Genomic DNA, 57671 nt, shown 5'->3' on the forward strand with positions numbered 1-57671 from the left:
CTGCTGGAGCAACAGGTGTAACGGGCTCCACCGGAGCAACAGGAGCCGACGGTGTAACAGGCGCGACAGGAACTGCTGGGGCAACAGGTGTAACGGGCTCCACAGGAGCAACAGGAGCCAACGGTGTAACTGGAGCGACAGGAACTGCTGGAGCAACAGGTGTAACAGGCTCCACAGGAGCAACAGGAGCCGACGGTGTAACAGGTGCGACAGGAGTAGCAGGAGCAACGGGAGTAACGGGCTCCACAGGAGCAACAGGAGCCAACGGTGTAACAGGCGCGACAGGAACTGCTGGAGCAACAGGAGCAACGGGAACTGGAGCGACAGGTGCTACCGGTGCTACCGGTGCCACAGGTGCCACTGGAACGAATGGCGTAACAGGAGCGACAGGTGCTACTGGTGCCACTGGTGCTACTGGTGCCACAGGAGCAACAGGAACTACGGGAGCAACAGGTGTAACAGGTGCTGAACCAACGGCTGATTCTAGTTATGCTGGCAATACGACGGGTGCACTTATCGCTGTTGTGCTCGGAGGAACGAATGTACCACTCCCGAGCTCACAAAACCTAAGCCCGAATATTACCGTCAACGGAGCTAATGATACCTTTACAGTTGTTAATGCAGGCAGATACTATATCACTTATCAGATCAACACCACGGCCGCCTTACTTCTCAGTACTCGTCTTCTAATTAATGGTGCAGCGAATCTTCCTTCTACGGTTGCTCCAGTTCTGAGCTTATCAAGTTTTAATAACGATATTATTGTTACTTTGACAGCAGGCAGTACCATAACGCTTCAAATGTTTGGATTATTAGGAGCAGCAACGCTGTTAGGCGGCGGAGCGGGTGCGGCTTTGACCATCATTCGGGTTAGTTAATAAAGCAGAAGTAACAGGACAATGGCATGAGAATATGATGTATCAATCTAATCGACTCATGGGAGTGTGGTTTTGTTGATTTCCATCAGCTTGTGCCTCATTGTCAAAAATGAAGAGAAAACGCTCGGTCGATGTCTAGCTTCCATGAAAGATATCGCTGATGAGATTATTATTGTGGATACGGGTTCTACGGATTTAACGAAGCAGGTTGCGAGCGAGTTTACCAATCGCATCGAACATTTTACATGGATCGATGATTTTGCGGCAGCTCGCAACTATGCTTTTTCTTTAGCAACCAAATCCCATATTATGTGGCTGGATGCAGATGATATTTTGAAGGAAATTGATCAGCAGAAACTGCTGGCGCTAAAACAAAATGTCGATCCTGACGTCGACTCCATATCTATGGAATACCATTTGGCGTTTGATGAATTCGGTAATGTAACTTCAAAGCTAAGACGAAACCGAATTGTGAAAAAATCTCGCGCTTTCAAATGGATTGGTCCGGTTCATGAATACCTTGAAGTTTACGGGGATATATTGAGCAGTGATATCGCCGTAACCCATAGCAGTATACATCATGACAGTGATCGCAATTTGAACATTTATGAGAAACGACTGGCTAAAGGGGAAATCTTTTCTCCGCGCGATTTATTCTATTATGCCAATGAACTTAAGGACCATGGGAAATATGAGGCTGCTATAAGGTATTACGAAAAATTTCTTGCGACGGGCAAAGGATGGATTGAGGATAACATTGCTTCCTGCGGCAGGCTTGCGGATTGCTACAGCGAGCTTAATGAAGTACGCAATGTGGTCGATTCGATCTTTCGCTCTTTCCATTACGACAAGCCTCGTCCGGAATTTTGTTGCCGCCTCGGTTATTATTTCTTACAGCGTCAAGAGTATAAGCTGGCCATTTATTGGTATAAATTAGCGCTGAGCACGGAGAAGCCGGAACAGAACTGGGGCTTTGAGAATTTAGCTTGTTCTACATGGCTGCCGCAGCTTCAGCTATGCGTTTGTTACGATGGCATAGGTGATTACGAAGCCGCGTACGATCATAATGAGAAAGCAGCACAATTCCGGCCGACGGATGAGCGCATTTTGGCAAATCGTGATTATTTGAACAAACGGTTATGAAAGAAAACAATCGAGATTAGTCTAGAACCCTCAACTTAATGGGTAACAGAGCGTATTTCTAAGATCGGATGAGGATTCCAATTTCAACTGAATATAATTAAACAACAAGATTTCTTCCCGTTAATTTGGGAGGAAATCTTTTTTTGTTAGTTCAGCATATTTTACTTCGCACTATTGACAACGCCTATGAGCGAGTGTATATTATATTTTATAAAATTAAATTGTATAAAATACAAAATCTTCGCTGCACCAAATTGCATGAGGAGAATAGAGAAGGCTCTCTTTGGCAATAAGAAAACAAGATGTTATTTCAAGTAACGGAGGTTAAATAAAAGGCCATTGTCGATAAGGTGCTTTTTCATGAGGAGCTTCAAGGTCTAAAAGCTTGCAAAGTAACGTTTAAACTAAAATAAAGACCTAAACGGAGGAATTAATGATGCAAAACTTATATACAGCTACGGTAACGGCAACAGGTGGAAGAGATGGCAAGCTTGTTTCAAGCGATAATATTTTGAATGTAGATGTGAGAGCCCCTAAAGAGCTTGGAGGAGTGGGTGGCGCAACGAACCCAGAGCAATTGTTTGCAGGAGGTTACGCAGCTTGCTTCGAGAGTGCTCTTAACGTTGTATGCCGGATGAAGAAAATTAAAGTGGAGAAAACCGAAGTAACCGCTCATGTTACGCTTGGCAAGGATGCAGACGGCGGATATGAGCTGGCTGTGAAGCTGGATATTGCGCTTGAGGGCGTTGAAGCAGACGTTGCGAAGGAATTGGTCGAAGCCGCTCATCAGGTATGTCCGTATTCTAGAGCCACTAGAGGCAACATTAATGTAGAACTCAATCTTCTTTAATCTAAAAAAATACAAGCCCAAAGCACAAAAAAATCCGGAGAATGATCTCCGGATTTTTTGTGATGCTCTTATTTCGCGATGGTTTGTTTGCCCGACAGCTCGATAGATCTTTGTACAAGCACCGTCATTGCATCTACACAAAAGGCTGCTACGTCTTTTTGGATCGGTATGCAGGATAATTCCGTGCATGCGATGATCACACACTGGCACTCATCCTGCACGAGCAAGTGGTTAATGATGCCTTCAAACTCGGAAGGCTCAACAGGCAAATTGCGTTTGACCTTGTTGTAGATAATGTCCATCACATGCTCCTGAATGGCCTCTTCAGGCTCGTGAAGGTGCATATTATACTGATTGCAGCCATGACGATACACGCCGCTGCTAACCGTTCCGTTTGTAGCCAGAATACCAATCTTGCAGTGTGCTCCAAAGGTGTCATGGATCTTTTTCAGCGTCTCATCCACCATGTTGATTATATTTATGCTTGTCATTTGCTGCATATCATTATAGAAATAATGCGACGTATTGCAAGGAATCGCAATATTAGATACGCCTGCTGCCTCAAGGATTTTAAAATCTTTAGCAACCGCTTTGAGAAACAACTCGCCTTTGTTTTCTAATATGACACCTGTTCGATCTGGCAAAGTGGCATGATTGAGAATGACGATATCAATATGCTCTTGATCACGGTCTGCTGCCGTTTGCTCGATAATCATATCGAAAAATACGGATGTTGCTTTTGGGCCCATCCCGCCTATGATGCCTAAGCTTTTAGCTTCCATTGCCTCAACCTACTTTTGATGAAGTGTTTAATTGAAATGATTTAGTTATTCAACGATCATAGCATGGCTTCCCATTGCGTCATAGCTGTTAAAAAAAGTGTCTGCATCGTAAGTAACTTGTCCCTTTAACGGATTCATTACATGTACTTTACCATCCTCATATCCATTTAGCACAACCACATGCAAATTAATAGGAGCTGAATAATATTCACCAGTATCACTGAAATACCAAGCGTAATTCATTTTTGGCGGCGTGAGATCCAGCGTGATCCAAGTTACGACAGGAATCCCTTTATTAAGCTGCTCGATAATTTCCTCTCGCGTGCTGCCGCTAATATCTGAAGTGCTGTTGCTGCGCCCTGCGACATCAAAATACAAGTTAGCCGCCTCCACGATAGGAGGAGCAAAGCTGAAAAATCCGCCCTTTAATGACCTAGGCTCGCCAGCGTATGATTTATAGGGATCAGGCCCATATAATTTATTGTTCTTGGTGATAAAAGCTTGCTTCGGCAAATAATTATCCGACATTTCTGTTTTGGTAACGTCGTATCCGTAATAATTGAGTACCGCGGTTAATGAAGTAATTTCACAGCCGTTAGGCAGCTCAGGCTTCTGCATGATAGTATCGACATCGATATAAACCTTCTTAATGGTTATGGAGCCATCAGCTGCCCGCTCATAATCCTTCACATATTCAAACGTTTTGTTGGTGGTTGTCAGCTCTTGTGCAGGGCCGTTAACCGCTATTTGATGCTCTTCTTCTGACAGCTGATAAGGCCTGCCGACCTTCTGTTGTTTTATCTTATAGCTGGTACCGTAATCGAGCAAAATAGATGTTGCTTTACCCATTTCGTCTGTTGTCATGGTGCCGATAACCGATCCGCTATTCGCAGCGGTTATCGTAAATACAGCATCTTTAATCGGCTTCTGCGTTGCTTCGTCTTTGCTTATTACTGTAATTGTTCCTTGCTCTATTTCTGGAGTAGGGGCAGTCGTTGGTGTAGAATCGACCTTCTCATTGAATACAGGTTTTGCATCTTCTTTCGTAAACAATGTATAAATAAAAAATATAATACCCAATAACACCAGGAGCTTGATCATTCTTTTCATGTTGGTGGCTCCTTCGCTTTATAGCCGTAATAGTTATGCGACAGTGTATAACGAGCAGGCAGCCGGTGGCTGCCCATGCCTGTTACGCTTGTTCGAAGAACGTCTTATGCCATATAAGGAACACATACACTGTCCAAATGTATCTAGCGTAGTTCTGCTTGCCTGAATAATGCGAATCCAGATATTTCATCAGCTCATCGGTATGAAAGAACAGCTTCGCTCGGTCGGAGAGAAACATGTCCTTAACGAGCTTATAATATTTCTCTTGTCTTAGCCAGTGCCTAATAGGTACAGGAAAACCAACCTTTGGTCGATTCGCCCATTCATCGGGAAGTACTTCCTTCGCAGCTGTACGCAGCGCATACTTCGTATTGCTTGGATGCACACGAAGATCAGTAGGCAGCTTTGAAGCCAGTTCCATAACCATCTTGTCTAAAAATGGTACTCTCAGCTCAATAGAATGGGCGAGGCTCATTTTGTCTGCCTTAAGAAGAATATCTCCCGGAAGCCAAAGCTTCAGATCGAGATATTGCATTTTGGTTATATCATCTTTGCCCCGCACTTGATCATATACAGTCTTCGTAATGCTTTGTACGGATGGTCCTTGCTTAAATTCGTCCTTCAATACGGTTAAGGCATCAGCTTCTTCAAACACATGCGCTTGACCGATAAAACGTTCCTCAACCCGCTGTCCGCCTTTTACGACAAAGGAGGTGATTCTGTTTTTGGACAGCTTGCCGCTTAATAATGATAACGGCCGCCTGATTGCAAACGGAAGCTTCTTGTATTTTTTCATCGCTGGTGTCGTATCGTACCAATCATAACCGCCAAAAATTTCGTCTGCGCCTTCTCCAGAGAGCACCACGGTTACATGCTTGCTCGCAAGCTCTGCTAGGAAATAGAGAGGCACGGAGGAGGGGTTGGACTGCGGTTCGTCCATATGATACTGAATCGTTGGCAGCATCTTGAAGCACTCATCCGCTGAAACCAGTCGTTTATAGTTTTCGATGTTTAAAATTTCTGACAAATCCTCTGCGAGGTTCGTCTCATTAAAGTTGCCTTCATAATCCTCAAAGCCGACGGAAAATGTTTTGTTTGGTTTTAGCAAAGCGGTAATATAACTGGAATCAATGCCTCCGGACAAAAAAGACCCGACCGGCACATCGCTAATTTGGTGATAGGCGACTGATTCTTTTACTGTGCTTTTAATTTGGTTGACGTAATGGGACAGGCTGTTCGGCTCTTCTGCAAAGTTAACGTCCCAGAAAGGCTTCACTTCTAGCTTCCCTTGTTTGTAAAGCATATAGTGGCCAGGCTTCAGCTTGTACACGCCTTTAAAAAACGTTTCATCAAGCACGGAGTATTGAAAAGTCAGATAAGGCTTGAGCGCATCCTTGTTCAGCTCTTTGCGAAAGGCAGGCTGCTTTAAGAAAGCTTTGATTTCTGAGCTGAATAGGAAGGAATTATCTGTTGTGTTTTGTGTATAATACAACGGCTTTATGCCAAAGAAATCCCTGGCGAGAAACATCGTTTCCGTATTCGTATCCCATATCGCAAAAGCAAACATGCCTCTTAGCTTCTGAAGCAGCGAGGTTCCATACTCTTCATAAGCATGAATGATAACCTCGCTGTCCGTATGGCTAACAAAGGTATGTCCGCACTGAATCAACTCTTCGCGCAGCTCTTGATAATTGTAGATTTCTCCATTAAATACAAGAACACAGCTTTTATCCTCGTTGTAAATCGGTTGGCTGGCTTCTTCAGACATATCAATAATTTTGAGGCGTCTAAACCCTAAAGTTACTTCCTCATCCGAATAGATACCGCCACTATCGGGACCTCTATGAACGATCATCTCCATCATGTCTTTAATAATGGCTACTTGATCAACGTCGGGACGACTATCTGCAAAACCTACAAAACCGCACATGTGGAATACCTTTCATTAACTATATTGTTTTAAGCGCAGTCACATCGTTTTTAATTTGATTTCCCTGACGATTTCCGATTCATTAAATGGGATTTCCGTTTTCCCAATAATTTGCGACGTTTCATGACCTTTGCCGGCAATGAGAATGACATCGTCTTTTCTGCTGATATCAATGGCAAAAGCAATAGCGTCTCTCCGGTCGATAACGGCCTCATAAGCTCCGTTATTAGCTTCGACTCCTTCAATAATTTCCCTAATTATCAGGTTATTATCCTGCTCCTTGGGATTATCAGAGGTGATTACGGAAAAATCAGCAAATGTAGCGGCTACCTTAGCCATCGCTCTACGTTTCTCTGTGCCTGATTCCCCATCAGATGCGTAAACGCCGAACACGAGAATGATTTTGCCTTTGGTAAAAGGCCGGATTGTTTTTAATGCCTTCTCTAGGCTGTCCTCGGTATGGGCAAAATCGACGATGATCTTCGTATCCTCATCTTGATAGACAACTTCCAGCCGGCCTTTAATACCCTCAACGGCCAAAATGCCGTCTGCGATTTGCTGTAGCGTAAATTGATTGCAATAAGCCGTTGCAATAGCGGCTAGACTATTATATACGTAGATCGCACCAGGCAGGTTTACTTTAATTGCGATGCTGCCCTTTGGCGTATTTACATTATAAGTCGTATAGTCGGCATAATAAGTAATGTCCGTCGCGTAAATGTCAGCTTCCTGCTCAATGCCATAAGTAACCAGCTTTGGACCTTTATGCTGCAATCGGTCAATGAGAATACGGCCAAATTTATCATCTGCATTAATAATGTTAAAGTCCGTCGTCATGTCGAACAGCAAAGCCTTCGCTTCGAAATATTCCTCCATCGTATGGTGAAGCTCCAAATGATCCGGCGTTAGATTCGTGAAAATGCCAGTTTTGAAGCTGGAATAGGCAACGCGTTTCAAATTGAGCGCATGCGAAGAAACCTCCATGACGCAATGCTTCATATGTGATTCGATCATATCGGCGAAGATTCGTTGCAAATACAGTGATTCCGGCGTCGTATTTTTATTTTGAATCAGCTTGTCGCCGATAACTGTGCCGATCGTGCCGATAATTCCGAGGGCTGTCCCCGTTTGCTCGAATATAGATTTTAGAAAATATGTGGTCGATGTCTTCCCGTTTGTTCCAGTGATGCCGAGAAGATTCATTTGCTCAGTCGGGCGATGATAGAAGTTTGCAGATACCAGGGCGAGCGCCTCACGCGTGTCGTTAACTTGCAGCACCGTTATTCCTGCTGGCACGTGAACATCCTTCTCCACAATAACGACGGTCGCACCAAGTGCGATTGCTTTTTCGATGAAATGGTGTCCATCAACCGAAAAACCCGTTATCGCGACAAATACGCCATTGGCTGAAGCTTCCCTCGAATCAAAGGCAATGGAGCTTACTTCAATATGCAAATCGCCTTTCACGAGCGTGTAATTCAGATCCTTCAGTAAGGAGGTCAATAACATACGATCAGCTCCATTCTATTACCTATTACTATTTTCGCAAGCTATCTTCTTAGAAGCTTTTTCGTAAGCTTGCCACCGATGATAGCCGCATAGGAAAAGGCTGGTTTCGGGTCCTTCCAATCCCAGATCGCATAAGCTTTCGGTTTAAACAAGGATACGAATACTTGCTTCCAAGTCAATTGACCCGTCTTGATATAATCGCGGACAGCAAGCATGTCCTCATATCCGTACCAGAAAACACGGTTCGTATTCTCTTTGACGGCTTTGGGAGGCACAAGGTTGCCGCCAGTTAACTCTTGGTAAGTAATCCATGGAATATTTACCCCAACTCGGTACAGCAGGTTGTTCAGGTTGGTAATTCGGCAATTCACTTCGATTAAATAAAAACGGCCAGTTTCGGCGTCTTTTTTGAATTCAATTTCCGCGAAGCCTTTCCATTTCATCTTCTCTAGAAAAGGAGCTCCGATATCGAACAGCTCTTGTACGTATCTCTGCCCTGTATACACCGATGCGCCGAAGTTAATCGGATATTGGCGGAATTTTTGACAAGTGACCCAGTGAGTGACCTTTGAATCTTGGTTTAAATACGCGTCGAACGTATACATATGATCGTCGAAACCCGGAATGATACGCTGTACGATGACTTCCAAGCTCGCTTCCTTCGCTTTTGCCAGCGCTTGTTCGAGCTCAGCGCGGCTGTGTACCTTAAAGAGCTTCCGTCTAAACTTGGCAACGAACGATGGAGAATCTGTAGGTTTGACGATACAAGGATACTTAATGATTTCATCGATCTTCTCAAAAAAACGATCTTCGTCTACACGGACCGTTTCGGGAACAGCTACGCCATTTTCTAGAGAAAGGCGCTGCAGCACTTCTTTATTCATCATATCCGAGTATATGCCCGGAATGTCTTGTGGTATGAGATAGTGTTCTCTAAGCTCTTCCAAATGCTCATCGATAACCTCAAGATAAGAATCGTGGCATGGAATAAGGACAGGAGGAGCGCTTTGCTTGCGGGCATATTCCTTCAAGAAACGAATGAATGCTGCCGTGTCTTCTTTATAATGAGGAGAGATTAGTCTCTCAGACGTATATTTTGAATCGGCGCCATAGGTATCTTTAGTCGAATAATCTACGGCAACCGTATGTACACCGTTAATCCCTAGGCAACGAATGGTGCTTAAACCTATATAATAATTACAACCCAAAATTACTGCTTTATTATTCACAAAGGCACATCCCGACATCCTAATTTATGTTCATTTCCCTGTATTACGACTAATGTTTTAAATAATTTTACTTCATACTTTCTTATAATACAAATGGATTTATCCTCATAATAGCTACAAAGATGTGGAGAATTTGGACCAAATCCGAGGCGCATGCTGCCGCTAAAAACAGCTTCGTTAACAGCCGTTTTTTCTGGCATTCGACACCATTACCCGTAAATCGCTGAAACCATTTATCGGAATTGTTAACATAAAAGCACTTGATGAGCGTTATTAGCATATTTGTGATTTTATTAACATTTTTCAATTATTCATATATATGTATATTTTACTATTCTGTATTTAACGCAAGTAACTTTTTCCATATATTGATCGATTTTACTAGTTAAAAAGAACTAGAAATTGGATAAAATAACTTCATTTTGTCGAATAATGCCCGAAAATTGTCTACGTTCGTCGACAAGTTTTTACAAACTCCTTATTGCTCTACGAGTATAATAGAAGCATTACCACACGAGTGCTAGATAAGGAGCGTGCCCCGAAGCGAGCTATGGACAAAAAACACTTGCTTAAACAATTGCAGTCGTTGCGGCTAAAGCTTCATGAAATAGCCGAAGCGCGCGGCAGTCTGACAGATCCGGATGTTCTAGCGATTAGCGAAGAGGCCGATCAACTAATTGTTGCGTTACAGCATATACAAAGAAACGAGCTAACACATATTACGATACGCCGCGACGATATGTAGAGAATATTATCTCTCTCGAAGCCGTCGGAAAAATTGAGTCAGCAGGTTTGAGCATTCAGGCTGTAAAATACCACTAGTGAGCTCCGTTTCATGGTTGAAACGGGGCTCTTGCAGTAAATTCATGAGCGTCCCAGCACATCCTGCCTTCGGGTCGGTTGTTCCATAAACGACACGTTTAACCCGAGATTGAACAATGGCGCCGGCGCACATTGGACAAGGCTCCAACGTGACATACAATGTACAATCTAATAATCTCCATGCGCCGATGCGATCGCAGGCGTCACGAATAGCTACCATTTCGGCATGAGCGGTTGGATCAAACCGCGTCTCACGCAAATTGTAGCCTCTTCCGATGATTTCATTGTTTCTGACGATAACAGCCCCGATAGGAACCTCTCCAATTTGCTCGGCTTTTTTGGCTTCTTCAATAGCTTCCAGCATCCATTTCTGATCTTCTTGCTCTCTTGTCATATACAATAACTCCTTTACTATTTATTCATTATACAACGAACAAATATTCCGTTGTTAACATGTCGTGGATAACATTGTGGATAACTATCATGATATGCACATAAATACTCACAATTTATTCAGAGCTGTGCACAGTAATTGTGGATATTGTGTATAAGTTGTTAATAAAAACGTTTTTGTGTAAAAGGATGTGTCATTCATTGTCAATAAAGATGAAATTCTCAGTCTTGATCACGCTTATCGTTTTGACGTTTTTTATATTCCAGCACATGCTTAGTGAGTATTCGATGATTCAAAGCATGCGAGAGCAAGCAAAACGAGCGATGCACGATACTTCCATGCATGTGGCGAGCACATTTTCCTCTTACGAGAAGAAGTCAGGTTCAGGTTATATCTTTCCGGAGAAGGATCGCTCAGGCCCTGGGCATATCTTTGATATCGTAAAAACATTAAATCCAAATATAAATGAAATTACAGTATTTGAGCAAGATACGTTAGCTGTGCGTTACGGAACCTACACGTATTTGGATTCAAATAGCGATCAATCTATTATAACCGATGTGAAGAAAACAGGTTTTGAGCTTCGAAAGATGGAGATCAACGGAAAATCCTATTTTAGAAGTTATTATTACACGAAGCAGATGGGCAACTACATTATAAGTATCGTTTATGACAGTGAGGGAATTAATGAGCTTATCGCGGAGAAGCGAAATGATTCATTGATTTATACGGGCATATCGATGGTGCTCGTCCTCTTTATTAGCTATTGGCTGGTAGGAGTAATGATTAGACCTCTAAAAGATATCTTATGGAAGGTTAACGAGGTGTCTTCTGCTCGGTTTCAACAGCCGATTCGAATTAAACGTAAGGATGAATTCGGCTTGCTGGCTCTTAAGGTCAATGCGATGTCACAAAATCTAAGTATATATATGAACAAACTGCGCAGAGCGTTTGAGGAAAACCGCCGGATGAAGGAGCATTTGGAGTCATTTATTAACCACACGAGCGATGCGATCCATCTTATTGATTTGGATGGTAAGGTTATTCAAGTAAACCGAGCTTTCGAGCTGCTCTTTGGTTATGAGGAAGAAGAAGCAATTGGTCTCATTAATCCTATTCTTCCCGACTCTCATCATGCAGAGATGAGGGATATGTTAAACCAGATCTTGTCGGGCAAAGTACTGCCAGCTCAGGAAACGATACGAATGACGAAGCTTGGAGAGCTGATACCTGTAAGTGTAACCATATCGCCAATTCGTGATTCGGACGGAACGATTCGTGCCTTTGCCAGCATTTCAAGAGACATGAGGAGCCGTAACAAGATGGAAGAGCTGCTGCGAAGGTCGGAGAAGCTGACGACAGTAGGGCAGCTAGCTGCCGGTGTAGCCCATGAAATTCGCAACCCGCTGACGACGCTGCGCGGTTTCCTGCAGCTCCAGCAGGAGAGCAAGAAGCTGGCGCTTTCCCACGTAACGCTTATGTTATCGGAGCTTGACCGGATCAATCTCATTGTTGGCGAGTTTCTCATTCTTGCGAAGCCGCAAGCGACGAGGTTTGTCACCAAGGATATACGGGATGTACTGCAAGATGTTATTGCGTTAATGAACAGTGAGGCGCTTCTTCATAATATCGAGTTTTGTGTTACTCTAACCGATGATTCTTGCTTAATTTCATGTGAAGAAAATCAATTGAAGCAAGTTTTTATTAATTTGCTGAAAAATGCGATTGAAGCGATGCCAAATGGTGGACGAATCCATATTCATATTAACCATAAACGGGAATACATTTCGATCACGATAACGGATGAAGGAATGGGCATCCCGGACGATATGATACCGAAAATTGGAGATCCCTTTTTTACAGCGAAGGAAACGGGCACAGGGCTCGGCATTATGGTTAGTCAGCGTATTATTAACAGCCACCGCGGAACGATGGATATTAAAAGCCAGGTTAATGTCGGAACAACGATACATTTGCTGCTGCCAGCTTTGAAAGAAACACGGGAGAGCGGTATACTGGAAGCATAAGCACAGATCGGGCTTCTAACGGAAATGTAAGAGGAGGGATTCTCGTTGAAGCAGGAATCTTCTGTAGATGGTTCAAAGCAAAAAGGGAACGTGCTTTATGATGCTTCAGGCTACAGCGCCTTACTCGTAGGAGCTACTGGTTTGATCGGAGCAGCTTTGCTCCGTCAGCTGCTTCGTGATCCGCTGGTGACGATGGTAACCGTTATTGTAAGACGGCCGCTAGAGACGAATACTTTGGGCAGCGCAAATGAGCTCTCCAAACTGAATATGATCGTCACCGCCTTTGATGATTTGGATAAAACGCTGGAGCAGGTGCATGCAGACGTTGTATTTTGTACGCTTGGCACGACGATCAAGGTTGCGAAGACGCAAGAAGCCTTTCGCAAAGTAGATTATGAATATCCGCTCACGCTTGCCCGGTTTGCAGAACGCACGAATGCTTCTTTATTTTCTATCGTGACGGCTATGGGGGCTTCCTCCAGCTCAAAAATATTTTACAGCAGAGTGAAAGGGGAACTGCAGGATGCGATTGCTAAGCTGAACATTCCGCTAGTTCAAGTGTTTCAACCCTCGCTTCTGCTTGGAGAAAGACCGCAGGCTCGACCTGGTGAAGCGTTTGGAGCTGTCGTTTCGAAAGGGCTGCAATTTGCAATGGTTGGTCCGCTGCGCAAGTATCGGCCGATAAAGGGCGAGGATGTAGCTTTGGCAATGAGAAGAGCGGCGGGACAAGCTGGACAAATGAAGGCAGCAAGCAAGCCATCGATGATTCAGTATTATTCATCGGACAAAATTGCCGACTTGGCATTACATACAACGGGGTGAAGCAGCTTTGAGAATCAATAAGTTTATTAGTGAAACCGGTTATTGCTCCAGACGTGAGGCGGATAAGCTCGTAGACAGCGGACGTGTTACGATCAATGGAGAAAAGGCACAGCTCGGCAGCCAAGCTGAAATAGGTGACGATGTGCGTGTCGATGGCCGCAAAATCGGCGAGCAAAAAAATCATGTTTATATTGCGCTTAATAAGCCGGTAGGCATTACCTGTACGACCGAGCTTCATATTAAAGGCAATATTGTTGATTTTGTTGGTCATGAGGAGCGTATCTTCCCGATAGGGAGGCTGGACAAGGATTCGGAGGGATTAATACTCCTCACGAATGACGGTGATATCGTCAATCCGATTCTACGCTCGGAGGGTAAGCATGAGAAAGAATATTTGGTCACAGTAGATAAACCGATGACAGAAGCGTTTTTAAAAGGAATGGCAAGCGGAGTTCATATTCTAGGCAGCATGACATTGCCATGTGTCGTGACAAGAGTAACGGACCGCGTATTCCGTATTATTTTAACGGAAGGCCGAAATCGTCAAATTCGTAGAATGTGCGAAGCATTCGGTTATCATGTTCGGAGACTACAGCGGCAGCGTATTATGAACATCCAGCTCGGCGGTCTTCACGTTGGCAAATGGCGTGATTTGAGCGAAGCTGAGAAGGCGACTTTGTTCGAGACATTAAGTTATGAGCCTGTCTAAGCAGGAAACATTCATTAGTATACCGACAAAAAAACCTGAATCACACGCCTAGGGCGAGTTGATTCAGGTTTTCTTATTATGGTTTTTTTACATTTAACTGCTGGGCATTCGTGACATCGGCGTACGTATGAATGATCGAAACCTCTACACGACGGTTTTTGGATTTGCCTGCAACCGTTTCGTTGTCGGCAACAGGACGATACTCACCGTAGCCGATAGCGCTAAAGCGCTCGGGTTTCAGTTGTTTATTTTCGAGCAAGACGTCCAAGAAACGAATCGCCCTCATAGAGCTCAAATCCCAGTTTGATTTAAATTGGTAAGTTGAGATCGGCGTTGTATCGGTATGACCGGAAACGATGACCTCGTAATCAGGGTACTGCTGCAGCATTTTGCTGATTGCAACGGCAAGCTCCTTCGACTCAGGCTTAACAGTTGCTTGTGCCGGTGCAAATAATGCGTTGTCGCTAATCGTAATCATCAGCTGTGAGAGGTTTAGCTTCGTCTCAAGATCAGATGTCAGGCCGTTTTTCTTAATATAGGCATCTACTTTTTTCTTTAGATCCTCGAGATCCTTCTGCTCCTGCTTAATAAGTTCCTCACGAGCTTTCTCTTCAGCAGATTGATTTTTGTTTACATCCTTGTCGGGAAGCTTGCCGCCTTCTTCTTTTTGCTTCTTCCCGTCATCCTCGCCGCTTTTCACAGCGGACGTTTCGGTTAGAATACCGCTGCCAGTGCTAAGTGCTAAACTAAATGCTTTCGACATTTCTTCAAACTTCTTTACGTCGACGGAGTTCATGGAGTACAACACGATAAAGAGTGCTAGCAGCAGGGTAAGCAAATCGGCGTAAGGAATGAGCCATGATTCATCCACATGCTCCTCGTGTTCTTCGTGTCTATGCTTTCTGCTCAACGGCGCCTTCCTCCTTTTCCCTCATCTTCAATCTTTCTGTAGGTGTAAGGAAAACAGATAGCTTCTGATTAATAGCGATCGTTGATACGCCGGATTGAATAGAAAGAAGGCCTTCCACCATCATAAGACGGATTTGAATTTCTTTCTTAGACATGCGCTTCAGTTTATTAGCAATAGGATGCCATAATACATAACCTGTAAAGATACCAAGAAGTGTTGCGATAAAAGCTCCTGCGATGGCATGTGCGAGTTTTCCCATATCGCTCATATCAGCAAGTGCGGCAACGAGGCCTACAACTGCTCCGAGTACCCCAAGTGTAGGGGCATATGTACCTGCTTGCGTAAAAATAAGTGCCCCCGCTTTGTGGCGGTCTTCTGTTGCGGCAATATCCTCAAGTAAAACATCACGTACAAAGTCTTGGTCATTTCCGTCAATAATCATACGCATGCCGTTACGAAGAAATGTATCTTCAATCTCGTCAACTTTTGCTTCAAGAGCAAGCAAACCCTCGCGACGTGTAATAGAAGCCCATTCCATGAAGCGCTGAATCAGCTCATCACGCATAGGCAGCTTTTGTTCAGTGAACACCATTTTGAATAGTTTACCGACTTTGGATAGCTCGGACATCGGGAAGGCGATCATGACGGAGGCTATAGTTCCCAAAATAATAATCATAAAAGCAGCTGGATTTGCAAGAGAGGACAGGTGTGCTCCCTTTAAAACCATGCCTCCAAGTACAGCGACTAATCCTAGCACCAAACCAATAATTGTTGAATTTTTCATCATACACCCCGTCCAATACATTTTCGACATTTCTCTACTTCTTATATTATCGACAAATGGGTATTCTGAAGTTAGAGTATATGGAATGATTTCAGGCGAATGCGTTAAAAAATGATAAAATGCGGTAGAATAGTAGAGAGATGTGTACAAAAAATGACGATAGCAAAGGTGGTATACGCACATGGGCGTAAGACATGCAAGAGAATATTCAGATATATTGAAGGATTTTACAGCAGCTGTGGCTGAAATTGAGAATAGCTATACTTTTTTTGAAATGGAACCTGATGAATGGGCTCAGCTGCCTGTAAGTGATCGGCATGAAGTGATGGAGGCTTTGGCGGATGATGTTTTCTTTGGGCTAGGAGAGAATCCGGTCATTGAGGTAGGCAGCGGTGTCATTACGTATAATAGCAAACATCACATCATAGAGGTTTCACAGGACGATAAGGTGACACAAATCATTAGATTGATATAAGTATTCGACATAAAACTTCATATAAGTCGTGCTCTTGTCGGATCTTTACATTTAATGTCGACTCTATTACAATGTTATTCAATACAATATGACATATAATTTGACATTGATCTAACATAGAGGAGAACGACATGAAGGAGTGCTCATCATCGTTGCTGTTGCCGAAAGCGCTTGAATTAGATGGTGAAACATTGGCAGCGTTTTATCAGCCCATTATAGCGATGGATACAAGACGCATTATGGGTTACGAGGTGCTTGCTCGAGCTGTAAAGGGTGATTCCGTGCGGAGTCTTGGACCTTTCTTCTGCAATGAACAAATTCCAGAAGAGGACCACATTATAGTGGACCGGGTAATTCGGGAGCTGGCATTCTCCAAGCTTGCTTTAATGGAAGAAGAACAGCCCATGTTATTCATTAATTTGAAGCCGTCTTGGATTTATCGGTATGAGGAGATCGGCGAGCTCTACACGTTGTCGCTGCTTGATAAGTACGGAATCGACCCGAAACGAATTGTCATAGAGATAACGGAGGAAAGCTTCCAAGGTTCCATGGATAGGCTTCGTTCTGTTGTCGACATATACCGGGCAAGGGGCTGTTTAATTGCAATCGATGATGTAGGCAGTGGTTTTAGCAATACGGATCGGATTGCTCACATTCAGCCTAACCTGCTCAAAATCGATATTCATATGATTAAGAAAAGCGCGACTCATGACGGTTATTTCGGCGTGCTGCGATCCTTCTCTGATTTAGCGGAGCAAATTGGAGCTTCGCTGCTCGTCGAGGGAGTGGAGACAAGGGAAGATTTGGCCCGCGCAATTCAGGCAGGCGCCCGTTACGTTCAAGGCTATATGTTTGCAAAGGCAGAGCCGGAGTTTCGTGAGCCTGCTTGTTTTGCATCTCTAATTGAAGCGGAGCTTGATCAGCATCTACTGCATTTCGTTGGAACTGAACGCTATTGGCAGCGGCAATCAGAGAAGCTGGCAGAGCAGTGGGTTGCGCTTGTTCAAGAGACGCGTTACCTGGATCATGAGGATGAATGGATAGAGGGCCTGCTTCCCGAACTTTATGACCATTGCATTCGGGTTTATTTGTGCAATGAGAGCGGCATTCAGCTCTCATCCAACTATTATCGCGATGCGGACAAGGCTTGGAGGCGAGAGGAGCAATACCGCGGTGCCAACTGGTGTTGGCGTCCCTATTTTGTTCCTAATCTCGTCCAGCTCAATGAGCATCGACGTGCAATCGTTTCGCGCGCCTATACCGATCTCGATTCACACGCGTGGATTAGAACCGTATCTGTTCTAGCAGCGCCAGGTCTTATTTTACTTATGGATTTGAAGGATTCTGAGCGAGGAGCTCAGCGACTTTAATGTGCAGCTGCTGGCTCATAAACCATACAATGGCATTCGGCAAAGCCGGTGGGAGTAGACCGCGCATAGGTGTCTGTAATATGGAAGCCGGCTTGTTCATAAACGCGCATCGCACGAGTGTTCCAAGTAAGTACCTCCAAATCAATTTCGTTTTGAGGGGTGCGCCTTATTGCCTCTGCGACAATGAGACGTGTGAAGGCAAGGCCGTGGCCTTTACCGCAAAGATCAGGCCGCAATCCAAGACCAAGCCGCGTTACGCCTGTTAAAGGAAAAAACTGCGCGAACCCAATGAGCGCAGACTGAGCGTCTAGGACAGCCATATATTGGGCAGCACGAAGGACGGAATCGCCAAATTCGATTTCGTCTTTTTTCATTTGCTCCCAAGCCGGCCAGTTATAAACATCAAATGGAGCCTCGTAGCGCCAGCCGCATAGTTGCTGTGCATGAACGGTTTCGAGCGGGCATATGGTCATATCGCCTTCATCTCGATTATAATGAATAGAGCTTTGATGGCTTGTCATTTGTTTTTACCTCCGCTTGAAAAAAAGTAGCTGAATAGAGCGAATGTCGAATGAAATAGGTTTATTATAACAGATAGGCGTGCGTTGATCGCGCGTAAATAAGGAGAAGCATCAAAATGAAGAAGTTGATCTGGCTAGGCTGCTTGTCATATTTAGTCATCGGCGTTGCCCATGTTGTGGGCGGATCTATCTTGGAACAGCTCATTGCTCATTATGGTTTAACCTATAAAGATGGCGGGCAATGGATTATGAATCAATTCCTCGGGTTCCTGGTGGGTGTTCTGTTAGCGCCTTCTATTACTTCGAGAGTTGGAAAAAGAGGCGCAGTACTGATTGCGATGGGCGTACTGACACTGAGTGAGGCGGCCTACAGTTTGCTGCTGCCATGGGGCTGGATGCTCGCGATTGCTCCGCTTGCGGGTCTTGGCTTTGGGATGACGGAAGCGGTCGTCGGCGCAATGATTATTGATATGGCGAAAAACGGCAAGGCATCGGCGATGAGCCGATTGGAAACCTTTTTTGGTGTTGGCGCATTGTTGATTCCAATTGCAGCGGCTTATCTGATTCAGCATAGCATTTGGCAGGTTTCCTTTCCGATTCTGGCAGCGATGTCAGGCATCACCTTTGTTCTCTGGCTGACGATGTCCTTTGGAGAGCTGGATGATGAGCTTGGTATAGTTGCTCGAACACCGGAAGTGAAGGAAGGCCATTCGAATGAGTTGGAAGGATTGCAAACCACTCGCGGGTCTGTCTTTTTTGGCTATCCGCGCAAAGCACTTCCATTTCTCTTGTTATCGGCTTTATTTTTTATGATTTATGTAGGAATGGAAATGAGCTTCTCCAATTATCTGCCTTCTATTCTCATCGTTCGTTCAGGTGTAGGAGAATCCAGTGCGGCAGCGGTGCTCAGCTTGTTCTGGGGAACGATGGTGCTAGGGCGTCTATTTGCGGGGCTGCTGGCTGATCGAATGGGTTATTCGCGTTACTTGCTTATTGCTACAGCGGGCGCCTCGGTCGTTTTTGTTTTAATGGCTGTTATGGGTCAGCTTAACTGGATGCTTGCCTTTGTCGCTCTTAGCGGATTGTTCTTCTCGGGTATATTCGGTATCGCTCTTGTTTATGCCAATGAGCTCATTCCGGGAATGACGGAGAGGACAACGAGTTTGCTTGTAGCATTCGGCGGGCTTGGAGGAGCGATTTTCCCTCGTGTGACTGGCTGGATAATGGATCAGTACAACGTGCAATCTACGTTATGGTATATAAGCAGCTTAGTTATACTGATGCTGCTTCTGCTAGCGGCGATGCTCCTGCTCGGAAGAAAACAAGTTCACAGCGTAAGATCCAAAGCTTAAATGAACTGGAAATTATAATAAAAACCTCCACATTCGCTGTTTCAAAGCGGGTGTGGAGGTTTATTTATTATTAAACGTGTTATTCTAAAATGCTTTCAGCTATTTAAGAATGGTTTTGTATACCTCTATGGCGCGCGCGCGCGATGCTTTCAAGTCGACGATGGCACCGCTTTGCGGCTGATGAATCTCTTTGTCTGTCAAATGATTCAAATGAGGCAGCCAGCGCCTAATATAGCTGCCGCTAGGATCATGCGTCTGCGACTGAGTTGCGGGATTCATAATTCGGAAGTAAGGCGCTGCGTCATACCCTAGTGAAGAGCACCACAGCCAGCCGCCGCGATTAAGCGTGTTGTCATAATCGCTTAAGTGAAGGCGGAAATATTGTTCGCCAAGCGTGAAGGGACATAGCAGATTTTTAGTTAAAAACATGGCTGTTACCATTCGCAAGCGGTTGGGCAGCTCACCTGTACGATTGAGCTGCGTCATGGCCGCATCAATGATTGGAATGCCGGTGGCGGCTGCAGCCCATGCTTCTAGATGAGCATCTGAGAGCTTGGACATATCAGCAAGCTGCTCGTAACGAAAGAAATCATCATGATACATCGCTTGATATAAATAAAAATCACGCCATGCCAGCTGCCGTACCCATGATTCAGACCCCGGAAGCCCTTGGGTCATTTCGTAGGCTTGGCGAGCGGAGATGGCGCCCGTATTCAGGAAACGTGCGAGCTGGCTTGTATGATCATCGGCATAAGCGTCCCTGCTCTCGGAATAAGAGGCAAGGCGTTCTCGTACGAACCGTTCCAGCTTGGATAATCCTTTGGATGATCCTTGCACGTTCGTGCCGCCTAGGGCGCACGAAATGGATTCAGGCAAAGCGAAGGATTGCGCAACCTTGGCATTGATTTCGCTTAAGGTAGCAAGCTCATGAATCGTCGTTTCACTCATTGGGCTGTAGCACTCCAGCATAAAGCTGCTCCACTTGCGATAAAAGGGTGTGAAAACCTTGTATGGCTCCATTTTTCGAGCAAATGCCGGGAAAGCATCTAGATCAGCAAGAGGTGAATCGGCGATAGACATCCAGCGACGGCCAAGGCTGCGTGTGGTTAGCCCAAGCTGCTCATCTCGCTGCCGTGAGTAAGGCGTGTAGTCTGTATGAACAATAACCTCATCAATCGGGTGCGCATGCAGCAGAGCTTCGGTGATCGCAGCAGGATTACCATAAAGCACATGCAGTTCCTTTCCTGCATTAGAATAGCTGTGCAGAAGTGAGGCGGCTTGCGCCATGAAATTCCGACCGCTATGACTAGTTAAACGGCCATCTCCTGTAGTAACGGGATCTATGATTAGCAAATGAATGCCTTGTTTCTCTTTTTTCTTCAAATAATCAAAAGCGCGCAAATCTGAAATACGCAAATCCTTGCGGTGAATAAACAAATACATCAGTGATAGCTCCTTCCATAAGCGCAACATTGAACGGCCGCATTCCAGCTGGAATGAAACAGCAAAGCCGCAAGTCATTTGTCGTCAGAGGACAAAAAACTGCGGCTTTGCTAGATGAGTCTACCCGTTCAACCCTCAAGAAGAGGGATTAGGTTGCTCTATTTTACGTCAACGTTGGCTTGGTATGAATCAGCATCCATGATACGACGAGCAGTTACATATCGTCCCTCATAGTACTCGGAGTTAAGTTTGTCAGTTACAACGCCTCTGCTCGAGGATGAATGTACAAACTTTCCATCTCCAATGTAAATGCCAACATGGGAAATGGCGCTATTATTGCCGCCAACTGTGTCGAAGAACACAAGATCTCCCGCAATGAGGTCAGCCTTAGCGACCTTTGTACCTTCTTTTGCTTGCGAACCAGAAGTACGTGAAAGCTCAATGCCCATTTTCTCGAACACATAGCTCGTGAAGCCGGAGCAATCAAAGCCTTTCGACGACGTTCCGCCGCTTTTGTACGGAGTGCCAATAAGATCATTAACAATTCCGTTCAATTTTGAGTCAGCGAAAGCGCTTCCCGCTTGAAAAGCGAGCACGAGAACGAGACCCAGGATTAATGCGGTAATCTTCTTCAATTGTGAAACTCCTTCCAATGCCGACGAGGTTAGCTGTGGGGTTCGGTTGAAGGCTCCCTATGATTCCTCGGGCGTTTGAAGAAAACTCAAACGTCGGAATCAATTCACCCAAAGTGGTTCCCCCGTATCCCAATAGGGAATTAGGCAGTTTTTTTATTGCTTTGAGAAATATTCGATTATTTTCAATGATCTCCTGCCTTTAGTGGCAATTTCTAATAATTCTCATGTAACCTTTTGACAATTTGCTTCGTTAAACCGTTCTTTCTGTAATATAAACACGCCATAGTAGTGCTTTCTAACTAAATACATGGAGTCAATTTCATTAATTATGTGGATGTTGTGTAAAATATACCGATTTGTCCTTTAGGCGCTATATCGCAAGGACTAGCTTAAAGTGCCGTAAATGGCGGTATTTCACCATTTTGCTCCTCATAAATTAGAAAAATCTCATCTATATCACTCGTGAATAAGAGTAGATTCAGACAGCCTAGCTGCTGCTCCAGATAGAGCGGCAGAAATAGACAAAGGAGGCTGTTCATGAGAACAGCCCCCTTTGGGCAATCGAAAAAAGATTTATTTTGCAGTAACGATTTTTTCTGAAATGAGCTGTGGATCGTTGTTTTTTTGCTGCATCCAAAACTGTACCTTGTATTTCCCAGCATTTTTAAAATCGTAGGAAATGAGCTTGGAGCTGAACCAAAAGGTGTCTTTTTCGACGAACTCTTTAAAATCATCATCGTCTTGGCTGCGGCTGTCGATTGTCGTTTCCTTATCATTAGGATCAACGATGGTCACTTTGAACTCTGAAATCGCCATATTCAAATTATCGATTTGCGCTTGCACTAAAAATTTCTGAACACTGCCTTTATCAACCTGTCCGAACATAGCTCGCTTCTCGTTCATTAGAAACATATGCACATTGGGCTTCTGAATAATGAGCTTCTTATCATTGCTCTTCCATTGGACGAAGGCTTGAAGGCTGTCACTTAAAGAACGAATACTAATATAAACCTTATCGTCCACAACGACAGCATCGTCAGTGGATTGCTTATTATTATAAAGGAGCGTTACCTTCTGAAATAGTTTGTCTGCTGCAACCAATGAACCGCCCGATAAGAGCAATACCATGGATATAATAACTAGTTTTTTACGCATCATTTGTGAATATCCCCCATTTTTGATTTTCTTTCAGTTATTTATACAGAACTGCCATCATTTAGTTGCGGTTAGTTGTAAAAAAAACCTCCACACCACAGCAAAACGTGGAATGAAGGTTTATTTTGGCTTCAGCATCCAGAGGACGCTGAAGGTTTTTTTGGTTTGCTACATTCTTTTCGTTTCCAAAAAGTCATATTGCGCGGCTATCGTCCAAACCTTCATCAGTGTTTGAATGAGATAGTAGCCTTGATGCAGAATGAGTGCAAACAACCCGGCCCACAGCATGGAGAGGCTTGTCACTACAAGTCCAGCGGCTGCTCCGATCCCCCACATGATGAGCGACACAGCTGCATAGGTGAGGAAATTTCGGAGAGCGTGCCATAAGGAACGGAATATGCTTCCTCCTGATGCAGCGCTGAATTGCATAGCTAGAAACAGCAGATGCAGCACCGTGCCCCATAGAAGCCATAGAAGGGCGCCAGGCAGCACCGTTTGCAGCAGCTCTGGAATAGAGCCGCTCTCTAGAAGCGCATCCAGTGAGCGCGGCAGCACATACCAAGCAGGAGCCACAGATAAAATAACCTCGATCCAGTAAAGCAGAACTACAGGCTTCCAAGCTTTGCGAATACCTTCTAGAAATCGTGTCCCCCCATTCGATCTGGTCTGATTTAACGAATAGAATAATCCGGCATTGAATAAGGGAGTGATCAGCATTCGGGCAACTAGGAGACCGCCCAGCGTCCAGACGTAAGGATTAATGAGATCGGTCTTGAACAGCTGGAATTGTGCTTCGGTCATGAATAGCTGAACGGCTGCTTCTGAAGGAGCGGAGCTTGGATATCGCCGCAGCAGCGGAGCTACGACCGAATCAATGAAACGGTAAAGGAAGAACCCCCAGATCAGCTGATAAAGAAATAATAAAACAACAATGTAAAAATGTTTCACCGCTAACCGCCAGCCTTGCTTCAAATGTATTTTCATCGTTTATCGCTCCTTGAACGCAATTACTTACCAGCTCAGCGACCCGAGCAGTCCTTCAATTAGTTGGACAACGCCGAGGCTCCATCTCGTGCGTTTATCCTCTGGCAGCTGAGCCTGCATGTAGTTGTTAATGAGCTTATTATCAAGCACATTGCTGTTGTTTGGGTCAACGACCGCCCATTCAAGCGGAGCGGAATGCAGCTGTTTATATTGCATATGGGATTCCTGAGTATCCCAAATCTTTGTTATTTTGGTGCCGTCAGTAAACTTCATCAACACTTTTATCTCGCCATTGCTGCCGCCGTTTTTCTTAACGAGTACAACAGATTCATACATCTCAGCACCATCTTGAGTGACTGGGCGTACATGAATCGATTCGATCGAAAAGTCGGCCATTTTGTTGCCGTAGACATATTGGCTGAAATAATCATTCCATTTCGTTTTTGTTACCTGTTCGACTACACGCTGGAAGTCTGCTGTCGATGGATGCTTGAACTTATACTTCTGAAAGTAGGTTCGCAATATTTTTTGCATCGTTCTGGAGCCGACCTGATTCTCGATGCCAATGAGCACCAGCTTTGCCCTCAGATATACATTCTCGGCATATTGCGAGTGGCTGGTGTATGACCAAGATTGCTGCTTGAGCGGAGCAGGGTTGGTCATATAGCTCGCTTCCATGCGCAAATTCGGCTCCAAGCCGTATGCCGTCTCCATTACTTTATCCTCGGCATAGGACGTAAACCCCTCGTCCAGCCATGCCTCCTCGAATTCATTAGAGGCGACCATTCCGTACCAATATTGATGGCCAATCTCATGCACGACCGTACGTTCAAGATCGTAGCCTGGGTTATCATTTTCTGCAGCGAAAGCGGTTATAAGTGTTGGATACTCCATGCCGCCAGCACCGTTCGCTCCTTTGGGCGGAACGACGATCGACAGCGTACTGTAAGGATATTCTCCATACCACTTGGCGTAGCTTGAGAGTGCGGATTTGGCTGCATGCATGTAGCGGTCTTTAAGGTCAGCATGCGCAGGATCAAGATACAGCTTAATGCGTACACCGGGAATGCCGGTATCTGAATAAGCAGTCTCTTCATAAACGAAGTCTGGGGAGGCCGACCAAGCAAAATCATGAATATCATCAGCATAAAACTGGTAAATCTTTGTTTCTTCCTTGATCTCGATAGGCTTTGTTTGGAAGCCCGTTGCAGCGACGGTGTAGTTCTCAGGCACATTAATCCGAACGCTGTATATGCCAAAGTCGCTGTAGAACTCAGAATTGCCATGATACTGATGGACATTCCAGCCCTCAGCTGTAAGTCCGCGCATGCCGGCTGTCTCATATACAGCGAGCTTTGGAAACCACTGCCCAGCCATCACGAAGTTGCCGGAATAGCCCATTCTTGCGAATACCTCTGGGAGCTTCACCTCGTAGCTCATTCGCAGCGTTACGGAGGTGCCTGGAGCGATAGGCTCAGGCAAGCGGATTTTGGCCAATGTAAAGTCATTGGCATTGTCATCGTCAGGTTGTACATATTGAAGACGTGGCAGAAGGCTTTCGCCGTTCAGTGTTTCTAGCGTAAGCAGGTTCATATAGCCTTGGCTATTGGTTGTTGCTTTGTCCTGGCGCAGCTTGCCGCCGGATTCTTTCATAAACGTGGTTTTGCTCGATTGAAAGGCGTTCGGGTACAGATGGAAATAGAGCTCGGACACTGTTTTTTTGCCAGGGTTAGTCCAAGTTACGGTTTGCTCACCGTTCAGCTGCTTTGCATCATTCGTTAAATGCACGTTGATATGGTACTCAACGACACGTTTGCTCAGCTCTTGCGGTTTAGGTGTGATGACCGTATTCGGCTCCTGCACGGCAGGCGGCTTGACCGACTTTTGGGCAGGCGCTAGTGCTTGCTTGGCGTTAGCGGCGGGGGCGAAAGCATAAGTATATTGGGATTGCCAAGCAGTCCCGAAGTCATGCTGCATCGATATACCGAGCAGCGCGACTGCGAGTATTACGAGTAAAATTCGTTTGAAATAGCGTGGAGTCATTGAACGTTTCCCTCCCGTTGACAAGCATCTACAGCATGTATATGTTTGCTTTTCGATGATTATTAGCTAAAATGGAATTATTGTATCGGGGAAGGTGTGAATACGAATGACGGAAGAACAAGGACAGCCGGCTGAGCCGGTAAAGAAAGAAAAGAAATCACTGTCGCTCAACGTAGTGAGCAGCAAACAACATAAAGGTTTTGGAGCAGGAACGATCGATTTGAGCGCGGTATCCTGTGTTATTATTGATGATGGCGTTGCTTATATCGATGTTGGCGCTATGCATGCAAAGAGTAAAGTAGAGCGTGGCATTAAGTTTTCGCCTAACAAAGAGGATACTCCGAACGGTCGTCAATGCTGGATCGTATGGGTAGCGGTTGACCGCAATGAAGAAGGCTCCTATTATGCGGGCGCTACGGCATGCGAGATGCTGATTGATTCCGAGGCGCGTCGCGGGTGGAAGCTTCTCCCTGATCACGTGAACAAGCTGGATCAATCACTCAAACGCCGCTATAACTTGTCCGAGCTTGGCGATGTCGATAAATCGGCGCTTCGCAAGCTGCTTGTGGAGCATAATCTTGAGTGGTGGGATCGCTCCCCAGATGAGCTTAAGCAAGCTTTGAACGTATAGCAGCTGGCGTTATTAGCAGCAGATTGAGTTTATTGTGAATTTTGAATGAGAACCTCATCGTTCGTAGGCTAGTCCTATCGAATGATGAGGTTTTCCGCGTTGATAGAGGCTGTTAAAGCATTATAAAAACTTTTTTGGCAGCAAGTGCAGGGTATGCGGGACAAGCTGGCGTCTATTAGATTGGGAAGGAGGGGAGCGACATTCAAGACGAGGATTGGATCAGAGAGGTACAGAAGGGCGGGCCCGAGCATTTTGGCCCTTTTGTACAGGCATATGGTCCTTATATATATAGAACAGTCTTCGCAGTGCTTCGTTCACCGCATGATGCGGAGGATATTACACAGGAAGTGCTGCTGCAAATTTATCGCTCCCTTCCGGATTGTCGATTGGATGGGCTCAAAACATGGATTACCCGTATTGCCGTCAATCGAGCGATCGATTTCAAACGCAGCCGTGCACGAAAGCCAGAGGAGCTAATGGATAGCGAAGCGATGTCTGAAAGAGTACATGAAGAACTTGTGTCTGCTCCTGCTGCAGAAACATTAGCCATCGAACAGGCGGATAGGCAGCAGATTCGAGAGCGAGTTGATGAAATGCCGGAAAACTATCGTGAAGTCATAACCGCTTATTATATGGAAGACAAGTCATATGAACAAATCGCAGCCGAAACTGGACTTGAACGCAAAAGCGTAGAGTCCCGGCTGTACCGTGCAAGAGGCTGGATGAAGCGCCATTTTCGGAAGGAGGACTTCGAATGATGATTGAGCATATCTCTTCTGATCAAATGTCCCGTTACGTAAACGACAGACTGGTTGAGGCTGAGCGTATACCGATTGAGCAGCATTTGGCTGCTTGCGACTTCTGCTTGCAGCTGTTCGTCATTGCGATTGAAACAGCTGAGGGCGAGATGCAGCGATCAGATTCGCATTTAACGACACAACTACCTAATATGGAGCAAATAGAGAAGCGTGTCGTGGAGCAATTGATGATGGAGCAGGAACATGATCATGAAGAAGCCGGGCCACATGTTGTGACGAGTACTATACAAGAGAAGCCTCGCCGTCTGCGGACATGGCTGCAGCATCCGGTAACGCATTACACCATAGCTGCTTCGATTACGCTGCTGCTGCTTGCCAGCGGTACTTTTGCCTCCTTCTCACAGAAGCTGGCTCAGCTTGATATGAATGAGAATAAACAGCAGGATATAAGGCCGAATCCACCAGCGGCGGCAGGTGGACATTCCGAATCTTGGTCAGACAGAATGGTTGATCAAACGGGGTCGTGGCTCGATGGCTTAAAAGCATCTCGATTTAGATAAATGAAAAACGATGATAGAAGGGAATGAATCAATGATGAATAAAAGCCCGTTAGCGGCGTTCTTTCTTTCTTTTTTACCTGGCGTAGGACATGCCTATGCTGGTCGCCCAGTACGTGCGGTTTTGTACGGGGGAGCTTTCTTTGGTTCGATAGGATTGTGTATGCTATTTGGATTAATGGGCGGGTATATGGAGGATACAGTTTATATCTTTTTGTTCTTTATAGCTGCGATGGCTGGAATCATTAATATGATTGATATGGTCATCTTCCTGCTGTTAGGCAAGGGATTGCCGTCAGGCGCTGCTAACCAGCATCCATTCGAGCATCCTGCGGATCATTTCTCGCCAGGCTTTGTTCCTTTGGAGCAGGAGCGCCAGCGCGAGAAGTCGCGGACGATCATGTTCTCGCTGATTCCGGGTCTAGGGCATATGAATATGGGGCTTATGCAGCGGGGCATTACCTTCCTCATTTCCTTCATTGGCTGGTTTGCGATTATCGTCTTCTTAGGCACGATAACGCACAGGGCAGAGCTGCTCGTGTTTCTTTTGGCGCTTCCTGTTATTTGGATATACAGCATGTTTGACGCAATCAGCCAGCTGCATGCCAAGCAGCGCGGGGAGCATGTGGCGGACCGTGCTATATTTGAGGATATGGAATCGTATATCGCCTCTGGGCGTAAAAGCAAAGTGCTGGCTATCGCGTTAGCTATTTTTCCAGGTGCAGGACATCTGTATCTAGGTTTGCAAAAACGCGGCCTGCAGCTAATGGGTGGTTTTCTTCTCGCCGTCTATATTATGGACAATTTGCGCTTGTCGCTGTTTTTTTTCCTGCTTCCGCTGTTCTGGTGCTTTGCTTTCTTCGATGCGCTGCAGCAGACATCTCGTTATGAGCGTCAGGTGCTGACCGATGAACCGGTATTGACACAGCTTGTCCCTTATCAGCGCTGGTTTGGTTTTGGGCTGCTAGGATTCGGTGTTTATTACTTGCTCGATCGTGTAGCTGTAGAGGTTACTTCTCATTTCTCAAGGGAGCTTTATTCCCAATACATGCAAATTAAATATATGATACCAACGGCTGTTGTCGCATTTATTATGATTATTGTAGGCATGCGTCTAGCTTTCGGAAGCAAGGCATCTCCGGTAATGAGCAAAGGTAAACCGCCAGAGCTTCATAAGCCGGTGCCAAGAAAGTACGAGGAGGATTCGCATTGAACACCAACACGGTAAATATGGCTGAACCGTCTGTCAATCAACCATCAGGCGTTCGCACTTGGCGCGTCGGCTCATTATCGATGGGCGTGACACTGATTCTCGTGGGGACAGCATTAGCTGTCTCTTTATGGCAGGACATGGAAGCCTTCGAGGTGCTTGTTTGGGTCGCGCCAGTCGTTTTCATTATGCTCGGAGCGGAGCTGCTGCTTTACTTGAAGTTTTCTAGCAGTGCGCGTACTATCGTTCGTTATGATTGGATGAGTGTCTTTTTTGTAGGAATGGTTGGAACCGCCAGTCTAGGGCTTGCTCTGCTCATGTCAACGGGCTTATTCGATGAGCTGCAGCGAGGGCTGCAAATGTCGCAGCGATCAGCCTTCGTGGAAACGAAGAAAATAGGGGTGCCTGCTGATATTAAGAAGATTGTTGTGCACACCTTGGATGGCGTGACGCTTGAGCATACGGAAACACGCGAGCTTAAGCTGTTTGGCCAAATTCGTTATTGGTCATCCGAGAAGTATGAGCGATTGGACAATAAAATGCTGAAAACTGATGTTGTTGGCTCAACAATGTATGTCATGGTTGGTTCCGTCGATCACCGGAACGGCGGCCTCATCTCAGACACGGTCAGCCCGGAGCTGACATTAATTGTACCGAAGGATGTAGAGGTCGTGAAACAGGGGCGTTAGTAGTGGAATTGGAAAAGCAGCTTGAAGCGGGATGTTCTCGCTTCAAGCTGCTTTTTTTAATAGAGGGGATATGAGGAGATGTCGTTCGTTACTGTACTTCGATGGGCAACTTACTCAACACCTCTTGAAGAGGAGCTAGGACACGATAGGAGCCGCGAAGAGGAACATAACCTAACTTGCGATTAATGCTGAGAATAGGTGCATTTGTTGAGTCATTATCTGTACGGATATATGCGGCTTGATGCTTCTGAGCAAGCTCAATCGCTTTGAGTTTTAAAGCAAAAGCAATCTTCCTGCCGCGATAAGCTCTGCTTACGCCGGTATATTCATGATACATCCCGTTTGTTTGTGGATTAAGCAGGACATTAGTAACCCCCACGAAGCGGTCGCCGTCAGCAGCGATAATCACTTGCTCAGGCGCATAGCCGTCTACTTTCAAATTCCATTTGCGCCATTCGACGAAATCAGGAACTTCGCCAAGATAACCGGGGATGTCCACCAGTGTTTCTTTATAGATCTCATACAGCTTCTGTTCGCTTTCTTCACCGGGTTCATCGGCAAGCGTTAGGAAGCGCAGCGCCCCAAGGTCTGGCATGCTTGGAAATTGCGGTTGTTGCGCTCCATCATGTTCACCAAGTGTAAGGACGGACTGGAAGGCATGGCGTTCAATTACAAAAGCATGTCGCTTTGCAAACTGAATCGCGTCCTCATTATCGTCCCATACTTCAGTAATGAGCGTAGAAGCGCCGATTTTCAGAGCCCATTTACCAATGTGAGCTAATAGCAATTGGCCGATTCCCTGCTTGCGATAAGGCTCTGATACGACAAGCGTATTGCATAAATAGCCAGGCTCTGTCCAAGGCGCCCGCCACGTCCAGGCGTAGCCGACAATATCGCCTTGCTCATTTACTGCAACCTGCCGCTCGCGATCGTATCCGGCAAGCAGTCCGTTCTCATCCATCCATGTATGTCCAATCTCATAAAGCTTCTTATCTGCATCATGCAGGTTCTCAGCAGTCGTTGGTTCTGACCACACTTGATTAAGCAATTGTGCAAGCTGCTCGTAGTCCTCTGGCAGCTGCAAGGGGCGTAGTGTAATGGACATGGCGTCCCACCTCATCTTTCGTTTCGGTATTCATATAAGATGATTATGGCACGGATGAAGCAGCCCTAGATAGGGAGAGTTTGACTATAAGCATTAAATAACAAACGAAAAAAAGCTGCGCCAAAGTCTGATAGACTTTAGCACAGCTTTATATTTATTCATATTGCCGATTATGAAGCGACGGCAACGGCATTGTAAGTCATAATCCATACAGAACCTGCGACGATCGTCAGCAATATAACGAGGCCGAATATAAGCGCCATCAGGTTGAAGCGAGGTTTCTCCTCATCCCGTATGTGCATAAAGAAGATAAGCTGAACAGCAAATTGCAGAACTGCCGTCACAAGGATGAGCAGGGTTGCAGCTTTTTTGCTGAGCAGGTCATTCATTACCACGACAAGCGGAATGATTGTCAGAATGATGGAGAATAGGAAGCCGATCACATAAGACTTCATCGATCCGCCGTGGGACCCGTGTGCGTCCTGCGAATGTGTGTTATGGTTTTCCATCCTACATCACCCCCATCAAATAAACGATTGAGAATACGAAAATCCATACGACGTCCAAGAAATGCCAGTACAAGCTGATGATGCCTACTTTGCGCTTCGTAACGGGTGTAATGCCGCGGCGTCTAATCTGAAGAATTAGTGCAATCATCCAGACTAAGCCGAGCGATACGTGAAGTCCGTGTGTGCCGACGAGAACGAAGAAGGCTGACCAGTAGGCACTTGTTCCAATATTAGCGCCTTCGTGCACCAAATGCATGAACTCATTTACTTCAAGATAGATAAATGAAGCGCCGAGCACTGCTGTAATGGCGAGCCAAAGAATAAGGCCGCGCTTGTTGCCTTTGTTCATTTCAAGAACGGCAATACCGCTTGTGAAGCTGCTTGTCAGTAGAATGAAGGTCGAAATAATAATACCGTTCATCTCAAGCAATTCGGCACCTGTCGGTCCGCCGTCTGTGTTGAGACGGAGGACGACATAGGTTGCAAATAACGTACCGAACAAAATAACGTCGGTTATAAGAAACAGCCAGAAGCCGAACATTTTCATCGATTCTTGATCGTGATGATCGTCATGGTGACCGCCGCCGTGTCCAGCGCCGTGTCCGCCATGCGCTCCAGCTGGAGTGGAAACTGCATGTGCCATTATTTTGTCCCCCTTAACGCTGCTTCCGTGCGTTCAATCTCATCCACCGGAATGTAATAATCGGTATCGTAAGAGAACGAACGAACAAGCATACATACGGCTACGCCGACTAGACCTGGTATGGCCATCCATAGCCAATCCCATACGAAGCCGAAGCCTGCAATAAACCAGCAGATCGACATAATGAATGGAATACCTGAGTTTTTCGGCATATGAATCGGTTCAAGCGGCGCAAGTGGTTTAGCAGGCTGACCATTCGCAATGCGCTGCTTTTCTTCCCACCACTCGTCTTGGCTAGTAACCTGTGGCAAGCGAGCAAAGTTATAGAGCGGCGCAGGTGACGGAATCGACCATTCGAGCGTACGGCCATCCCATGCATCGCCATCCTTTTCTTTCTTGAAAAACTTGATGCTGTGAGCGATTTGCCATACTTGGAAAATAAACGCGATACCCATCAAGAATGCTCCAACAGTAGAGACGACGTTCAAAGGCTGCCAGCCCATATCGAAGTCATATTCGTTGAAACGACGCGTCATACCCATTAAGCCAAGTGCGTATTGCGGCATGAAACAAACATAGAAGCCGATGTTCCAGAACCAGAATGCCCATTTGCCAAGACCTTCATGCAAACGGAAGCCGAACATTTTTGGCCACCAGTAGTAAAGGCCTGCGAAGTAACCGAACACAACGCCGCCGATAAGCACCTGATGGAAATGCGCGATCAGGAAGTAACTGTTGTGGAACTGGAAGTCAGCAGGTGCGACAGACAAGAGCACCCCGGTCATCCCGCCGACAACGAAGCAGGGAATAAATGCTACCGTCCACATCATCGGAGTCGTAAACCTAATTCGGCCTCGATACATCGTAAACAGCCAGTTGAATATTTTAACCCCGGTCGGTATTGCGATAATCATCGTCGTCAAAGCGAAGAAAGCATTGACGTTGGCGCCTGAACCCATTGTGAAGAAGTGATGCGCCCATGTAAAGAAGGAGAAGAAGCTGATCGACATAAGCGCGAATACCATTGACTTATAACCGAACAATTTTTTCTTCGAGAAAGCCGAAACAATTTCAGAGAAAATACCAAAAGCAGGCAAGATAACAATATATACTTCAGGATGTCCCCACATCCAGATGAGGTTGATATACATCATCGGGTTGCCCCCGCCGTCGAGCGTAAAGAAGTGAGCGCCCAGATAACGGTCGATGAACAATAGGAACAAGGTAACAGTCAAAATTGGGAATGCGAAGATAATAGTTACACATGACGACAAAACAGACCATACGAACATCGGCATTTGCATGAGCTTCATGCCTGGTGCGCGCATTTTTAGAATCGTAACGATAAAGTTAATACCTGTAGCCAATGAACCGATACCTGAGATTTGAATACCCCATATATAGAAGTCCTGTCCGAGTCCCGGACTTCCTGACAGCTCAGAGAGCGGCGGATAAGCGAGCCATCCTGCATCAGGTGAACCGCCGATAATGAAAGATACGTTAAACAGCATGGCACCGAAGAAGAACATCCAGAAGCTAAGGGAGTTCAAGAACGGGAATGCAACGTCGCGGGCACCAATTTGCAGTGGAACGACGATATTGAATAAACCGAACATAAGCGGCATCGCCATGAACAAGATCATGATTACGCCGTGCGTCGTAAAGATTTGGTTGTAGTGATCCGGCTGCAAAAACTCCACTTCAGGAGCTGCGAGCTGAACACGCATGAGCAGCGCATCAACGCCGCCGCGGAACAGCATAAGAATAGATGCGATGATATACATAATACCGATCTTCTTATGATCGACGCTGGTCAGCCATTCCGTCCAAAGCCAGCGCCATTTTTTGAAAAAGGTAAGCGTGAATATAATCGCCACAACCGACAGGCCGATGGATACTTGAGCCCCTAAAATAAGCGGATCGCCTGTGACGAAAAATTCGGACGCAAAATCTTTAATTTTGTCTAACATGAGGGGTCCTCCTAAAAGTTTGTGGCACAAACTCGCCTCTTAAGCATTTGCTTGAAAGCGGGTTAATGACCCGCATGAATATGAGCATTTAAATCTGGTTTGCTTTTCGTTTCTTTTTGCGTCGCAGACGTATCCGCTGTAATGGATTCTTTATCCGTTTCTGCGGCGGGCTCTGTTGCGCCTCCACCATGATGCTGGTGAGCGCTGCCGTCGCCTTTTACATATTGCGTTACAATTTTATTGAACAATCCTTCAGGGAAGCTGGAGAACAGCTGCACATTAGAAGGACCTGGTTCAGTAAGCTTCTCGAACCCTTCCATTGTCAGTTCAGGCGACGATGCTTTAACCTCGCTTATCCAAGCTTTATAGTCCTCTTCGGACGTAGCATCCACCTTGAATGTCATTTTGGCAAAATCTTTTCCTGTGAAGTTAGCACCGGAGCCATAGTAGCTGCCTTGCTCATCAGCCTGTAGGAATAAGGTCATTGCCATCCCTGACATGGAATAAATTTGTCCGCCGAGTTGTGGAACCCAGAAGGAGTTCATCGCCGTATCCGATGTTAACTGGAATCTAATCGGCGTATCTTCAGGAATCTTCAAATAGTTGACGGTCGCAATATCCTCTTCTGGATATTTAAACAACCATTTCCAATCAAGTGAAGTAACCTGAATCGTAATTGGCGCCTTAGCCGACTCTATCGGTTTGGAAGGCTCGAGCGCATACGTGTATTTGACGGTGACTATAGCAAGAACAAGGATCGCTACAATCGGAATGCTCCACCAGGTAATCTCTAGCTTCGTACTGTGCTCCCAGTTAGGCTTATAGGAAGCTTTACTGCCGGGCCTATCACGGTACCGCCAGACGATAATAGCTGTCAGGATAAGTACGGGCACGATAATAACCGCACACAGAATGGTTGAAAAATAAATCAAATCTTTCTGAGACTCGCCGATTGGCCCTTTCGGATCGAGCACGATGAATTGCTCGCCGCAGCCGGAAAGCATAACGGCCATTAGCATAATCAGTGCGGGTGTCAGCATACGAAGAAACGGTCTCATCATCAGTTCAACTCCTCAAAATTACTGCTTACGACTACAATAGCAGATCCACAAGGTAATAACTGCGGGGTTAACAATTACGTCAATAATTCGTCTTTATTCTGTAATAGAAAGTTCACGGCTTAGACAACTGTTAGATTTAGGAGCATTCGAACAGTGAATTGTTCGTGCTTATAGTAGCTTTACCCAAATAAAAATGTTTTGTCCCACTACAAACCAATAGACAGCCCCATTTGGTCATTGACCGAATGTGACTGTCTATTGGTTAAGAGTGATGAAGTTAATTTTAATTATTGAGGCTCGTTAAAATCCTTTGACGACTGCTCTTGGTTAAGGCGTGCATGAACAAGTCCGATCGCTGTACCAATAACATAAATATGAACGCTGCCGATTAGGAATCCGATGCCGACCATAAGTCCAACATTTTTATCGCTGAAATGGCTTAAGTTAATGAGGCTTAATAAAACGCCAATAGATAAAACGATCCAAGAGATGGCAGTCATTGCCTTTACGAGGCGCTTGACATCTGATTTAGAAGGCTGAATGTTGCTGATTGTTGCGGTTTTTGTTGTCATATTTAACACTCCCGATCAATTGTAAGTGTTTTCTTATCCATACTATACCACAACTTTATGGTTTTGTTCAAAGAAAATTCACTTTTTGATCATAAGTTGGACAAAAATGCGCAAAGATCACGGTTGGTTCATTATTGAAAGGAACAAGAGCCCTCCTCATTAAAGGAAGGCTGCTGTTAGTTTAGTCTGTCCACCAGCGTTTCAAGTCATTCCACCAAGAGCGTCGTCCTGCTGTACCAGATCCATTATGAGTGGCGTCACTGTCGTTATTTCCTGCATCCGCAGGCTCGCCGCATACGTCAGTCGGCTCCGTTCCGCTGATGAAGGTTTCTAATCGTCTGTGAGGACAGCTGCTTTCTGCAAGCTTGCCGCTTGTCGGATCGATATACACGTTCACGATGCCTTCCGGAATCGGGAAAATCTTCGGCGGTATAGCAGACAGCGCTTGCTCAGTAAATTTGGCGAAAATCGGAGCAGCGCGGTAAGCCTCGGCAACGGTTAATTTGCGATCCTTATCGTAACCTACCCACACTGCTGTCGCTAGTTCAGGCGTATACCCGACAAGCCATGCATCTGTTGGGGTCGTACCCGTCTTGCCTGCTATCGGCCGCTTAATAATAGAAGATACACGGAAAGCTGTTCCGCCTTCTTCAAATACACTCTCCATTAAACTGGTCATAACATAGGCTTCGGCTGGGGTGATGGCTTGTACTGATTTTTGTTTCGCTTCATATAATACCTGTCCCTTGCGATCCTCTATGCGGAGAATCGCAACCGGCTCCATGTGAATGCCGCCGTTTGCGAAAGTACCAAATGCAGAAGCCATTTCGAATGGGCTAATTGGAAAGGTGCCAAGCGCAAGTGAAGGGACCGGCTTCATCGGACTTTCAATTCCCAGCTTCTTTGCCGTTTCAATAACTTTATCAGCGCCGACGGTCATGATGGTGTTAACCGCATAAATATTATCCGAGCTGGCCAGCGCCTGTCTCATATCAATCAGCTCATTCAAATACTTGTCACCGTAGTTGCGTGGCTCATACGTCTTCCGTCCCTCATCATAAGTGAATACAGTGGGTTCACTCTTATAACGGGTAACAGGCGACATAAAACCGCTTTGCAAAGCGGTTAAATATAAGAAAGGCTTAAAGGAGGAGCCGGGTTGGCGCGTCTTTGCAAACACTCGATTATATTGGTTGTTCTTATAATTTCTTCCGCCAACCATCGCTTTGATATATCCGGTGCGCGGATCTATAGCAATGAGCGCCGCCTGCTGCTCGGAATTTTCGGGAAAGCCCTTTGCAATAACCTCTTCAGCCGTTGCTTGTGCGGACGGATCAAGCGTTGTATAGATGGTAATTCCGCCCTCATTCAGCAAATGTTCATTAATACCTAGCTTGTCGACAGCTACATATCTGATGTAATCGCGAAAATAAGGCGCAAACCCTTCTTGGTCGCCAGAGCCAAGTGTCTGGAAGCTCAGCATTTCCTTATAAGCGGCATCAGCCTGCTCGGATGTAATTGAGCCGCCTTCAAGCATCGCCTGCAAAATAGTAAGCTGGCGGTCCTTTGCATTTTTCATGTTAAGGTACGGCGAATAATACTTAGGACCCTTCGGAATGCCGGCAAGCATCGCGCTTTCTGCAAGCGTGAGCTCGGAAGCGTGTTTATTGAAGTACATCATCGCCGCTGCTTCAATACCATAGGAGCCATGGCCATAATAAATTTGATTCAAATACATGCCCAGAATTTCGTCTTTGGAGTAATTCATTTCAAGCTGAACCGTATACATCGCTTCCTTCAGTTTGCGCTGCCAGGTTCGCTCATGCGTTAAATATAGATTACGTGCGAGCTGCTGAGTAAGCGTGCTTGCGCCTTGGCGTGCCGAGAAGCTTTGAACGTTAACCATAACGGCTCGCGCCATTCCCTTCATATCGAAACCGCGATGATCGTAGAAGCGGCGATCCTCTATAGCTAAGGTTGCTTCAATTACATAATGCGAAATGTCGGATAGCTGCACAGAACGGCGGTTCTCTCCTGCATGAAACGTATCGATGACATTGCCATGCAAATCAAGCATTTGAGAGGTTTGGCTTATTGCGGTGACTGGCAGCGATTGCGTACGTAAAAAGATAAGTGTACCTGCCAAGATGAGTATGAAAAGGGTGAATGCGGCAGCTGCCCATCTCAACCATTTCTTCATTTTCAGAAATTGGGGAAGGAACCTCTCGGTTATAAATGGAAAAGCAGGTCTGCGGCGCAGCTTACCCTGCTGGTTGGAATGTTTTTTCATGGAGCAGGCTCCCTTCAGTGCAAAACTTCGCTTTTCCTTAGTATGGAAAAACGAAGAACACCCTATTCACGAAGAGGAGCGTAATCGTAAATATTTGTAGAAGGAGACTAAATAGTATTCTTTTTATAGATCGATATTCATGCTCCAGTCAGTAGCTTTGCATAACAAATAGCAGCCTGCAAAACAAGAATAATCGGCTTGAAATTAGGATGTTGACGATAAGGAAAACCCATGATAATCTCTGATTAAAGGTTTAACCATGAATGACGAGCGTTACCTGGTTAAACGTTTAATTAGTTATCATAATCGTAAAATAAGGCATGGTATTATGCAAAGATCCATGAACCTTCCTTACTATGCTGCTAATGGATCAAAAAAAGTTCTATTGAAAGGTGGTGCTGCCTGACATAGTGGATATCGATTTATGAATGCGTTTACATTGTAATTGCACTTATTCAAATCAACGCAGGTAAATGAGCTTCTATTATATGAAAAGGATCGTGATGATTAATGACGATTAATCTTAAGAAACGTCTATCCGTACTCATTATTATGAGTATGGTGCTCACATTCTTCGCACAGGCACAAACCAGCTATGCAGCTTCTTACGAGGCGGAGTCGGCTTCACTCTCTGGGGGAGCCGTATATGCGAATGATCATACGGGCTATTCCGGGTCTGGCTTCGTTGGCGGTTTTACAGACGGCAATAAGGGAAATGCAGCTGCTCAGTTTACGGTAAGCGCGGCAGCAGCTGGGGTTCATAACGTAACCGTGCGGTACGCGAATGGAAATGGCAGTGCGAAGACGTTGAGCCTATACGTAAATGGCGTCAAAATTAAGCAAACGACGCTGAATGCAACTGCGAATTGGGACAGCTGGACGACCAGCACGGAAGCATTGACACTCGCAGCAGGCAGCAATACGATCCGCTACAAATTCGACACGACAGACACAGGAAACGTAAACTTAGACAAAATTGATGTTGAAGCAGCGCCAGCTGCGCCAAACACCCTTGAAGCAGAAGCGGCGACTCTTACGGGAGGAGCAACTATAGCTAATGATCATACGGGCTATACGGGAACCGGATTTGTCGGTGGATTCACGGATGGCAACAAAGGAAGCGCAGCGGTACAATTTGCTGTTACGCCAGCCGCAGCCGGAAGCCGTGAGCTGACGTTCCGATATGCAAATGGAACAGGCAGCGATAAAACATTAAGCCTTTATCTGAATGGAACAAAGCTTCGTCAGGTTACGCTTCCAGCGACATCGAATTGGGACACATGGGGCACCAAGCTGGAAGTCGTTACTCTGAATGCAGGCAGTAATGCCGTTCGGCTTCAATTTGATACGACGGATTCTGGAAATATCAATTTGGATAACCTCGTTGTAGGTGCTCTTACAACAACGCCGACACCAACCCCTACAACAGCTCCAACACCAACACCAACCGTGACACCAACGCCTACGCCTACTGTAACACCAACACCAACGCCGGGCACGGGATTTGTGTATCAAGCGGAGGATCAATTTTTCTCAGGTGGAGTAACCAAAGCATCGACCTATTTGCAGAACTTTACAAGCGTCGGTGCGAGAGCAATTTTCACCGTTAACCGGACTGCGGAAGGGAACTCGGCCGTTGAGCTTCGCTACGCTAATGGAACAGGGACGAGCAAGACGATAAATATTTACGTGAATGGTGTTTTTGTTAAAACAACAACGCTCTCAGCAACTGGAGGAGCAACCACTTGGGGCAGTCAAAGCGAGACGCTGAGCCTCCGCAAAGGTTTAAATACAATTACGTATCAATATGACAGCGGAAATAGCGGCGGAATAGCGATCGATTACATTTCTGCAGCAGGTGGAATCGGCTTGGCGGCGCGGGGAGCAACCGTACCTTATCAAGAATTGGAAGCAGAGAGCGGCACGACGAACGCTCAGGTGCTTACAGCAAACCGTACTTACTTGACTGTTGAATCAGAGTCGTCGGGAAGACGCGCTGTGAAGCTGACATCCACGGGACACTATGTGCAGTGGACAGCGCCACAAGCTGCTAACTCTGTTGTTGTCAGATATAGTATGCCTGATTCAGCAGGGGGCGGGGGTACGAATGGAACACTTAGCCTTTATGTGAACGGAGCTAAAACACAGACACTTAGCCTGTCGTCACGTTATGCATGGACGTATGGCGCTTATCCGTACAACGATAATGCCGCGAACGGCGAAGGACATCGCTTCTATGATGAGAGCCGCTTCCTTGTCGGAAACATTCCTGCTGGGGCTACGGTAAAGCTGCAGAAGGATTCTGGCGATACAGCTTCTTACTATACGATTGATCTTATTAACTTGGAACAAGTGGATGCCGCCTACACAATGCCTGCTAATTTCGTGAGCATTACCTCCTTCGGAGCTGTTGCGGGCGATGCAGGTGATGATACGCAGGCTATTCGCGACGCTATCGCTAATGCGAAATCGACAGGCAAAGCAGGCGTGTGGATTCCATCAGGCACCTTCCGAATGAATGACCGAGTGAATGTAAACGGTATTCATATTCGAGGCGCTGGCATGTGGTACTCTAATTTGCAAGGCACTAACGGGAAAGGTGGCTTTTATGGCGTAGGCGGAAATGTAACGATTACCGATCTTGCGATTACGGGAGATTCGCAGTATCGGAACGATGGTGCGGACCACGCTGCTTTCGAAGGAAACTTTGGAACAGGCTCGCTTATTCAAAATGTATGGATCGAGCATACGAAGGTGGGCTTCTGGCTGCAGTCTGGAACGGACGGTTTGTATGTAGTCGGAGGTAAAATTCGCAACACATGGGCGGATGGAGTGAACCTTCACGGCGGTGTTAAAAATACAACGATCAGCCATTTCAGTGTACGCAATACAGGAGACGACGCCTTCGCGATGTGGTCGGACGGCTCACCGAATGAGAACAGCATGTTCCGCTATAATATCGCCCAGGTTCCTGTTCTTGCAAATACTTACGCCCTTTACGGCGGCAAAGACAACAAGATATGGGATAACATCGGTGCAGACACGGTGACGGCTTCTGCGGGTATCGTGGTCAGCACGAGGTTCAATGCGGTGGCATTTAGCGGCACGACTGAAGTGAAACGAAATACGCTGAACCGTACAGGCGGCTGGGAACGCAACTGGAATACGAGCTTCGGCGGTTTATGGATCTATGCAGAAAACCAGAGCATTTCGGCTCCAATCGTTGTCGATAATGTTCAAATTAATGACAGCACCTATGAAGCTGTGAAATTCAGCTACAATCAATCGATAACAAGCGTAAGCTTTAATCAAGTGAATATCAGCGGTGCCGGCACCTATGGGATATTGTTCGATTCCGTTACTGGATCAGGGACGTTTAGCAATGTAACGGTCACAGGGGCTGCATCGGGAGGCCTATCGAATCCGAATAATCAATTTGTAATAACTAGAGGTGCAGGCAACAGCGGCTGGTAGTATGCAATATAGGGGAAGCAGGCTGGCTCGCTTGAGCCGGTTTGCTTCTTTTTTTATATTTTCGGAGTACAAATTTTAGTGCCTCCACAAATAAGCTATACTATGATAAAACGTTTAACTCAAGGAGCCGGATGGGCTTTGAGACGAAAGAGAGCGATAAGAGGATGAAAAATGAAGTAAGCATCGTAGACGTTGCCAAGGTGGCTGGTGTATCGATTGCGACGGTATCTAACGTTATTAACGGCAAGGGGAGGGTATCGGGCACAACGAAAGAAAATATCGAGCGGGTAATTATCGAGCTTGGCTACACGCCAAATCTGCCTGCAAGAAATCTAAAGACTCGTCGTACGCATCTTGTTGGACTCGTCGTACCGATGATGCAGCCTGGGAGGCTGCAGGACAACCCTTTTTATTGGGACCTGCTTACAGGTGTAGAAGAAGGGGCGCGTGATCGCCAATTTCATATTATTTTATCAGGTATTGATGAGAGCACAGAAACATTCACATTCGCCAAGGAGCGTCGATTGGACGGGTTAATCGTGATGGGGACGAATGAGGGCTCGCAGGCAGTTGATCGAATTGTAAACTTAGGCATGCCTGCCGTCTTTATTGATAGCTACTTGAAGCGGGAGGATCTATATCAAGTTAATTTAGAGGACAGAAAAGGAAGCTATCGCGCGATTCGTTATTTAATCGACCAAGGACATCGACGAATTGCGCTTTTAATTGGAGATATTCCGCTTGAGCGCATCACATATTACGGTGTTTTGCATGAGCGATGGTTAGGCTATAAGGATGCGCTGGCAGAAGCGGGTATTCCATACGATCAAACCTTAATGATCAGGCTCCCGACATCGCTTGATGGTGGTTATCGGGCTGCGGACCAGCTCATCAAGCTTGCGGACGTGACGGCGATCTTCTCGTTTTCGGATGTAAGTGCGATGGGTTTGCTTAAACGGCTGCGAGAACTAGGCAAAAAGGTGCCGGAGGACTATTCGGTAATCGGCTTTGACAATTTGTCCATCTCTAGCTTTACTTCGCCTGCGCTAACGACCGTCTCTCAAAATATTTTGGAGAAAGGGCAGGAAGCGATCCGCATGCTGCTCGATCAGATTGATGGCAACCCTGTTCAGGAGAGGTGCAAGGCTTTGCCGGTAGAGCTGATCATTCGTGAGACGACAGGCTGCGTGAAGCCGGCAAATGGTTGAGAAGGAAATTATACAAAAGAACAGGTATGCCTTTCTCAATATGAATAAAGGCTGTCCCATGTTATGTGGGACAGCCTTTATTGTGAAACAGCATCTACATATCGTACGGAAAATCAGGATATTATACTTAATAAAATCTTTGAAAAACGTTAATGCACGGATTGTCTAGAGTACTTGTAGTGATTTAATAATTTTACTATAATACAGGTTGAACGATTGAAGGAAAGAAGGGATTTAACACCATGGAATTGTGGTATACGGAAAAACAAACAGATAGCTTCGGCATAACGGCGAAGATCACTAAGACTTACGTTAATGAACAAACAGATTTTCAACAGCTTGATATGATCGAAACGGAAGAGTTTGGAACGATGCTTGTTCTCGACGGTATGGTTATGACCACGGTTAAGGATGAGTTCGTTTACCACGAAATGGTTGCGCATCCTGTACTTTTCACGCATCCGAATCCGGAGTACGTGCTTGTTGTTGGCGGCGGAGACGGCGGCGTTATTCGTGAAGTAATGAAACATCCGAAGGTGAAGAAGGCAGTGCTTGTCGACATCGACGGTAAAGTAATCGAGTACTCCAAAAAATACTTGCCATCCATCGCTGGCGAGCTCGACAACCCGCGTGTTGAAGTGCTTGTAAACGACGGCTTTATGCATATTCATGATCATAAAAACACTTATGACGTTATTATGGTTGATTCCACTGAACCGGTTGGCCCTGCGGCAAACCTATTTACGAAGGGCTTCTACCAAGGCATCTACGAAGCATTGAAAGAAGACGGAATCTTCGTTGCTCAAACGGACAACCCATGGTTTAAAGCGGACCTGATCCAAAGCGTAAACAAAGACGTGAAGGAAGTATTCCCGATCGTTCGTGTATATGGTGCGAACATTCCTACTTACCCAAGCGGTCTGTGGACGTTCACAATGGGCAGCAAAAAACACGATCCGCTTGCTGTTGATGAGACAGCAATTCCAGAAATTGATACAAAATATTACACGCCTCGTCTTCACAAGGCAGCATTCGTGCTTCCGAAATTTGTTGAAGATCTTGTGAAGTAACAAGCGGCTACGCTTCAGGAAAGAGAGGGACATACCTCATGAAATTGGATCAAAAATATTCAGGCAATGTCTTCATTTTGAGTTCTGACAACTACGAAGCTTCCAAAGCGGTTATCTACGGCATGCCGATGGATTTCACGGTTAGCTTCCGTCCAGGCTCCCGTTTCGGCCCTCCTCGCATTCGCGAAGTGTCGATTGGACTTGAAGAATACAGCCCTTACCTAGATCGCAGCCTCGAGGATATTGAATATTTCGATGCTGGTGATTTGCTGCTTCCTTTCGGAAACGCAGCGCGCAGTCTGGAAATCATCGGCGAATTCGTTCGTGGTGTGCTAGACGACGGTAAAATTCCTGTTGGTCTCGGCGGTGAACATCTTGTTTCTTGGCCGATCTTCCAAGAGGTGTACAAAAAGTACCCTGATCTTGCGATCATTCACTTCGACGCTCACGCTGATTTGCGCGAATCGTATGAAGGCGAGCCGTTGTCACACTCTACGCCGCTGCGCAAAGCAGCTGGTCTTATGGGCGGACAGAACATTTACCAGTTCGGTATTCGTTCAGGATCGCGCGAAGAGTGGCAATATGCACGCGAGAACATCAACTTCCATCCGTTCGAAGTCTTGGAGCCGCTTAAGAAGGTGCTTCCTGAGCTCGAAGGACGTCCGGTTTATTTAACGATCGACATCGATGTGCTTGATCCTTCTGCAGCACCAGGTACAGGTACAGCGGAAGCGGGCGGCATTACGTCGAAGGAGCTTATTGAATCCGTTCATGCCATTGCGCGTTCCGGCGTGAACATTGTGGGCTTCGATCTCGTTGAGGTTGCGCCAGCTTATGATCCGACGGAGCAAACGCAAATTGTTGCGGCGAAGGTTATTCGCGAGATGCTTCTAGGCTTTTTGAAATAGTCATTAAATAGAGTGAAGGCTTCACTGCCAGCGGTCATTTATCCGCGTGGTGTGAAGCCTTTTTTTTATTGTAAAAGGGCAATTTAGATTAACAAAATAAATAAATGACAATTCAGAATATTTAAATTAATATATTGTAGGAAAACATTATTTCATCTTGTGCTTGCAGCAGAGCATCTTATTAATAGAAAGAGAATGAAGGAGGCGTTTTTGTTGGTTAACAAATCGGTGTGGAAGGGTGCTTTAGCTGCTGCTATTACCGTTAGTCTAGGGGCTATGCCGTTCACGGCTATGGCTGATGCGGGTGCAGGCAATACAGTGCAGCTGCGAATTATGGAAACGTCGGACCTGCACGTGAACATGATGAACTATGACTATTTTGCGGACAAGCCTACTGATGAATATGGGTTCGCGAAGACGGCTACGCTCATCAAGAAAGCGCGGGAGGAAGCTCCGAACAGTCTATTATTTGATAATGGCGATTTGATTCAAGGAAATCCCCTAGGTGATTATGTCGCTACGGTTGATAAGCTGAAGCAGGGCGAGACGCATCCGGTGTATAAAGCTATGAATTTGCTTAACTACGATGCAGGCAACTTAGGCAATCATGAATTCAATTATGGCTTATCGTTTCTGGACACCTCGCTCGCAGGCGCAGACTTTCCTTATGTAAATGCAAACATTTATAAAGTAGATGGAGACAAGGATGAGACGAATGATGTTAATTTGTTTAAGCCTTATCTCATTATTGATAAAGAGGTAACAGACAGCAAGGGTGCGAAGCATAAACTGAAGGTGGGCGTGATTGGATTTGTGCCTCCGCAAATTACAACATGGGACAAAGCTCATCTAGAAGGCAAGGTAATCGTAAAGGATGTTGTCAAAACGGCAGAAAAGTTTGTACCGGAAATGAAAGCGAAGGGAGCGGATATCATTGTTGCGATTCCGCACTCGGGCTTTGAAGATATTCCGCAATCAGAGCTCATGGAAAATTCGGTGCTCTATTTAAGCAAAGTTGCTGGCATTAATGCGATTTTGTTCGGACATGCGCATAAAGTATTTCCTGACATATCGTTTGAAGGAAAAACGGGTGTCGATCTCGCCAAAGGAACGATTAACGGAGTGCCTTCGGTTGAACCGGGCTTCTGGGGAAATAATCTTGGCATTATTGATCTAACACTGGAGAACAAGGATGGGAAATGGGCCGTTGTCGATTCGAAAAGCACGGTTAAGCCTATCTTTGACTCGGTAAATAAGGTACCTCTTGTAGAAGCTGACAAAGCTGTTGTCGATGCGGTGAAAGAGGATCATGAGCATACGCTGGCGTATGTGCGAGGGCCTGTCGGCAAGACGACAGCGTCAATCAACAGCTGGTTTGCTCTTGTTCAAGATGATCCATCCATTCAGATCGTTACGAATGCACAAAAATGGTATGTAGAGAAGCAGCTGCAGGGAACGGAATATGAAGGGCTTCCTGTTCTTTCGGCAGGAGCGCCGTTTAAGGCTGGCGGCCGCCAAGGTCCGAACTATTATACAAATATTCAGGCGGGCGATATTGCCATCAAGAATGTTGCCGATTTGTATTTGTACTCGAATACTGTGAATGCAGTACTCGTCACAGGGGCGGAGATTAAAGAATGGCTCGAGTGGTCGGCTGGTCAATTCAAGCAGATCGATGCAGCGAGCACAGAGAAGCAAGAGCTGATCAATTATGATTTTCCAACGTACAACTTCGATGTCATTGACGGTGTGACTTATCAGATCGATGTTGCTCAGCCGACGAAGTATGAAGCTGGCGGCGCGCTCAAAGACGGAAGCGCAAAGCGGATCGTTAATTTGCAGTTTGAAGGAAAACCTATTAAGGCGGATCAGAAATTTGTTGTTGCAACGAACAACTATCGCGCATCTTCCAGCAAATTCGCTAACCCGGACGGCAAACGTATTATCCTTGCTTCCCCGGATGAGAACCGCCAGGTTGTCATTGACTACATTCGCTCCTTCAAGACGATTGATCCGGCAGCGGACGGCAACTGGTCGCTAGCGGCAATTAATGACAAAGTGAATGTGACAATTAAGACATCACCGGAAGCAAAGAGTGCAGCAGAAGCGAATAAACTGACTTCCTACACAGGAGATACAGCTGATGGTTATGCAGAGTTCAAGCTTAATCTAAGTGCGAAGTCAGTAGTGTTGCCGGTAGAGCCAACAAAGCCGACAACACCAACTACACCAACAACACCGACGAAGCCGACAGAGCCAGCTAAACCTGAGAAGCCAACAACTTCTGTTCCAACGACTCCTCAAGTGTCGGTGTATACGGTTAAAGCAGGGGACACTCTTTATGCGATAGCTTTGGAGCACGGAACGACGTGGCAGAAATTAGCCAGCTACAATAAGCTAAAGAACCCGAATAGAATCTATCCGGGTCAAAGCATAAAGATTCCGGCCAAATAATCGATACGCATTGATAAAAAGACGTTTTCCGCGTAATCTTAGCGGAAAGCGTCTTTTTCTAATACAAACGGAGAATGCGATCGTATGATCAAGGCTAGAATGGGCTTATAATAAGACGTTATTGCTGCTTTTCAAATATAGATTAGGGGGCTATACGACATGCGCATTTATTCGTTTCCGCCTGTTATCGATGAGCGATCACGCGTGCTGATTCTTGGGACAGCACCAAGCGTAAAATCGCTTGAGCATAAGCAATTTTATGGACACCCGCAAAATTTTATGTGGAAAATTATATATCGTTTATTTAATGAGTCAGACCCGGACCCTGTGTATGACAACCGTCTCGCATTTTTAAAGGAGCATCGCTTAGCGCTATGGGATGTTATCGAATCATGCGAGCGCGAAGGCAGCTTGGATGTGAACATACGTGGAATCGTACCGCAGAAGCTGCCGGAGCTTGTAGCCAAATATCCAGAGCTGCGCTGCTTTGCATTTAACGGAAGCAAGGCATACGATACCTTTCAGAAATTTTATAAAGGGCATGAAAGCTTTCGAAGCATCACGTTACTCAAGCTGCCTTCCTCCAGTCCAATTCCAACTCCGCGTATGCGAACGCTCGAGGATCGTGTGGAGGCATGGCGTGAAATCGTACCGTTTGCAACAAGTTAACCGGGCTCTAGCGTTGAAATTCGGAGCCTACCTGTATATAGTAGTTACATAAGATTAGACTGATAACAGGAGCAAGATGATGGCAGACAGCAGGAAAGTGCTAATTACATTGGAGAGTGTGCAGGATGGAAGCTCGCATACTCATGCTTACAAAGGGGATTGGTTCCGCAAGGAGAAATCCATATTTATCCGCTACATCGAGCCGGCAGTGGAAGGCGATACAGAAGCTGGTGAAATACGGACGCTTATTCGATTCCGGCCGGAAGAAATGTCAGTTGTGCGGCGCGGCGCTATAGAATCGGAGCAGCTTTTTGTTCCTGGACATAGGAGAGCTGGCAGCTATCAATCACAAATGACATCTTTATCGCTTGAAGCAGAAACGCTGCAGCTGCGGCTTCATGCGCCGGGTGAAGATGGTGTAATGAAAGCGATGGACACATTGCCCGATCAGCTGCCTTTTACACTTGAATGGGAATATGAATTGTACGTTGGTGATCAAATGTCGGGTCGGTTTCATATCCGGCTCCATATACAGGAGGAACAAAATTAATGAATGCAAATGTATTAGAGAAGATGTATGAACAAGTCAAAGCAGCGATCGCTGATGCAGCGGTAGCGGCTGGTTTGGCAGCGCGGGAAGAGCTTCCGGCGTTTGTGCTTGAAGTTCCTAAGGATAAATCGCACGGTGATTTGGCGACAAATGCAGCGATGCAGCTGACGAAGCTGGCGAAGAAAAATCCTCGTCAAATCGCTGAGGCAATTATTGCGCATTTGGATACGAAGCAAGCTTCTATTCAAGCAGCGGAAATTGCAGGCCCGGGCTTTATTAACTTCCGTATGGATAACAGCTATCTCTATCCGGTTGTGGCTGCAGCGCTTGAAGCGGGAGAAAACTATGGACGTACTTCGGATGGTTCCGGCAAAAGTGTACAGGTCGAATTCGTGAGCGCGAATCCTACGGGCAGCCTGCATCTTGGACATGCTCGCGGTGCCGCAGTTGGCGATGCATTGTGCAATGTACTTGATTATGCGGGATATGATGTTACGCGCGAATATTATATTAATGATGCGGGCAAGCAGGTGGAGAACCTAGCTGTATCCATCGAAGCTCGTTACCGTCAAGCGCTTGGTCAAGCGGCGGAAATGCCGGAGGATGGTTATTATGGCGAGGACATCATTGGTTTTGCTAAACTTCTTGTCGAGCAAGAAGGCGATAAGCTGCTGGAATTGCCGGATCAAGAACGTTTTACGTTTTTCCGCCAGTTTGGCCTTGAGCGGGAGCTAGATAAAATTAAACGCGATCTCGGAAGATTCCGCGTTGGTTTTGACGTTTGGTACAGTGAAACGGCATTATACGAGAGCGGACAAGTGGAGCAAGGTCTTGCAACGCTGAAGGCGACAGGGCATGTCTATGAAGAAGAAGGAGCGACATGGCTGTCTACCATGACTTTTGGCGACGACAAAAACCGCGTGCTCGTGAAAAATGACGGCTCATATACCTATTTGACGCCGGATATCGCATATCATATGGATAAATACGGACGCGGCTTCGATCAGATGATCAACATTTGGGGTGCCGATCACCATGGCTACATTCCGCGTGTGAAAGCAGCGATGGAGGCACTAGGCAACGATCCGAAGAAACTAACCGTGTTAATTGCACAGATGGTCAGCTTGTTCCAGAACGGCGAGAAAATGAAAATGTCGAAGCGTACGGGCAAAGCGGTTACTATGCAGGATCTGATGGATGAGGTAGGCATCGATGCAATTCGTTACTTCTTCTCCATGCGGAGTATGGATTCGCATCTTGATTTCGATATGGATTTGGCGATCTCTACTTCAAATGAGAACCCTGTGTTCTATGTTCAGTATGCGCATGCTCGGATTTGCAGTATTTTCAGACAAGCGGAGGAACAAGGCATCGTTCTTAAATCCACGGACACTATCGATTTCAGCAAGCTGACTGCCGAGGGCGAGTTCGATCTTCTTCGTAAAGTTGGCGAGCTGCCGCAGGAGATCTCTGAGGCTGCAGTACAATATGCGCCTCATCGTCTTATTCGTTATGTATACGAGCTGGCTTCCCAGTTCCACAGCTATTATAGAGCGGAGCGCGTCATTACAGAAGATGCTGAGCAATCGCAAGCACGCTTAGCCTTGCTTGGAGCCGTACGTATCGCTATTGCGAACGTGCTTCGTTTGGTCGGCGTTTCTGCTCCAGAACGCATGTAAGCTTTGTTTCATAAAAACAAACCGTGGACTCATACTTTATCCACGGTTTGCATCATACGCATCACGTCAAGCTCGCCGATCGTTCGGCGGGCTTTACTGCCTCTAAGGGGCTGAACGGATCGTTTAATAATTGTCTTGATCTCGGTAGGCGTAAGTCCCGGCTTATGTGCGAGCAGAAGCGCGATTGCTCCGCTGACATGCGAGGTGGCCATGGAGGTTCCACTCATTTCATTGTATTTGCCGCGCAGCCATGCGGATACGATTTTGTCGCCAGGCGCGTAAACGTCAATATAGGAGCCTCGATTGCTGAAAGGTGCAACGCGGCGGAGTTTATTCGTAGCGCCAACAGCAATCGTTTGAGGGTAGCGTGCCGGATAATCAACGGAACGGCGCTTCCCGTCATTGCCGGAGGAAGCAACGATAATGACGCCTGCATTGTGAGCATTAATGACAGCTCCAAGCAGCGCTTTGCTTTTTGTCTTCATACCGAAGCTCATGTTGATGACGTTCATGCGATTGCGGATACACCATTCAATACCGAGAATAATGTCGGATACGAAGGCGCTCCCATTATGGTCAAAAGCTTTGACAGGCGAGATTAACGCCCGCGGGGCTACGCCAATCATGCCCTGTAATTGATTTGCTGCGGCGATGGTACCTGCAATATGTGTACCATGACCGTTATCATCATGAGGGAGCATGCTGCGATTGAGAAGATTGATGCCCCTAGAGAGTGATTGGCGAAGATCTGGATGGCTGAAATCAGCTCCTGTATCGATGACGCCGACTTTGACCCGGTGACCGGTTGTCGTGCTCCAAGCCAGCGGGGCTTTAATCTGGTTTACACCCCAGGGGATGCCCTTATCTACAATAATCGACTTTTGTGGAGAAGCATGCACGCTGATTTTACAATCTTTCTCAATCCAAACACGCCCGGCGAATCGCTCTAATGATTCCTCGGCTGGCAATGTGCAGGCTATTCCAAGAATACTGGGCATTTGTCTAATGCTTTTTTGCGGTAAAGATGATGAAGTGACTTTAGGCAATTGCTGTAGGAAGTATCGGTAGTCGCTCGCACGCTGAAAGCGAATGATACGCTTTACAGTCGTTGTGTCCGTGCGAGCCATCGTATCCTGCAACATACGGATAAAAGCGACGGTGTCCAAACTTGGCTTCCCCTCCCGACGGACCATGCTGAACTATTGTATGAACGAGCGCTCTATAACGCATGAGCAACTTGCCTTTTTTCACATAATTAGGCTGAAAACCGTGTCAAAAATCGACTGGGGACATACGATGAACAAAGAGTTCTCAGGGACTCTTACGACCAAGGTGCGTTGCCTCGTGTCATGGCCGGATGGATACAGTCAAAGCGGAAGGACTATCCTTTCGCTTTTTGCATAGAAGTCCAAGCTATACTGCAGCAGCGTGGTCCGCTTGCTTTTTTGCAGGAAATAGGTTTTACTATACTGTGACTAGCGTAAACGACGGGTGCGAGCCTCTGGCAGTTACCGATCGTTTTGCGATTAAATGTGAGCGGTGTATAAGAGAATAACGTACACGATCCTTGCATTTTATAGGTAAGAACGAGTACATAAATTGAATGGCAAGAGAGGATGTGTCCATATGAGCAGCAGCAATTTCACGTTAAAGCTGGATCCTGAACGTATGAAGGAAATGCCTATGGTCGATTTGGCCTTTGAAGTGCTGAAAGCGGCTAATACGCCTTACTACTATCGCGATCTAATGATGGAGATCGCTAAAATACGCGGTCTTTCCGCAGACGGAATCAACCAGTTCATCGCCCAAGTGTATACAGAAATCAACATTGATGGACGTTTCGCTTGCGTTGGCAGCAACATGTGGGGACTGAAACGCTGGTATCCAGTTGAGCGTTCTGAAGATCCTGTAGGTAATGCGAAGCGTACGCGTATCATTAACGATGATGATGATCTCGAAGATGATGATGTATTTGCGGACGAAGAAGAGGATACTTACGCAGAGGCTGAAGAAGACTACGATGTATTCGACGAGGACCGCGAGGACTTTGAAGAGGCAGAAGAGGAAGCTGAAGTCGATGAGGAAGTTGGAATCGACGACGAGGAACTGGACGAGGAAGAAGTCGACGGTGAACTCGATGCGGATGATGATGAGTCGGATGATGAGGAATTTGAAGACGACGACGAGTCTGACAAGTAAATGTTTGCTGAAAGTATAAGGCGGTCTAAGCACCCAGCTTATCCTCCTTCTTATACTTTTCTGCGGTACGAGCTCTGCTCTATACAGATGGCTTAGTCGTTTGAACTGGCGTGAGGAATATCCAGTCAGTTTCGCTTGACAGTTGCTACGAGCGCAGAGTAAACTATCTCATGGGCTTAAGATTCGGTTAACAAATAACGCATACAAGCGCAAACGACTCGATTTCGTCTTTTGACGAGAAGGTCAAGTTTCGCGGTGAAATAGAAGTGGAGCATAACGCATTGCTGATGCTTGCTTGTATTTTTATATATGCCAAAAAAGGAAAAGTGCCCCGTTGCTACGGGTGTCACTTTTTTTGTTTGTGAGGGATGGGTCTGTAGGATGCATTCCCACAAATTGGATGGATAGGCGGAGTGTATCCGCATCCATGTTTATCGAGTAAATGGGCAAACCTAAACATTAACCATAGGGCTTGGAGGGTATCATCACAGTGACCAAATATATTTTTGTAACCGGCGGCGTAGTGTCGTCCTTGGGCAAAGGGATAACAGCAGCCTCGCTTGGCCGATTGCTGAAGAACAGGGGCCTCAAAGTAACGATTCAGAAGTTTGATCCATACATCAACGTCGACCCAGGAACGATGAGTCCATATCAGCACGGAGAAGTATTCGTTACCGATGATGGTGCAGAAACAGATTTGGATCTTGGTCACTATGAACGGTTTATCGACATTAACTTGTCGAAGAACAACAATGTGACGTCCGGCAAAATCTATTCCAACGTAATTACCAAAGAGCGCCGCGGCGACTACTTGGGTGGAACTGTTCAGGTAATCCCACATATTACGAACGAAATTAAAGACCGTGTATTCCGTGCGGGCAAAGAAGCGGGTTCTGATGTTGTTATTACAGAAATCGGCGGTACGGTTGGTGATATCGAAAGCTTGCCTTTCCTTGAAGCTATTCGTCAAATCAAAAGTGATATCGGGCGCGACAATGTAATGTACATCCACGTAACGCTTATTCCTTACATCAAAGCGGCAGGTGAAGTGAAAACAAAACCGACGCAGCATAGTGTTAAGGAATTGCGCAGCATCGGTATTCAACCGAACGTAATCGTATGCCGTACAGAGCATCCGCTTGCTGAAGATTTGAAACGTAAAATTGGCTTGTTCTGCGATATCGATGCGAATGCAGTCGTGGAATGCCGCGATGCGTCCACTTTGTATGAAGTGCCATTGATGCTTCGTGAGGAAGGCCTCGACGAGATCGTTGTTAATCATCTGAAGCTTAAGACAGAACAACCGGATATGCGCGAATGGGAAAGCCTTGTTCAGCGTGTGAAGTCGCTTCATAAGAAAACGGAAATTGCAATTGTTGGTAAGTATGTCTCATTGCACGATGCGTACCTCAGTATTGTAGAGTCGCTTGAGCATGCGGGTATTGCTTCCGATTCAGAAGTGAAAATTCGTTGGCTGCATGCAGATGAGCTTACGGAAGAGAATGTCGAGCAACAGCTTAGAGGCGTTAACGGTATTCTTGTACCAGGCGGCTTTGGCGATCGCGGTATTGAAGGCAAGATTACAGCGATAAAATACGCACGTGAAAACAAAATTCCGTTTTTCGGTATTTGCCTTGGCATGCAGGTAGCTGTCATTGAATATGCTCGCAATGTGGCGGGACTAGCTGGTGCGAATAGCTCTGAAATTAATTCATCCACTCCATATCCGGTTATTGATTTGCTGCCGGATCAGAAGGATGTTGAAGATATGGGTGGCACGATGCGTCTTGGTCTCTACCCTTGTAAACTTAAGCCAGGTACGCTTGCTGAGCGTGAATATGGCGACGAGCTCGTTTATGAGCGTCACCGTCACCGTTATGAATTTAACAATGAGTACCGTGAAGCGATTGAATCTGTTGGTCTTACTATTTCTGGAACTTCCCCAGACGGCCGTCTTGTTGAGGTTGTGGAAATGGCTGATCATCCTTGGTTCTTGGCTGTTCAATTCCACCCGGAATTCAAGTCTAGACCGAACCGTCCGCAGCCTTTGTTCCGCGGATTTGTACAAGCAGCGCTTAACCATTCTGAGTAATATATTGCATTTTTGATCGATGGCAGATTCTTTAACAACAACAGATAAGTTTTTCTCTTAACGAGAAGGATTATATACCCACTTTAGCGAATATATTAACGATTATGGAAGAGTTGGCCATTTTCTGGGTAAACTCATTTGCGGGGGGATTTGGAGTTGGATAAGAAGAAAGTGTTGATCGTTGATGATCAGAACGGTATTCGCGTATTGCTTATGGAAGTTTTCAGCAGCGAGGGCTATAATACGTTCCAAGCGTCTAATGGCAAGCTGGCTTTGGAAATCGTCAAGAACGATGCTCCTGATCTTGTTCTGTTGGATATGAAAATTCCCGGCATGGATGGTCTGGAAATTTTAAAGCATGTGAAAGCTATCGACCGAAACATTAAAGTCATCATGATGACCGCATATGGTGAATTGGATATGATTAAAGAAGCGACGGATCTCGGGGCATTAATGCACTTTACGAAACCGTTCGACATCGATGAGATGCGAATTGCCGTTAATATGCAGCTGCGAGGCGGCAACTCCACAAGTCGTTTTGCAATAGGCTCCTGATTTAGCAAATAAACGGCATCGTCTCTTACTTGAAGGCGATGTCGTTTTTTTCATTTATTGGCAATAGCAAAACAAGCTTTACTATTCCAAGGCTCATTATGTTATAATGTCTCAGAATGACAAGTCGGACCGAGCTGGAGGAAGAAAGATAACATTTACGAGGAAGACAGCGATCTTGTTAGTTCCTATGAATGAATTTTGCCAGGCGCTTATAGCAAGCGAGAAACAGTAGTCCAGTTCAACACAGACATCAGGGTAATTACACAAACGATTGTTGAAGCTGCTAAGGAAGAAAAATCACCGTTTATTTGCAAGGTCAGCGAAAGCGCCTTGAAATATATGGGCATTCCATTCACTGCTGCAATGGCGTGTGCCGGGGCCAAAAAAAATCTAGTCTTCCAATCGATTTGATTTTAATCATGATTTTAATTTCAGTTTCAGTATCCCTTTGAGAGAAACATGTTGCTTTTACAAATACAATTTCAAGAAAACAAATAGCTAACGCTGATTCATTGGAACTACGCCAATACTTGACAGCTGTGCGAATTGAGAAGCTGGCTGTTACTAACAAAAATCCGTTTGTTCGGAAGTAACAACTAAGTGTAATAACAGGAGCAAAGGAATAAACCGCCTCATAACGGCAAGTGGGTTTAACACTCGCTTGCTTTGGCGGTTTTTCCTTTATTCTCTTCCAATCTACGGGAGGAACTATAATTAGATGGAGAAATTGATGATACGCGGTGGACGGCCGCTTCGCGGTACCGTTCAAATCAGCGGAGCCAAGAACAGCGCGGTGGCTCTTGTACCTGCTGCTATTTTAGCAGAATCAGAAGTTGTGTTGGATAATTTGCCTATTATAAGTGATGTAGCTGTATATAGTGAAATTTTGCAGGAGCTTGGAGCTGTCGTAAAGCGTGACGGCGATATGATGCGCATTGATCCTTCCGCGCTTGTCTCCAAACCGATGCCAAACGGCAAAGTGAAATTGCTGCGCGCATCCTATTATTTGATGGGGGCAATGCTTGGTAGATTTGGTGAAGCGACAATCGGAATGCCAGGGGGCTGCAACTTTGAGCCTAGACCAATCGATCAGCATATTAAAGGGTTTGAAGCACTTGGTGCCACGGTAACTAATGATCATGGATCTATTCGAATTCATGCTGAGCAATTACGAGGCGCAAAGATTTACCTTGACGTTTCAAGTGTTGGAGCAACGATTAATATCATGCTAGCTGCCTCGCGGGCCAAAGGAATAACGATTATTGAAAATGCGGCAAAAGAGCCTGAAATTATAGATGTAGCTACTCTCCTTAATGCCATGGGCGCAAAAATCAAAGGTGCCGGGACTGAGACGATTCGTATTGAAGGAGTCGATCAGATGCATGGCTGCCGCCATTCCATTATTCCTGATCGAATTCAAGCCGGTACGTATATGATTGCAGCTGCAGCAACGCGCGGCGATGTCCTTATTGATAATGTTATTCCGAAGCACTTGGAAGCGATGAGCGCTAAGCTTGAAGAGATGGGTGTTCAAGTTATTGAGATGGATGAATCCATCCGAATTATTGGCGGACCTAATTATTCGTCCATTGATGTAAAGGCACTTGTGTACCCTGGTTTCCCTACGGACTTGCAATCTCCAATGACAACCTTGCTTACACAAGCGAATGGAGTCAGTATTTTAACTGATTATGTATATGGCACTAGATTTAAGCATGTTCCTGAGCTCACTCGCATGGGAGCGGATATTCGTGTTGAGGGCCGTTCAGCTGTTATTGAAGGCGGTAAGCTGAGTGCTGCAAAAGTTAAGGCTGCTGATTTACGCGCAGGGGCTGCACTTGTTGTCGCTGCTTTGACTGTTGAAGAAGGCGTTACTGAAATTTCGGGCGTCGAATATATTGACCGAGGTTATGATAATCTAGTAGAAAACTTATGCCGCCTGGGTGCGGAAGTATGGCGTGAAACGGAAGCCACTTCATAAGGAATAGGACGATGCAGACGCTGTGGAATAGACGGCGTCTAATTCGGCAATGATGGATAATCAATCCTATGATTTTACTAGATATACAAAATCATAATGAAAATTAAATAAAGTGGTGAGAACATGACAGACCTTCAGATCGCAGATCTAGAAGAGATGAAATTGACCGACCTTTATAAATTGGCGAAGCAATTTCAAGTTCCCTATTACGGAACACTTAAGAAGAAGGAATTAATTTTTGCAATTCTTCGAGCGCAAGCAGAGAAGAGCGGCCTTATGTTCATGGAAGGCGTCCTCGATATTTTGTCAGAAGGCTTCGGATTTTTACGGCCTATTAACTATTTGCCGAGCAAGGAAGATATTTATATTTCAGCATCACAAATTCGCAGATTTGATTTGAGAAGCGGCGATCTTGTTTCAGGTAAATGCCGTCCGCCGAAAGAGAATGAGCGTTATTTTGGTCTATTGCAAGTAAATGCTGTTAACGGCGAAAATCCGGAAACGGCTTCCGAACGATTGCACTTTCCTGCGCTTACTCCTCTTTATCCAGAAAAGAAGCTAGTGCTTGAGACGACACAGTCGAAGCTTTCCACTCGAATGATGGATTTGCTTGCTCCTGTAGGACTTGGCCAACGCGGTCTAATTGTTGCTCCTCCGAAGACAGGTAAAACCTTGCTTCTTAAAGAAATCGCCCACAGCATTTCCGAAAATCGTCCCGATATCAAATTGTTCGTTCTGCTTATTGATGAGCGTCCAGAGGAAGTTACTGATATGCAGCGCTCTGTTAAGGGTGAAGTTATCGCCTCCACATTTGATGAGCTGCCCGAGAACCATATCAAAGTAGCTGAGCTTGTACTTGAGCGAGCGCTTCGTCTTGTTGAGCATAAGAAGGACGTTATCATCTTGATGGATAGTATCACCCGTCTTGCTAGGGCGTATAACTTGGTTATTCCTCCATCT

The 57671-nt window shown here is 45.9% G+C and carries 52 protein-coding genes and 1 riboswitch (1 of these 53 running past the window's edge); of the genes, 29 read left to right on the top strand and 23 right to left on the bottom strand.

Annotated elements, in window-relative coordinates:
• From BK120_RS32145 to BK120_RS32155, 3 genes are all read left to right on the top strand, one after another.
• Positions 1-878, top strand: an 878-nt coding sequence (locus BK120_RS32145; RefSeq protein WP_076271551.1) for a BclA C-terminal domain-containing protein, incomplete at its 5' end; no start/stop codon positions are given.
• Positions 879-953: 75 nt separating this feature from the next.
• The gene (locus tag BK120_RS32150; protein ID WP_076271552.1) at positions 954-2021 is read left to right on the top strand and encodes a tetratricopeptide repeat-containing glycosyltransferase family 2 protein; all 1068 of its coding nucleotides are present in this window, start codon (positions 954-956) and stop codon (positions 2019-2021) included.
• Positions 2022-2457: 436 nt separating this feature from the next.
• Positions 2458-2871, top strand: coding sequence for an organic hydroperoxide resistance protein (locus tag BK120_RS32155; RefSeq protein ID WP_076271553.1), 414 nt, complete (start codon positions 2458-2460; stop codon positions 2869-2871).
• A 68-nt stretch (positions 2872-2939) separates the two neighbouring features.
• Here BK120_RS32155 and BK120_RS32160 read toward each other — a convergent pair whose 3' ends face one another.
• The 5 genes from BK120_RS32160 to BK120_RS32180 form a co-directional block, all read right to left on the bottom strand.
• Complete coding sequence (locus BK120_RS32160; protein ID WP_076271554.1) at positions 2940-3653, bottom strand: aspartate/glutamate racemase family protein; 714 nt, start codon at positions 3651-3653, stop codon at positions 2940-2942.
• Positions 3654-3698: 45 nt separating this feature from the next.
• Entirely contained in the window at positions 3699-4763 is a 1065-nt protein-coding gene (locus tag BK120_RS32165) for a C39 family peptidase (protein WP_076271555.1), read from the bottom strand.
• A gap of 82 nt (positions 4764-4845) precedes the next feature.
• Positions 4846-6693 carry an asparagine synthase (glutamine-hydrolyzing) gene (gene asnB, locus BK120_RS32170; protein ID WP_076271556.1) on the bottom strand — a complete coding sequence of 616 codons (1848 nt, stop codon included), beginning with the start codon at positions 6691-6693 and terminating at the stop codon, positions 4846-4848.
• A gap of 39 nt (positions 6694-6732) precedes the next feature.
• Positions 6733-8202: a UDP-N-acetylmuramoyl-L-alanyl-D-glutamate--2,6-diaminopimelate ligase gene (locus BK120_RS32175; protein WP_076271557.1), complete on the bottom strand. Its 1470-nt coding sequence runs from the start codon at positions 8200-8202 to the stop codon at positions 6733-6735.
• A 41-nt stretch (positions 8203-8243) separates the two neighbouring features.
• Positions 8244-9431, bottom strand: coding sequence for a carboxylate--amine ligase (locus tag BK120_RS32180; protein ID WP_076271558.1), 1188 nt, complete (start codon positions 9429-9431; stop codon positions 8244-8246).
• 550 nt (positions 9432-9981) lie between these two features.
• Here BK120_RS32180 and BK120_RS32185 point away from each other — a divergent pair.
• Complete coding sequence (locus BK120_RS32185) at positions 9982-10176, top strand: aspartyl-phosphate phosphatase Spo0E family protein (RefSeq protein ID WP_076271559.1); 195 nt, start codon at positions 9982-9984, stop codon at positions 10174-10176.
• A 6-nt stretch (positions 10177-10182) separates the two neighbouring features.
• On the opposite strand, the gene tadA is transcribed toward BK120_RS32185, so the two are convergent.
• The gene (gene tadA, locus BK120_RS32190) at positions 10183-10647 is read right to left on the bottom strand and encodes a tRNA adenosine(34) deaminase TadA (RefSeq protein ID WP_076271560.1); all 465 of its coding nucleotides are present in this window, start codon (positions 10645-10647) and stop codon (positions 10183-10185) included.
• A 200-nt stretch (positions 10648-10847) separates the two neighbouring features.
• Between tadA and BK120_RS32195 the strand changes: the two genes are divergently transcribed.
• From BK120_RS32195 to rluF, 3 genes are read left to right on the top strand one after another with little or no spacing between them, the layout of a single operon-like run.
• Positions 10848-12674, top strand: coding sequence for an ATP-binding protein (locus BK120_RS32195; protein ID WP_076271561.1), 1827 nt, complete (start codon positions 10848-10850; stop codon positions 12672-12674).
• A gap of 45 nt (positions 12675-12719) precedes the next feature.
• Complete coding sequence (locus BK120_RS32200; protein ID WP_256711089.1) at positions 12720-13496, top strand: NAD(P)H-binding protein; 777 nt, start codon at positions 12720-12722, stop codon at positions 13494-13496.
• A gap of 7 nt (positions 13497-13503) precedes the next feature.
• Positions 13504-14205: a 23S rRNA pseudouridine(2604) synthase RluF gene (gene rluF, locus BK120_RS32205; RefSeq protein ID WP_076271562.1), complete on the top strand. Its 702-nt coding sequence runs from the start codon at positions 13504-13506 to the stop codon at positions 14203-14205.
• Between the two features lie 76 nt (positions 14206-14281).
• On the opposite strand, the gene BK120_RS32210 is transcribed toward rluF, so the two are convergent.
• Together BK120_RS32210 and motA are read right to left on the bottom strand one after the other, a co-directional pair.
• A complete protein-coding gene (locus tag BK120_RS32210) occupies positions 14282-15115 on the bottom strand; it encodes a flagellar motor protein MotB (RefSeq protein ID WP_076271563.1) in 834 nt (277 codons plus the stop codon).
• Positions 15099-15899 (bottom strand): flagellar motor stator protein MotA, encoded by an 801-nt coding sequence (gene motA / locus BK120_RS32215; RefSeq protein WP_054027115.1) that lies wholly within the window; start codon positions 15897-15899, stop codon positions 15099-15101. The genes BK120_RS32210 and motA overlap by 17 nt, the downstream gene beginning before the upstream one ends.
• Before the next feature lie 181 nt (positions 15900-16080).
• On the opposite strand from motA, the gene BK120_RS32220 reads away from it, so the two are divergent.
• Entirely contained in the window at positions 16081-16374 is a 294-nt protein-coding gene (locus BK120_RS32220; RefSeq protein WP_076271564.1) for a hypothetical protein, read from the top strand.
• Between the two features lie 131 nt (positions 16375-16505).
• Complete coding sequence (locus BK120_RS32225) at positions 16506-17744, top strand: EAL domain-containing protein (RefSeq protein ID WP_083682701.1); 1239 nt, start codon at positions 16506-16508, stop codon at positions 17742-17744.
• Here the strand turns inward: BK120_RS32225 and BK120_RS32230 are convergent.
• The gene (locus BK120_RS32230; RefSeq protein ID WP_076271565.1) at positions 17741-18265 is read right to left on the bottom strand and encodes a GNAT family N-acetyltransferase; all 525 of its coding nucleotides are present in this window, start codon (positions 18263-18265) and stop codon (positions 17741-17743) included. The two genes, BK120_RS32225 and BK120_RS32230, sit on opposite strands and share 4 nt — an antisense overlap.
• A gap of 116 nt (positions 18266-18381) precedes the next feature.
• Here BK120_RS32230 and BK120_RS32235 point away from each other — a divergent pair, with 116 nt between their 5' ends.
• Positions 18382-19617, top strand: coding sequence for an MFS transporter (locus tag BK120_RS32235; RefSeq protein WP_076271566.1), 1236 nt, complete (start codon positions 18382-18384; stop codon positions 19615-19617).
• A 99-nt stretch (positions 19618-19716) separates the two neighbouring features.
• On the opposite strand, the gene BK120_RS32240 is transcribed toward BK120_RS32235, so the two are convergent.
• The 6 genes from BK120_RS32240 to BK120_RS32260 all read right to left on the bottom strand — a co-directional run bounded on the left by BK120_RS32240 (position 19717) and on the right by BK120_RS32260 (position 25877).
• Complete coding sequence (locus BK120_RS32240; RefSeq protein ID WP_076271567.1) at positions 19717-21060, bottom strand: FAD-binding domain-containing protein; 1344 nt, start codon at positions 21058-21060, stop codon at positions 19717-19719.
• 158 nt (positions 21061-21218) lie between these two features.
• On the bottom strand, positions 21219-21695 hold the full coding sequence (locus tag BK120_RS32245) for a C40 family peptidase (protein WP_076271568.1): 477 nt from the start codon (positions 21693-21695) through the stop codon (positions 21219-21221).
• A 3-nt stretch (positions 21696-21698) separates the two neighbouring features.
• A riboswitch (cyclic di-AMP (ydaO/yuaA leader) is annotated at positions 21699-21852 on the bottom strand.
• A 232-nt stretch (positions 21853-22084) separates the two neighbouring features.
• On the bottom strand, positions 22085-22234 hold the full coding sequence (locus BK120_RS35630; RefSeq protein ID WP_179089944.1) for a hypothetical protein: 150 nt from the start codon (positions 22232-22234) through the stop codon (positions 22085-22087).
• Between the two features lie 34 nt (positions 22235-22268).
• Positions 22269-22853 (bottom strand): hypothetical protein, encoded by a 585-nt coding sequence (locus BK120_RS32250; protein ID WP_076271569.1) that lies wholly within the window; start codon positions 22851-22853, stop codon positions 22269-22271.
• A gap of 165 nt (positions 22854-23018) precedes the next feature.
• On the bottom strand, positions 23019-23834 hold the full coding sequence (locus BK120_RS32255; protein ID WP_076271570.1) for a hypothetical protein: 816 nt from the start codon (positions 23832-23834) through the stop codon (positions 23019-23021).
• Between the two features lie 27 nt (positions 23835-23861).
• Positions 23862-25877, bottom strand: a complete 2016-nt coding sequence (locus tag BK120_RS32260) for a M1 family metallopeptidase (RefSeq protein ID WP_076271571.1) — start codon at positions 25875-25877, stop codon at positions 23862-23864.
• 106 nt (positions 25878-25983) lie between these two features.
• On the opposite strand from BK120_RS32260, the gene BK120_RS32265 reads away from it, so the two are divergent.
• The 5 genes from BK120_RS32265 (at position 25984) to BK120_RS32285 (ending at position 29722) form a co-directional block, all read left to right on the top strand.
• The gene (locus BK120_RS32265; RefSeq protein WP_076271572.1) at positions 25984-26508 is read left to right on the top strand and encodes a YwhD family protein; all 525 of its coding nucleotides are present in this window, start codon (positions 25984-25986) and stop codon (positions 26506-26508) included.
• Between the two features lie 305 nt (positions 26509-26813).
• The gene (locus BK120_RS32270; protein ID WP_256711090.1) at positions 26814-27266 is read left to right on the top strand and encodes a sigma-70 family RNA polymerase sigma factor; all 453 of its coding nucleotides are present in this window, start codon (positions 26814-26816) and stop codon (positions 27264-27266) included.
• Complete coding sequence (locus tag BK120_RS32275) at positions 27263-27826, top strand: hypothetical protein (RefSeq protein WP_076271574.1); 564 nt, start codon at positions 27263-27265, stop codon at positions 27824-27826. Before BK120_RS32270 ends, BK120_RS32275 begins: the two co-directional genes overlap by 4 nt.
• Positions 27827-27857: 31 nt before the next feature.
• Entirely contained in the window at positions 27858-29036 is a 1179-nt protein-coding gene (locus BK120_RS32280) for a hypothetical protein (protein WP_076271575.1), read from the top strand.
• The gene (locus tag BK120_RS32285; protein WP_076271576.1) at positions 29033-29722 is read left to right on the top strand and encodes a hypothetical protein; all 690 of its coding nucleotides are present in this window, start codon (positions 29033-29035) and stop codon (positions 29720-29722) included. Before BK120_RS32280 ends, BK120_RS32285 begins: the two co-directional genes overlap by 4 nt.
• An 88-nt stretch (positions 29723-29810) precedes the next feature.
• Here the strand turns inward: BK120_RS32285 and BK120_RS32290 are convergent, their stop codons facing one another.
• The 7 genes from BK120_RS32290 to BK120_RS32320 all read right to left on the bottom strand — a co-directional run bounded on the left by BK120_RS32290 (position 29811) and on the right by BK120_RS32320 (position 37872).
• Entirely contained in the window at positions 29811-30827 is a 1017-nt protein-coding gene (locus BK120_RS32290; protein ID WP_076271577.1) for a GNAT family N-acetyltransferase, read from the bottom strand.
• 170 nt (positions 30828-30997) lie between these two features.
• Positions 30998-31336 carry a cytochrome o ubiquinol oxidase subunit IV gene (cyoD, locus tag BK120_RS32295; protein ID WP_076271578.1) on the bottom strand — a complete coding sequence of 113 codons (339 nt, stop codon included), beginning with the start codon at positions 31334-31336 and terminating at the stop codon, positions 30998-31000.
• Position 31337: 1 nt separating this feature from the next.
• The gene (gene cyoC / locus BK120_RS32300; RefSeq protein ID WP_076271579.1) at positions 31338-31979 is read right to left on the bottom strand and encodes a cytochrome o ubiquinol oxidase subunit III; all 642 of its coding nucleotides are present in this window, start codon (positions 31977-31979) and stop codon (positions 31338-31340) included.
• Entirely contained in the window at positions 31979-33949 is a 1971-nt protein-coding gene (locus BK120_RS32305) for a cbb3-type cytochrome c oxidase subunit I (protein ID WP_076271580.1), read from the bottom strand. The genes cyoC and BK120_RS32305 overlap by 1 nt, the downstream gene beginning before the upstream one ends.
• A 62-nt stretch (positions 33950-34011) precedes the next feature.
• Positions 34012-35010 (bottom strand): ubiquinol oxidase subunit II, encoded by a 999-nt coding sequence (gene cyoA / locus BK120_RS32310; RefSeq protein WP_372239037.1) that lies wholly within the window; start codon positions 35008-35010, stop codon positions 34012-34014.
• Positions 35011-35297: 287 nt separating this feature from the next.
• Positions 35298-35582, bottom strand: a complete 285-nt coding sequence (locus tag BK120_RS32315; RefSeq protein WP_076271581.1) for a hypothetical protein — start codon at positions 35580-35582, stop codon at positions 35298-35300.
• 181 nt (positions 35583-35763) lie between these two features.
• Positions 35764-37872 carry a transglycosylase domain-containing protein gene (locus tag BK120_RS32320; protein ID WP_076271582.1) on the bottom strand — a complete coding sequence of 703 codons (2109 nt, stop codon included), beginning with the start codon at positions 37870-37872 and terminating at the stop codon, positions 35764-35766.
• 510 nt (positions 37873-38382) lie between these two features.
• On the opposite strand from BK120_RS32320, the gene BK120_RS32325 reads away from it, so the two are divergent.
• The 8 genes from BK120_RS32325 to argS all read left to right on the top strand — a co-directional run bounded on the left by BK120_RS32325 (position 38383) and on the right by argS (position 49884).
• Positions 38383-41346 (top strand): carbohydrate-binding protein, encoded by a 2964-nt coding sequence (locus BK120_RS32325; protein WP_083682705.1) that lies wholly within the window; start codon positions 38383-38385, stop codon positions 41344-41346.
• Positions 41347-41510: 164 nt separating this feature from the next.
• The gene (locus tag BK120_RS32330; RefSeq protein ID WP_076271605.1) at positions 41511-42554 is read left to right on the top strand and encodes a LacI family DNA-binding transcriptional regulator; all 1044 of its coding nucleotides are present in this window, start codon (positions 41511-41513) and stop codon (positions 42552-42554) included.
• A 242-nt stretch (positions 42555-42796) separates the two neighbouring features.
• Positions 42797-43624: a polyamine aminopropyltransferase gene (speE, locus tag BK120_RS32335; RefSeq protein WP_054025894.1), complete on the top strand. Its 828-nt coding sequence runs from the start codon at positions 42797-42799 to the stop codon at positions 43622-43624.
• A gap of 38 nt (positions 43625-43662) precedes the next feature.
• On the top strand, positions 43663-44532 hold the full coding sequence (gene speB, locus BK120_RS32340; protein WP_076271583.1) for an agmatinase: 870 nt from the start codon (positions 43663-43665) through the stop codon (positions 44530-44532).
• 195 nt (positions 44533-44727) lie between these two features.
• The gene (locus BK120_RS32345) at positions 44728-46986 is read left to right on the top strand and encodes a bifunctional 2',3'-cyclic-nucleotide 2'-phosphodiesterase/3'-nucleotidase (RefSeq protein ID WP_076271606.1); all 2259 of its coding nucleotides are present in this window, start codon (positions 44728-44730) and stop codon (positions 46984-46986) included.
• Positions 46987-47145: 159 nt separating this feature from the next.
• Positions 47146-47655 carry a DNA-deoxyinosine glycosylase gene (locus BK120_RS32350; protein WP_076271584.1) on the top strand — a complete coding sequence of 170 codons (510 nt, stop codon included), beginning with the start codon at positions 47146-47148 and terminating at the stop codon, positions 47653-47655.
• A gap of 79 nt (positions 47656-47734) precedes the next feature.
• On the top strand, positions 47735-48205 hold the full coding sequence (locus tag BK120_RS32355; RefSeq protein ID WP_076271585.1) for a YwiB family protein: 471 nt from the start codon (positions 47735-47737) through the stop codon (positions 48203-48205).
• The gene (argS, locus tag BK120_RS32360) at positions 48205-49884 is read left to right on the top strand and encodes an arginine--tRNA ligase (RefSeq protein WP_076271586.1); all 1680 of its coding nucleotides are present in this window, start codon (positions 48205-48207) and stop codon (positions 49882-49884) included. Before BK120_RS32355 ends, argS begins: the two co-directional genes overlap by 1 nt.
• Positions 49885-49913: 29 nt before the next feature.
• On the opposite strand, the gene BK120_RS32365 is transcribed toward argS, so the two are convergent.
• Positions 49914-51050 (bottom strand): S8 family peptidase, encoded by a 1137-nt coding sequence (locus tag BK120_RS32365; RefSeq protein ID WP_076271587.1) that lies wholly within the window; start codon positions 51048-51050, stop codon positions 49914-49916.
• Positions 51051-51510: 460 nt separating this feature from the next.
• Between BK120_RS32365 and rpoE the strand changes: the two genes are divergently transcribed.
• The 6 genes from rpoE to rho form a co-directional block, all read left to right on the top strand.
• A complete protein-coding gene (gene rpoE / locus BK120_RS32370; protein ID WP_076271588.1) occupies positions 51511-52083 on the top strand; it encodes a DNA-directed RNA polymerase subunit delta in 573 nt (190 codons plus the stop codon).
• A gap of 490 nt (positions 52084-52573) precedes the next feature.
• Entirely contained in the window at positions 52574-54175 is a 1602-nt protein-coding gene (locus BK120_RS32375; RefSeq protein ID WP_076271589.1) for a CTP synthase, read from the top strand.
• A gap of 156 nt (positions 54176-54331) precedes the next feature.
• Positions 54332-54730, top strand: coding sequence for a response regulator (locus BK120_RS32380; RefSeq protein ID WP_076271590.1), 399 nt, complete (start codon positions 54332-54334; stop codon positions 54728-54730).
• A gap of 198 nt (positions 54731-54928) precedes the next feature.
• Positions 54929-55141 (top strand): class II fructose-bisphosphate aldolase, encoded by a 213-nt coding sequence (locus BK120_RS32385; protein WP_076271591.1) that lies wholly within the window; start codon positions 54929-54931, stop codon positions 55139-55141.
• A gap of 307 nt (positions 55142-55448) precedes the next feature.
• The gene (locus tag BK120_RS32390; protein ID WP_076271592.1) at positions 55449-56711 is read left to right on the top strand and encodes a UDP-N-acetylglucosamine 1-carboxyvinyltransferase; all 1263 of its coding nucleotides are present in this window, start codon (positions 55449-55451) and stop codon (positions 56709-56711) included.
• Between the two features lie 123 nt (positions 56712-56834).
• Positions 56835-57671 carry the 5' portion of a transcription termination factor Rho gene (gene rho / locus BK120_RS32395; protein ID WP_076271593.1) on the top strand. Its footprint extends 498 nt past the window's final position, so the window shows 837 of its 1335 coding nt (coding positions 1-837); the start codon lies at positions 56835-56837; its stop codon lies beyond the right edge, outside the window.

The sequence above is a fragment of the Paenibacillus sp. FSL A5-0031 genome (assembly GCF_001956295.1).
GTDB lineage: Bacteria > Bacillota > Bacilli > Paenibacillales > Paenibacillaceae > Pristimantibacillus.

Bases quoted from the DNA above. Each gene is read 5' to 3' on its own strand.
- BK120_RS32155 (WP_076271553.1), top strand. From the start codon at position 2,458: ATGCAAAACTTATATACAGCTACGGTAACGGCAACAGGTGGAAGAGAT.
- BK120_RS32160 (WP_076271554.1), bottom strand. From the start codon at position 3,653: ATGGAAGCTAAAAGCTTAGGCATCATAGGCGGGATGGGCCCAAAAGCA.
- BK120_RS32165 (WP_076271555.1), bottom strand. From the start codon at position 4,763: ATGAAAAGAATGATCAAGCTCCTGGTGTTATTGGGTATTATATTTTTT.
- asnB (WP_076271556.1), bottom strand. From the start codon at position 6,693: ATGTGCGGTTTTGTAGGTTTTGCAGATAGTCGTCCCGACGTTGATCAA.
- BK120_RS32175 (WP_076271557.1), bottom strand. From the start codon at position 8,202: ATGTTATTGACCTCCTTACTGAAGGATCTGAATTACACGCTCGTGAAA.
- BK120_RS32185 (WP_076271559.1), top strand. From the start codon at position 9,982: ATGGACAAAAAACACTTGCTTAAACAATTGCAGTCGTTGCGGCTAAAG.
- tadA (WP_076271560.1), bottom strand. From the start codon at position 10,647: ATGACAAGAGAGCAAGAAGATCAGAAATGGATGCTGGAAGCTATTGAA.
- motA (WP_054027115.1), bottom strand. From the start codon at position 15,899: ATGAAAAATTCAACAATTATTGGTTTGGTGCTAGGATTAGTCGCTGTA.
- BK120_RS32220 (WP_076271564.1), top strand. From the start codon at position 16,081: ATGGGCGTAAGACATGCAAGAGAATATTCAGATATATTGAAGGATTTT.
- BK120_RS32225 (WP_083682701.1), top strand. From the start codon at position 16,506: ATGAAGGAGTGCTCATCATCGTTGCTGTTGCCGAAAGCGCTTGAATTA.
- BK120_RS32230 (WP_076271565.1), bottom strand. From the start codon at position 18,265: ATGACAAGCCATCAAAGCTCTATTCATTATAATCGAGATGAAGGCGAT.
- BK120_RS32235 (WP_076271566.1), top strand. From the start codon at position 18,382: ATGAAGAAGTTGATCTGGCTAGGCTGCTTGTCATATTTAGTCATCGGC.
- BK120_RS32240 (WP_076271567.1), bottom strand. From the start codon at position 21,060: ATGTATTTGTTTATTCACCGCAAGGATTTGCGTATTTCAGATTTGCGC.
- BK120_RS35630 (WP_179089944.1), bottom strand. From the start codon at position 22,234: ATGAACAGCCTCCTTTGTCTATTTCTGCCGCTCTATCTGGAGCAGCAG.
- BK120_RS32250 (WP_076271569.1), bottom strand. From the start codon at position 22,853: ATGATGCGTAAAAAACTAGTTATTATATCCATGGTATTGCTCTTATCG.
- BK120_RS32255 (WP_076271570.1), bottom strand. From the start codon at position 23,834: ATGAAAATACATTTGAAGCAAGGCTGGCGGTTAGCGGTGAAACATTTT.
- BK120_RS32260 (WP_076271571.1), bottom strand. From the start codon at position 25,877: ATGACTCCACGCTATTTCAAACGAATTTTACTCGTAATACTCGCAGTC.
- BK120_RS32265 (WP_076271572.1), top strand. From the start codon at position 25,984: ATGACGGAAGAACAAGGACAGCCGGCTGAGCCGGTAAAGAAAGAAAAG.
- BK120_RS32275 (WP_076271574.1), top strand. From the start codon at position 27,263: ATGATGATTGAGCATATCTCTTCTGATCAAATGTCCCGTTACGTAAAC.
- BK120_RS32280 (WP_076271575.1), top strand. From the start codon at position 27,858: ATGATGAATAAAAGCCCGTTAGCGGCGTTCTTTCTTTCTTTTTTACCT.
- BK120_RS32290 (WP_076271577.1), bottom strand. From the start codon at position 30,827: ATGTCCATTACACTACGCCCCTTGCAGCTGCCAGAGGACTACGAGCAG.
- cyoD (WP_076271578.1), bottom strand. From the start codon at position 31,336: ATGGAAAACCATAACACACATTCGCAGGACGCACACGGGTCCCACGGC.
- cyoC (WP_076271579.1), bottom strand. From the start codon at position 31,979: ATGGCACATGCAGTTTCCACTCCAGCTGGAGCGCATGGCGGACACGGC.
- BK120_RS32305 (WP_076271580.1), bottom strand. From the start codon at position 33,949: ATGTTAGACAAAATTAAAGATTTTGCGTCCGAATTTTTCGTCACAGGC.
- cyoA (WP_372239037.1), bottom strand. From the start codon at position 35,010: ATGATGAGACCGTTTCTTCGTATGCTGACACCCGCACTGATTATGCTA.
- BK120_RS32315 (WP_076271581.1), bottom strand. From the start codon at position 35,582: ATGACAACAAAAACCGCAACAATCAGCAACATTCAGCCTTCTAAATCA.
- BK120_RS32320 (WP_076271582.1), bottom strand. From the start codon at position 37,872: ATGAAAAAACATTCCAACCAGCAGGGTAAGCTGCGCCGCAGACCTGCT.
- BK120_RS32325 (WP_083682705.1), top strand. From the start codon at position 38,383: ATGACGATTAATCTTAAGAAACGTCTATCCGTACTCATTATTATGAGT.
- BK120_RS32330 (WP_076271605.1), top strand. From the start codon at position 41,511: ATGAAAAATGAAGTAAGCATCGTAGACGTTGCCAAGGTGGCTGGTGTA.
- speE (WP_054025894.1), top strand. From the start codon at position 42,797: ATGGAATTGTGGTATACGGAAAAACAAACAGATAGCTTCGGCATAACG.
- speB (WP_076271583.1), top strand. From the start codon at position 43,663: ATGAAATTGGATCAAAAATATTCAGGCAATGTCTTCATTTTGAGTTCT.
- BK120_RS32345 (WP_076271606.1), top strand. From the start codon at position 44,728: ATGAAGGAGGCGTTTTTGTTGGTTAACAAATCGGTGTGGAAGGGTGCT.
- BK120_RS32350 (WP_076271584.1), top strand. From the start codon at position 47,146: ATGCGCATTTATTCGTTTCCGCCTGTTATCGATGAGCGATCACGCGTG.
- BK120_RS32355 (WP_076271585.1), top strand. From the start codon at position 47,735: ATGGCAGACAGCAGGAAAGTGCTAATTACATTGGAGAGTGTGCAGGAT.
- argS (WP_076271586.1), top strand. From the start codon at position 48,205: ATGAATGCAAATGTATTAGAGAAGATGTATGAACAAGTCAAAGCAGCG.
- rpoE (WP_076271588.1), top strand. From the start codon at position 51,511: ATGAGCAGCAGCAATTTCACGTTAAAGCTGGATCCTGAACGTATGAAG.
- BK120_RS32390 (WP_076271592.1), top strand. From the start codon at position 55,449: ATGGAGAAATTGATGATACGCGGTGGACGGCCGCTTCGCGGTACCGTT.